The 42,336-nt window shown below is 47.5% G+C and carries 36 protein-coding genes and 1 tRNA gene; 11 read left to right on the top strand and 26 right to left on the bottom strand.

The features are described 5' to 3' along the window. On the top strand, nucleotides 1-332 hold a 332-nt coding region (locus CIK89_RS00740; RefSeq protein WP_144007309.1), incomplete at its 5' end, for a transposase. Nucleotides 333-426: 94 nt separating this feature from the next. Here the strand turns inward: CIK89_RS00740 and CIK89_RS00735 are convergent. From CIK89_RS00735 to lptB, 13 genes are all read right to left on the bottom strand, one after another. After that, nucleotides 427-504: transfer RNA gene (locus CIK89_RS00735), tRNA-Val, on the bottom strand. A gap of 55 nt (nucleotides 505-559) precedes the next feature. Further along, the gene (locus CIK89_RS00730) at nucleotides 560-1,738 is read right to left on the bottom strand and encodes an OmpA family protein (RefSeq protein ID WP_094389519.1); all 1,179 of its coding nucleotides are present in this window, start codon (nucleotides 1,736-1,738) and stop codon (nucleotides 560-562) included. Nucleotides 1,739-1,901: 163 nt separating this feature from the next. Then, complete coding sequence (mutL, locus tag CIK89_RS00725) at nucleotides 1,902-3,764, bottom strand: DNA mismatch repair endonuclease MutL (protein WP_094389518.1); 1,863 nt, start codon at nucleotides 3,762-3,764, stop codon at nucleotides 1,902-1,904. Then, complete coding sequence (locus CIK89_RS00720) at nucleotides 3,761-5,407, bottom strand: OstA-like protein (RefSeq protein WP_094389517.1); 1,647 nt, start codon at nucleotides 5,405-5,407, stop codon at nucleotides 3,761-3,763. The genes mutL and CIK89_RS00720 overlap by 4 nt, the downstream gene beginning before the upstream one ends. Further along, a complete protein-coding gene (locus CIK89_RS00715; RefSeq protein WP_094389516.1) occupies nucleotides 5,404-6,777 on the bottom strand; it encodes a peptidylprolyl isomerase in 1,374 nt (457 codons plus the stop codon). Before CIK89_RS00715 ends, CIK89_RS00720 begins: the two co-directional genes overlap by 4 nt. Next, nucleotides 6,774-7,931 carry a peptidylprolyl isomerase gene (locus CIK89_RS00710; RefSeq protein ID WP_094389515.1) on the bottom strand — a complete coding sequence of 386 codons (1,158 nt, stop codon included), beginning with the start codon at nucleotides 7,929-7,931 and terminating at the stop codon, nucleotides 6,774-6,776. Before CIK89_RS00710 ends, CIK89_RS00715 begins: the two co-directional genes overlap by 4 nt. Before the next feature lies 1 nt (nucleotide 7,932). After that, nucleotides 7,933-9,414, bottom strand: a complete 1,482-nt coding sequence (gene guaB / locus CIK89_RS00705) for an IMP dehydrogenase (protein ID WP_094389514.1) — start codon at nucleotides 9,412-9,414, stop codon at nucleotides 7,933-7,935. Between the two features lie 123 nt (nucleotides 9,415-9,537). Then, nucleotides 9,538-10,593, bottom strand: a complete 1,056-nt coding sequence (locus CIK89_RS00700) for a hypothetical protein (protein WP_144007312.1) — start codon at nucleotides 10,591-10,593, stop codon at nucleotides 9,538-9,540. Between the two features lie 14 nt (nucleotides 10,594-10,607). Then, complete coding sequence (recQ, locus tag CIK89_RS00695) at nucleotides 10,608-12,788, bottom strand: DNA helicase RecQ (RefSeq protein WP_094389512.1); 2,181 nt, start codon at nucleotides 12,786-12,788, stop codon at nucleotides 10,608-10,610. An 8-nt stretch (nucleotides 12,789-12,796) separates the two neighbouring features. Next, complete coding sequence (clpX, locus tag CIK89_RS00690) at nucleotides 12,797-14,011, bottom strand: ATP-dependent Clp protease ATP-binding subunit ClpX (RefSeq protein ID WP_094389511.1); 1,215 nt, start codon at nucleotides 14,009-14,011, stop codon at nucleotides 12,797-12,799. Continuing rightward, a complete protein-coding gene (gene clpP / locus CIK89_RS00685; RefSeq protein WP_094389526.1) occupies nucleotides 14,008-14,676 on the bottom strand; it encodes an ATP-dependent Clp endopeptidase proteolytic subunit ClpP in 669 nt (222 codons plus the stop codon). Before clpP ends, clpX begins: the two co-directional genes overlap by 4 nt. 123 nt (nucleotides 14,677-14,799) lie before the next feature. After that, nucleotides 14,800-16,164 carry a trigger factor gene (gene tig, locus CIK89_RS00680; RefSeq protein WP_094389510.1) on the bottom strand — a complete coding sequence of 455 codons (1,365 nt, stop codon included), beginning with the start codon at nucleotides 16,162-16,164 and terminating at the stop codon, nucleotides 14,800-14,802. A gap of 456 nt (nucleotides 16,165-16,620) precedes the next feature. Then, entirely contained in the window at nucleotides 16,621-17,445 is an 825-nt protein-coding gene (lptB, locus tag CIK89_RS00675) for an LPS export ABC transporter ATP-binding protein (protein WP_094389525.1), read from the bottom strand. A gap of 113 nt (nucleotides 17,446-17,558) precedes the next feature. On the opposite strand from lptB, the gene CIK89_RS00670 reads away from it, so the two are divergent. The 3 genes from CIK89_RS00670 (at nucleotide 17,559) to CIK89_RS00660 (ending at nucleotide 20,968) form a co-directional block, all read left to right on the top strand. Further along, on the top strand, nucleotides 17,559-18,308 hold the full coding sequence (locus CIK89_RS00670; protein ID WP_094389509.1) for an ABC transporter permease: 750 nt from the start codon (nucleotides 17,559-17,561) through the stop codon (nucleotides 18,306-18,308). 42 nt (nucleotides 18,309-18,350) lie between these two features. Beyond that, nucleotides 18,351-19,124 carry an ABC transporter ATP-binding protein gene (locus tag CIK89_RS00665; RefSeq protein ID WP_094389508.1) on the top strand — a complete coding sequence of 258 codons (774 nt, stop codon included), beginning with the start codon at nucleotides 18,351-18,353 and terminating at the stop codon, nucleotides 19,122-19,124. 122 nt (nucleotides 19,125-19,246) lie between these two features. Next, nucleotides 19,247-20,968 carry a glycoside hydrolase family 9 protein gene (locus CIK89_RS00660; protein ID WP_254046575.1) on the top strand — a complete coding sequence of 574 codons (1,722 nt, stop codon included), beginning with the start codon at nucleotides 19,247-19,249 and terminating at the stop codon, nucleotides 20,966-20,968. Nucleotides 20,969-21,099: 131 nt separating this feature from the next. Here the strand turns inward: CIK89_RS00660 and CIK89_RS00655 are convergent, their stop codons facing one another. Continuing rightward, the gene (locus CIK89_RS00655; RefSeq protein ID WP_094389507.1) at nucleotides 21,100-22,032 is read right to left on the bottom strand and encodes a DMT family transporter; all 933 of its coding nucleotides are present in this window, start codon (nucleotides 22,030-22,032) and stop codon (nucleotides 21,100-21,102) included. Nucleotides 22,033-22,288: 256 nt separating this feature from the next. Here CIK89_RS00655 and CIK89_RS00650 point away from each other — a divergent pair, with 256 nt between their 5' ends. Together CIK89_RS00650 and CIK89_RS00645 are read left to right on the top strand one after the other, a co-directional pair. Further along, nucleotides 22,289-23,125 (top strand): AAA family ATPase, encoded by an 837-nt coding sequence (locus tag CIK89_RS00650; RefSeq protein WP_094389523.1) that lies wholly within the window; start codon nucleotides 22,289-22,291, stop codon nucleotides 23,123-23,125. Beyond that, nucleotides 23,122-24,168, top strand: a complete 1,047-nt coding sequence (locus tag CIK89_RS00645) for a DUF4435 domain-containing protein (RefSeq protein ID WP_094389506.1) — start codon at nucleotides 23,122-23,124, stop codon at nucleotides 24,166-24,168. The genes CIK89_RS00650 and CIK89_RS00645 overlap by 4 nt, the downstream gene beginning before the upstream one ends. A 24-nt stretch (nucleotides 24,169-24,192) precedes the next feature. Here the strand turns inward: CIK89_RS00645 and CIK89_RS00640 are convergent, their stop codons facing one another. Genes CIK89_RS00640 through dxs form a run of 4 tightly spaced genes read right to left on the bottom strand, consistent with a single transcriptional unit; the run spans nucleotide 24,193 to nucleotide 29,866 of the window. Then, nucleotides 24,193-25,149, bottom strand: coding sequence for a type I phosphomannose isomerase catalytic subunit (locus CIK89_RS00640; RefSeq protein ID WP_094389505.1), 957 nt, complete (start codon nucleotides 25,147-25,149; stop codon nucleotides 24,193-24,195). A 48-nt stretch (nucleotides 25,150-25,197) separates the two neighbouring features. After that, the gene (locus CIK89_RS00635; protein WP_094389504.1) at nucleotides 25,198-26,655 is read right to left on the bottom strand and encodes a TrkH family potassium uptake protein; all 1,458 of its coding nucleotides are present in this window, start codon (nucleotides 26,653-26,655) and stop codon (nucleotides 25,198-25,200) included. Next, nucleotides 26,649-28,007 carry a Trk system potassium transporter TrkA gene (gene trkA, locus CIK89_RS00630; protein WP_094389503.1) on the bottom strand — a complete coding sequence of 453 codons (1,359 nt, stop codon included), beginning with the start codon at nucleotides 28,005-28,007 and terminating at the stop codon, nucleotides 26,649-26,651. Before trkA ends, CIK89_RS00635 begins: the two co-directional genes overlap by 7 nt. Continuing rightward, nucleotides 28,004-29,866, bottom strand: a complete 1,863-nt coding sequence (gene dxs, locus CIK89_RS00625; protein WP_094389502.1) for a 1-deoxy-D-xylulose-5-phosphate synthase — start codon at nucleotides 29,864-29,866, stop codon at nucleotides 28,004-28,006. Before dxs ends, trkA begins: the two co-directional genes overlap by 4 nt. A gap of 775 nt (nucleotides 29,867-30,641) precedes the next feature. Between dxs and CIK89_RS00620 the strand changes: the two genes are divergently transcribed. From CIK89_RS00620 to CIK89_RS00605, 4 genes are read left to right on the top strand one after another with little or no spacing between them, the layout of a single operon-like run. After that, the gene (locus CIK89_RS00620) at nucleotides 30,642-31,133 is read left to right on the top strand and encodes an RNA polymerase sigma factor (protein WP_094389501.1); all 492 of its coding nucleotides are present in this window, start codon (nucleotides 30,642-30,644) and stop codon (nucleotides 31,131-31,133) included. After that, nucleotides 31,130-31,573, top strand: a complete 444-nt coding sequence (locus tag CIK89_RS00615; protein WP_094389500.1) for a hypothetical protein — start codon at nucleotides 31,130-31,132, stop codon at nucleotides 31,571-31,573. The genes CIK89_RS00620 and CIK89_RS00615 overlap by 4 nt, the downstream gene beginning before the upstream one ends. Before the next feature lie 22 nt (nucleotides 31,574-31,595). Further along, a complete protein-coding gene (locus tag CIK89_RS00610) occupies nucleotides 31,596-32,024 on the top strand; it encodes a hypothetical protein (protein ID WP_254046574.1) in 429 nt (142 codons plus the stop codon). A gap of 26 nt (nucleotides 32,025-32,050) precedes the next feature. Next, a complete protein-coding gene (locus tag CIK89_RS00605; protein ID WP_094389499.1) occupies nucleotides 32,051-32,932 on the top strand; it encodes a hypothetical protein in 882 nt (293 codons plus the stop codon). Nucleotides 32,933-33,009: 77 nt separating this feature from the next. Here CIK89_RS00605 and CIK89_RS00600 read toward each other — a convergent pair whose 3' ends face one another. The 6 genes from CIK89_RS00600 to CIK89_RS00575 form a co-directional block, all read right to left on the bottom strand. After that, complete coding sequence (locus CIK89_RS00600; protein WP_094389498.1) at nucleotides 33,010-33,438, bottom strand: hypothetical protein; 429 nt, start codon at nucleotides 33,436-33,438, stop codon at nucleotides 33,010-33,012. Nucleotides 33,439-33,451: 13 nt separating this feature from the next. Continuing rightward, the gene (gene der / locus CIK89_RS00595; protein WP_094389521.1) at nucleotides 33,452-34,765 is read right to left on the bottom strand and encodes a ribosome biogenesis GTPase Der; all 1,314 of its coding nucleotides are present in this window, start codon (nucleotides 34,763-34,765) and stop codon (nucleotides 33,452-33,454) included. A 109-nt stretch (nucleotides 34,766-34,874) separates the two neighbouring features. Beyond that, the gene (gene era, locus CIK89_RS00590) at nucleotides 34,875-35,756 is read right to left on the bottom strand and encodes a GTPase Era (RefSeq protein ID WP_094389497.1); all 882 of its coding nucleotides are present in this window, start codon (nucleotides 35,754-35,756) and stop codon (nucleotides 34,875-34,877) included. A 125-nt stretch (nucleotides 35,757-35,881) separates the two neighbouring features. Next, entirely contained in the window at nucleotides 35,882-36,886 is a 1,005-nt protein-coding gene (locus CIK89_RS00585) for a beta-ketoacyl-ACP synthase III (RefSeq protein ID WP_094389496.1), read from the bottom strand. 5 nt (nucleotides 36,887-36,891) lie between these two features. Beyond that, entirely contained in the window at nucleotides 36,892-37,080 is a 189-nt protein-coding gene (rpmF, locus tag CIK89_RS00580) for a 50S ribosomal protein L32 (protein WP_094389495.1), read from the bottom strand. Between the two features lie 21 nt (nucleotides 37,081-37,101). Next, the gene (locus tag CIK89_RS00575; protein ID WP_336410091.1) at nucleotides 37,102-37,593 is read right to left on the bottom strand and encodes a DUF177 domain-containing protein; all 492 of its coding nucleotides are present in this window, start codon (nucleotides 37,591-37,593) and stop codon (nucleotides 37,102-37,104) included. 376 nt (nucleotides 37,594-37,969) lie between these two features. Between CIK89_RS00575 and CIK89_RS00570 the strand changes: the two genes are divergently transcribed. Continuing rightward, entirely contained in the window at nucleotides 37,970-39,127 is a 1,158-nt protein-coding gene (locus CIK89_RS00570; protein WP_173824937.1) for a PAS domain-containing sensor histidine kinase, read from the top strand. A gap of 268 nt (nucleotides 39,128-39,395) precedes the next feature. Here CIK89_RS00570 and CIK89_RS00565 read toward each other — a convergent pair whose 3' ends face one another. After that, a complete protein-coding gene (locus CIK89_RS00565; RefSeq protein WP_094389493.1) occupies nucleotides 39,396-41,717 on the bottom strand; it encodes a glycoside hydrolase family 2 TIM barrel-domain containing protein in 2,322 nt (773 codons plus the stop codon). A gap of 300 nt (nucleotides 41,718-42,017) precedes the next feature. Then, nucleotides 42,018-42,336 (bottom strand): hypothetical protein (locus CIK89_RS13690; protein ID WP_216820457.1); only part of this gene is annotated, 319 nt, incomplete at its 5' end.

Genomic DNA, 42,336 nt, shown 5'->3' with positions numbered 1-42,336 from the left:
AACTATATCCTGACCTGCAGAAGGCGTATTCGCTCTCTCATTCACTGAGGATGATCTTTGCCAAGAACACCATCAAGGATGCTGCCAGGCTCTCTATGGCCAAATGGTACAACAAGGTCGAAGAGGCTGGATTCCATTCCTTCAACGTTATTGCGGCTACGTTCTACGAGCACTATGATGACATACTCAACTTCTACAATAACAGGTCGTCTAACGCAGCAGCAGAGTCTTTCAACGCCAAAGTCAAGTCCTTCAGGGCAGCACTAAGGGGAATTAGGGATGAGAAATTCTTTCTCTACAGACTTTCCATGATATACGCTTACCCCCACTAATTATCTACTGAGCCAGGATATAATCATCATGGTCAATAGGAAGCAACAGGCAGAAGAAAAAAAGAAAATCGGATTCCAAAAGATTGGAATCCGATGGTGGGCGCTGAGGGATTCGAACCCCCGACCCTCTGCTTGTAAGGCAGATGCTCTAAACCAGCTGAGCTAAGCGCCCTTAAAAATCCCGGAGGGTGAAAACCTCCGGGATTGAAGTCTATCGTTGGTTGAAATTATTTGATTTCAACAGTAGCACGACGGTTGTAAGATACAGGTGAGAGAGTATTAACACCACCAGCACTAACAACTTCGATGTTGTCGCGGCTTACGCCCATGTTAACGAGAGCGTCAGCAACGGTCTGAGCACGCTTCTCAGAAAGGTTCTTGTTGAATGCAACGCTACCAGTCTTGCTATCAGCGTAACCAGTTACAACGATCTTAGCGTTGTTAGCCTTTGCTGCGTCAGCAACAGCCTTAACATTCTGGAGGTCCTTCTTAGAAGCAACCTTAGCCTTACCAATGTTGAAGAATACTGATACAGGAGCTGAAACCACCTTAGTAACTGCTGATACAGGAGCTACAGACTGCTGCTTCTGCTCTGCGAGCATATCCTTCAGACGGTTGTTCTCTGACTGAGCGTCAGCAAGCTGAGCGTTCAGAGCATCGATCTGACCCTGTGAGAGAGCCTTGATAGCCTCTACGTCTGGAGTCTTGTTGAAGGTTGCCTTACCAAGGTTGTAGGTCAAACCAACTTCAACGTTCAGAGTACGGTCGTGGTTAGCTACGAGACCCTTGAATGAACGAGCGTCGTAAGGTTTAGCACCGGGGAGCGAACCCTCGAAACCATCGTAGTCTGAAGTACCAAGCATGTAGTTAACGTCGAGGTTAACAGCCCACTTGTTGTTGATCTTGAATTCGTTCAGGATACCGATACCTGCTACAGGAGCATAGCAGTTAGCGCTCATGTTACGGTTAACACCTACGCTTGCGTAAGGAATGAAGTCCCAAACACGGCTCTCGTTGTAACCCAGCAACATGTTGCTGAGGTTAAACATTACCTGCTCGCTGAGAGTCCAGTATTTGTTAGCATTGGTTTTCTTGTTCTCAGAAACGACTGTACGACCCCAAGCACCGTTGAACTTAGTGCGGAGACCGAGACCAGGAGTGAACCACTTACCAACAGCTACAGAGAAGCCAAGGTTGTTGCGGAAACCCTTGAGAGGGCTCTTTGAGAAATTGTTACCTACTTCCTGGTTACCCCAAAATGCAGTACCAGCAACGTTAGCCTGTACGAACCAGTTGCTCCAGAATGAATTAGTAGAAACGCTGAACTTTTCAGTAGGATCAGCATTCTGTGCCATTGAGGCAGCAGAAACACCGGCAAAAGCCAGTACCATTAATAACTTTTTCATACCTATTTAATTAAATATACGTTATATACTTCTATGAATTGTTGTGCAAAATTAAACATTTATTTTGAATCCACAAACTTTTTTATTAGTATTTTGAGTTTTTTGTTGCAAAAATTGATATTTTTTTAGTCTTTCCCCCATTTCCGCCTTACATTATTATATATTAGCCCAAAAGTTGCTCTATATCGCGCTGGGGGAGAATGCACAGTATGGCTTTGCCATCAGGGGTATAATTGACATTGGAACAGGCGAACAATTGATTGACAACTGCCTCCATTTCCTCATTGCTCAACACCTGTCCTTGCGGTATGGCAGCATGGCGCGCCATGCTCAGCGCGAGGGCGGCATGGATGGCATCGGTCTGAGTAGCACCTTTTTCTATAGCATCACTTACCATGTCGCATAGCAATTGCACGCTGTCGAGACCTTCAAGACCGGCGGGAATGGCATTGATGGCATAGGAATACTGTCCCAGATCGGAGAGTTCAAAACCTATAGCTTCCAGTTCGGGCAGTATCTTTTGGAGCATGACAGCATCGGAGGGTGAGAAACGTGCCACTTCAGGAAAGAGCACGCGCTGGCTTGATGCCTGATGGGTGCGCAACTGTTCCATATATTGCTCATAACGAATTCGCACGTCAGCACGATACTGGTCGATTATCATCAGTCCCGATTTGACAGCAGTCATGATAAATCTGCCTTTGTACTGATAGTGCATCGGCGACTTGTCTTCGATGACAGCACGACTGCCCTGTCCTTCAAGTTCCTGTGTCCCGTGTGTAATCTTGTTGGAAGTGATCAGTTCTTCGGCATCATCCTGCGATGTTGGGAAAAGTTCTGGAGCAACAGGTTTCTGTGTAGGCAGATTGCCATAGAGCTGTTCCCATCCTTCCATTCTTGTCGGTTTGGCTGTTTGCTGACGGAATGGATTATAGTCAGGATTAAAGTTCAGAGAGGGTGGAGCCACCTGTTCATCGGGATTGAATACCGGGATATCAGGGCGTCCTTCGGTGTCAAAGTCTATCTGTGTGAGTTCGCAGAACTTGCCGATAGCATCCTTTACCGCAGCGGTAAGAATCTGCCAAATGGCTTGTTCGTTATCAAACTTGATTTCTGTCTTTGTCGGATGGATATTTACATCTATGTCGGCGGGGTTAACTTCGAAATAGATAAAATAGGGTACCTGCATGCCTATAGGCACTAAGCGTTCGTAAGCCTGCATGACTGCCTTATGGAAATAAGGATGCTTCATGAAGCGGCCATTGACAAAAAAGTAGTTGTGGGCACCTTTTTTGCGCGCAGACTCAGGTTTCCCCACATAGCCCGAAACTTTGCAGATGGCAGTTTCTACCTCCAAGGGCAACACATCCTGACTATAGCGTTTGCCAAAGACATCGCTGATACGCTGGCGTACAGAGCCTGCACGAAGGTTCATCAGCTCTTGTCCGTTACTATGGAGTGTGAAGTTGATATCAGGATATACCAATACTATACGCTCAAAAGCGGTGAGGATATTGCTAAGTTCGGTAGCGTTGGTCTTCAAAAACTTGCGGCGGGCAGGCACATTATAGAAAAGATTGTCAACCTTGAAATTGCTTCCCACTGGGCAGCTGACCGACTCCTGTCCTTCTACTTTTGAACCGTAGATGGTAAGACAAGTACCCAGTTCGTCGGCTGCAGTACGAGTACGCAGTTCTACCTGAGACACGGCAGCAATCGAAGGGAGTGCCTCGCCACGAAATCCCATGGTGGTTAGCGCAAAGAGGTCGTCGGCCTTGCGAATCTTCGAAGTGGCATGACGCTCAAAAGCGAGACGTGCATCGGTTTCAGACATGCCTTTACCATCATCGACAACCTGTATCGACGTGCGACCGGCATCAACCACCAGTACACTAATGGTGTGTGCACCGGCATCTACCGCATTTTCTACAAGTTCCTTGATGACCGATGCCGGACGCTGAATAACCTCTCCGGCTGCAATCTGGTTGGCCACAGAATCTGGCAGCAACTGTATTACATCACTCATTTCGGTCCTCCTTCCGCCTTCTTTACCGAGGCAGGTGCTGTGCGATGCACTTGCTCTTTCAACTCCTGTCCTTCTTTCTTTCCGCGCCAGTTGAAGATGTCGTCGCGGTTGAGTGGACGGATATAATCAAACCAAGCATAGCCTGGCAAGAAATATTTCGAAGGTGGTATCTGCGTCATGGGATAGAGCACTCCTGTTGGTTTCTCCATCCATATCTTCTTCATCTTGCGTTTTTCAAGGAACATACGCAGTTTGGGTGTCTCGGTATAGTTGAGTCCTATTAGGGTGCTGTCGGAATCATCCATCGGATAATAAACGATCAGCACATTACCCGTAGCATTGGTTTCATACACTTCACCCTTGTTGAAGAGTGCCATCATCTCTTTCGACGACACTTGGTTGAAGTGTACCGAATCGGCAAGTTGTTCTACAGAGAATGCCTGTCCCACCACATGTACATGGTCGATGGTAGAGTCTTTCATATAGGCACGTATCTCCTCACCAAAGAGTTGTTGGCCGTTGTTCCATACGATAGGGTCACGATACATCGTCATACATGAATCTTGGGAATTATACACCAACGAGTCACATACCGCCTGCACATCGACACGATAGGCGCGCACCTTATTGTAGGCATGGATTTTACGATAGACCGAGTCGGTATTGATATTGAACGTAAACACCTTGAAGGTATCGGCATGCATATAAAGAGAATCGCGCTGCGAATAATCGATAGCAACAGCACGCTTGGTGGTCATGGCATAGCCCGTCTCTTCATTGTATTCACAATAGTCGCCAGTCATCTTGTTTTTATTGACGGAATCAACATAGACTACATTACTATAGGCATGGCTGAGTCCGTTCTTACTGTCGTAATAAACGCTATCGCCCACCAACGAGCGGCCTTTATCTTTCATGACCGAACGACCAAACAGTTCTGACATCTCGGTCTTGGTATTGTAGTAGCCGTCCTCACTATAGATATGACTACTGCCCGATGTTATATTCGACGGTCCCACGATATGTGCACGTGAGAGACGGGTATCGTAGAAGAGAGAATCGGTTGTCAGATAGAACTTCTTGTTGCGCAGGCGTACATCATAATAAAACATCGCCATCTTCGAGTCGGTATGGTACTCACCCCAATCGCTGGTCAGCGTAGAACCGTTATCCACGAGTTTTCCACCTTCGAAGAAGTTGCCGAAACTATACATGCGGTCATAATCCAAACTATCGGTATAGAGTGTTGTCTTGCGATGTTTCAGCACCACATTATATCGCGCTTGTGCAATCTGCTCGTTACCATCATAGTAAGCATAGTCGCTGGTAAGGCTCAGCGTGTCGCCCTGCACCATGCGCACATGACCGAAAGCTTCGAAAGAGTTGGTCTGCTGGAAGAAATTGGCACTGTCGCAATAAAGATTGGCGCCAACATGACGAAAATGAACATGTCCCGTAAGGACCTGGGCATCACCATTCTGATACTGGTTATAACGCAGTTCGTCGGCATGTACCAGATAAACGCGCTTGTCGGGAGCCGTTCTATGATTTTTTGCTGTACGTTTACGCACAGGTTGCATAGCACCTATCAGGCCAATACCCAACAGGCAAAGCATAAAGATGGCAACAGCACGGAGTTTCATCGTATCCAACCCTGATATTCGAAATCACAATCCCGATAACGGTCATTGATACGGACGTAGGTGTTTTTGATCTTTTCCACCACCCACTGATGAATCTTCTCTTGGCGCAATTTCTCCAGCACAACATTCTTCATCACCTGAAAATCTTCAGTAATGGTGGCTTTATGACCTTCGCTACGATTCTTCAGTTTGACGATGGCACATACTGTACGACCGTTTTTCATCATCTGGAATGGTTTGGTAACTTCCCCGATCTTCAATCCATCGATGGCACGAGCCACTTCAGCAGGAAGATCTTGCAGTTGGAAACGTGAAGTACGTGTGCCCATGTCATCGTGGAACATCACACCTTTGTTGTTACGGGTATCTTTATCGTCAGAGAGCACAGAGGCAGCCTGATCAAAGGTAAACTTCGCATCAGCAATATCGGTACGCAGAGAATCGAGTTGGCTCAACGACTTCTCAATAGCCTCGTTACTAACAACAGGGCGACGGAGAATATGGCGAACATTGGCTTTCTCACCACGTTTCTCTATCAACTGGATAATATGGAATCCAAATTCAGACTCCACAATCTTCGAGACTTTCTTCGGATCAGTCAGGTTGAAAGCCACAGCAGCAAAGGCTGGATCGAGTTCCATACGCGACATGAATCCCAGTTCACCACCACGACGTGCACTTCCTGGGTCTTCAGAATAGAGACGTGCCAGCGTTTGGAACGAAGCATCGCCACGGTTGATACGGTCAGTATAGTCGCGGAGTTCACCTTTCACACGGTTGATCTCTTCCTGTGACACACGAGGAGTTTGTGTGATAATCTGCACTTCCACCTCGGTGGGAACAAAAGGAATACTGTCTGTTGGCATATCCTTGAAGTAGCGGCGCACTTCTGCAGGGGTCACGGCAATATCCTTGACCAGTTGCTGCTTCATTTCCTCTACCATTTGGTTTTCACGATAAGAGTCACGCAGTTCGTTGCGAATCTGTGTCATCGTCTTTTTGTGATACTCTTCCAACTTCTCACGAGATCCGACAACAGAAATCATATAGTCTATCTGGCGGTCAACACCTGCACTAATCTGTGCATCGGTCACCTCGATACTGTCGATGGCAGCCTGATGCAAGAACAGTTTCTGTACAGCTATCTGTTCGGGAATGGCACAGTCAGGATTGCCTGTCCAATGCACTCCCTGCTGCAGGGCCTGCATGCGCATGGCTTCGACATCTGACTTCAGGATAGCCTCATCGCCCACAACCCAGATGACTTCATCTACTGTGCTTTGCGCATTGATACTGTCTTTGTCAGTTTTTGCCTGCATGGCTGTACTTGCCAATGCCAGCATAGCAAATAATATACTGCGAATGCTCATATTCTGTGATGTTTGTTTATTGTTTTTAATACATCTTTATTTATTGTAACCGGATATTTTTCCTTCAAATCTGATATCCAGTGTTTCTCCATTTCAGTACACAAATCGGCTACCACCTGTTCTTCTACTTCAACATAGCTTTTAGGCTTGAAACCTTTCCTGCGATACTTCTTCTTGTTTTTCTTGAAATACCGAGCCATAGCAGTCTTGTCGGTAGCTGCCTGCCGGGCAAGCGATTTCTCTGACAACACGCAGAGCAGTAATCCTTCATAGATGTCGTCAGAAACTGTGGGTAGCGATGCGGTCGTCATTGGTGAAATGGGGCTATTGCCCATATTCGATTCCCGTTCTGCTGATGGCAGACTCGCTTGAATCGGCGATGACGAGATGCCACGCACCATAGACAGCCTTTTCTGTTCTGCTGCCTGCCATTGTTGCAGTTCTGCAAACTTATCGGCAGTTCGTCTGTCGTTAAGCAACAGGATATGATAACCATCGGCAGTAAGGAATGGGCGGCTATAGGTTCCTGGTTGAAGTGTGAAGGCATTGTCTTCCATCTCCTTAAGCAACTGGTTGCGACCATACCATCCCATCAGTCCGCCATTTGCAGCAGAGGCTTTATCCTGTGATACTTGTCGAGCCAACACAGCGAAATCAGCACCTTGTCGCAAAGCATTATAGATGGAGTCTGCCCGTTTGATGGCTTGTTGTAATTCATAACGTTGTCCACGCTGGCGCACCTTCAGATAAATATGCGACAAGCAGACCACTTCGTTATTCATCCCATTGCCGCAGCTTTGGGCTATCCGCCTAAGGTCTTCTCCGGTCAAACTACCAGAGGCATTTGCGGTTGTCGATGCAGGCAGACTGTTAGTCGCACAAGCGGCAAGCATGCTTTTAAACATCGACGTTGTGTCAAGGCGCGACTCCCTGGCAGCCTTTACTCTCAACTTATAGTTGATATAAGACTCCAGAAAGTCATCGACCTTACACGGCGCACCAACACGGGCGCCACATATTTTACTATATGCTTGTACAAACTCCGAACGTTTCACGGCAGTTTCACCCACCATCAGAAGCGTAGGGTCATTCTGTGCCCGCACCATCATGGTGCTTGGCAGCAACATGAGTGCAAGCAACAGTCTTTGTATCATCTTAATCGTTGGGGCGTGAATAGTTTGGAGCCTCACTTGTAATGGTGATATCGTGTGGATGGCTCTCGTTCACACCAGCATTGGTGATGCGAGTGAACTTAGCATCATGCAATTTCTCGATAGTTGGAGCACCGCAATAGCCCATACCAGAACGCAGTCCACCTACCATCTGATAGATAACTTCCTGTACAGTTCCCTTATAAGGAACGCGTCCGGCAATTCCCTCTGGTACAAGTTTCTTGGTATCTTTGGTATCTGCCTGGAAGTAACGGTCCTTAGATCCGTGTTCCATGGCTTCGAGTGAACCCATACCACGATAGCTCTTAAACTTACGGCCATTATAGATAATAGTGTCGCCAGGGCTTTCTTCTGTACCTGCTACCAGCGAACCAATCATCACGCAAGAACCACCGGCTGCCAATGCCTTAACGATATCGCCAGAATAGCGGAGACCACCGTCAGCAATCAAAGGTACACCTGTGCCCTGCAAGGCCTGATAAACATCATATACTGCGCTCAACTGGGGTACGCCGACACCTGCGACAACACGTGTGGTACAGATGGAACCCGGACCGATACCGACCTTAACAGCATCTGCGCCATTCTCCACCAACATTTTGGCGGCAGCTCCGGTAGCGATATTACCTACTACGATGTCAATATTGGGGAACGAAGCCTTAGCCTCGCGCAGTTTTTCGATAACGCTCTTAGAATGTCCATGGGCAGTATCAATCACAATGGCGTCAACACCAGCATTGACAAGTGCCTGCATACGGTCGAGGGTATCAACGGTAACACCTACACCTGCAGCTACACGCAGACGACCTTTATCATCTTTGCAAGCCATGGGTTTATCCTTTGCCTTGGTAATATCCTTATAAGTAATGAGGCCTACCAAGTGGTTGTCTTTATCAACAACGGGGAGTTTCTCAATCTTATTTTCCTGCAGGATTTGTGCAGCAGCAATCAAGTCGGTTTGTTGGTGGGTTGTCACCAGATTCTCTTTCGACATCACCTCGTCGATAGTACGATCCAAGCGACGTTCAAAGCGCAGGTCACGATTGGTCACGATACCTACGAGATAATTGTTTTCATCTACAACAGGAATACCACCGATATGATATTCAGCCATCAAGGCCAAGGCATCCTGCACCGTAGATCCACGACGGATGGTAACAGGATCATAGATCATACCGTTCTCAGCACGCTTGACGATAGCCACCTCGCGAGCTTGGTTATCTATCGACATGTTTTTGTGGATAACACCGATACCGCCTTCACGTGCAATGGCAATCGCCATCTGACTTTCGGTCACGGTATCCATAGCTGCTGTCACGAAAGGAACATTCAGCTGGATGTTACGCGAGAACTTGGTTTTCAACTCTACCGTCTTAGGCAACACTTCCGAATAAGCGGGAATCAGGAGGACGTCGTCAAATGTAAGGCCGTCCATCACAATTTTGTCTGCAATAAATGATGACATAAATAACTCCTTAAAATTTTATTGCGTGCAAAATTACTCATTTTTTCCGATACCTACAAGCGTTTCACCGATTATTAATACGATTTAACGCAGTATAGTATCAATCGTTGAAATGAGTAAGTATCAGCGCACTCGTACAACAACCTGGCCGTTTTTGTTTGTGGCAACGGCAATCTTCACACGTCCTTGCTGATAGTTGACCTTATCGGTTGTGGTATAACCGTAAGTCTGCAAGTTGCAACGTACCGCATCGAGGTCATCGTTGGCAGTAATGACAAATGCCGTATAGTTTTTCTTAGAACGCGTGAAAACCACATTTGAGTGATAATCGCCAATGGTCAGGGTGGCCTGTGGCGACTTCATCTGGTTCATCTTACCAATCGAATAATCATAGGATGCCAAGAGAGTCTTGGCTGACACTAAGGTGCGGTTTTTGGTCAGGAAGAATACCAATCCCACCAGATCGGTATGTTTCAGCGGTTCTGCCAATCCGTTTGTCAAGACGCGTGGCTTGGCTTCGTATTCACGGTCTTCCATTTCCTGATAGGCCATCGCATAAGCCTTTGCGTCGTCTATGGTAATACCGATAGTATATGACTGTCCCACTCCCGAACTCTCATAATGGAGTGTGGTGGTTCCCAGTCTGCTGATGATGGTATAGGCCTCGCCTCCCCGATCCACATATCCTTGTCCATATACTTTGGCAAGTTGTTGTTTGAGATGCAGGAAGCGTCCTTGCACATCCTTTTTGGTAGGATAGACAGCAACTCCCTCCACATCAACGGCAAATACCCGTTCGGTGTCTTCTGAAGTATAAAGTGTTACGCGAGCTTTTGCACCATACACGTCTCCTTCATAGACATAAGTCTTTGCCGTTTGTTTTCCCTCGGCTTTACGTTCCGTAAATCCTTGTTCCAACAGTTGTTTTTCAAAGCGTTCAGCCTTGATTCCCAATGGTATTCCGAGGAAAGCGTTGCGGTTGTTGGAATTATCGGCAAAGGTTGTCACATCGGCAAGTGCCTGTTGGGCATCGTCGTCAATACCGTCTTTTCCCACTTTAGCTTTCCGCTCTGTACGCGCTTTTTTCTTAAACATTTTCTTTAAGAACTGCGCATCAGCAGGCTGCGCCATCAGCAATAGTGCAGCCAGAGCCATAAGATATGTCGTTGTCCTTTTCATAACCATTGGCAGTATTAGTTGGCCATTTCGCTAATAAACTTGATGCGCACCAGTCTGATTTCATCTTCCGAGCACTCAGAACCCAGTTCGTCAATAGCCGCATCGAGCGAGTCTGTATCGCTTTCAGCAAAATAGTCATAAATATCGTCAATATGGTCTTCGTCCATCACCTCATCGAGGAAATAGTCGATATTCAGTCGTGTACCACTATATACGATAGCCTCCACCTCGTCGAGCAGTTCGCTAAAGTCCAAGCCTTGTGCATTGGCAATATCGTCAAGCGCCACTTGTCTGTCGATGGCCTGAATGATTTTCACTTTCAGCATCGACTTCTTAGCAACGGTACGCACGCGCAGGTCAGCCTGTCGTGTGATGTCGTTCTCTTTACAGTATTTGGCGATCAGATCTACGAACTCCTTTGCATAAGGCTGTTTCACCTTTCCTTCTCCTACACCTTGTATGTTTTTGAGTTCTTCCAACGTGATAGGATAATCGGTAGCCATCTGTTCGATGCTTACATCCTGGAATATCACATAAGGTGGACGCTCCATTTTCTTGGCAACCTTTTTGCGCAAGTCCTTCAGCATGATGCTGAGCGTAGGATCGAGCGCAGTCATAGTTCCATCGTGTTCCGAAGCGTTCTCGTAGTCTTCGTCAAAGTCTTTATCCTCTACAATCATAAATGATTCTGGTTTCTTTAAGAATTTCTTTCCGGCAGCTGTTATTTTCAGCAAGCCATAGTTTTCCACATCTTTCTTTATGAATCCTGCTATCAGAGCCTGCCTGATAACGGGATTCCACAATTTCTCATCCATATCCTCGCCCGCACCAAACAGTTCGTTGTTTTGATGCTTATGCGCCAATATCTCCTCTGTTTCCTTTCCGGTAATAAAGTCGATGACATAGTCAGAACGGAAGTTTTCCTTGATGGTAATCACCGTATTAAGCAGGATTACCAGCTGTTCCTGTGCCTCTATCTTGGTTTTCGGATGCAGACAGTTGTCACAGTTCTGACAGTTGTCCTTGGGATATATTTCACCGAAATAATGGAGTAGCATCTTGCGTCGGCACACAGAAGTCTCGGCATAGGCTGCTGTTTCCTGCAACAGTTGTCTGCCAATATCCTGTTCTGCCACGGGTTTGCCTTCCATAAACTTATCCAGCTTCTGCAAGTCTTTTTTCGAATAGAAAGCGATGCAGACGCCTTCTCCTCCGTCTCGACCTGCGCGTCCAGTTTCCTGATAGTATCCTTCCAACGACTTAGGGATGTCGTAATGGATGACAAAGCGGACATCTGGCTTATCGATACCCATTCCGAAGGCTATCGTAGCCACGATAACATCTGTTTTTTCCATCAAGAAGTCATCCTGCGTCTGCGAGCGCAAAGCCGATTCAAGTCCGGCATGATAAGCCTGTGCCTTGATATCGTTGGCGCGTAGGATTTCCGCCAATTCTTCTACTTTCTTGCGCGAGAGACAATAGATGATGCCGCTTTTACCTGGATGTTGTTTAATGAACTTAATGATGTCCTTATCCACATCCTTGGTTTTGTTTCTTACCTCATAATAGAGGTTCGGGCGGTTGAACGAGCTTTTGAATTCTGTAGCATCGCTCATGCCGAGATTCTTCTTGATATCAGTACGCACTTTGTCTGTTGCCGTAGCGGTAAGTGCGATGAGGGGTGCCTCACCAATCTGGTTGATGATGGGTCGTATGCGACGGTATTCGGGTCGGAAGTCGTGACCCCATTCGGAGATACAGTGGGCTTCGTCTATTGCATAGAAAGAAATCTTTGTCTTTTTGAGAAAGTTGACATTATCCTCTTTGGTCAACGATTCCGGTGCCACATAGAGCAGTTTAGTCTTTCCGGAACGAATGTCGGCCTTCACCTGGTCTATCGCTGCTTTGTTGAGCGATGAGTTGAGATAATGTGCGGTACCCTCTTCACTCATCATACTGATGGCATCCACTTGATTTTTCATCAGAGCTATCAATGGTGAGATGACAATCGCTGTTCCTTCCATCAGCAGGGAAGGCAATTGGTAGCAAAGGGATTTGCCACCTCCTGTAGGCATCAGCACAAAGGTATCGTTGCCATCCAGTAGATTTTGGATGATGCGCTCTTGGTCACCTTTAAATTGGCTGAAGCCAAAAAACTGTTTGAGTGCTTGGGTAAGATTAACTTTCATTGCAATAGGCTTAATTACTGTAAATGCGATTTATCGAGTTGCTGTTGTGCGTACTCTGCAGTCACTTCAAAGGATTTGGCGCGTTTGGAAGGCACTTCAAACATGGCGTCCATCATAATAGACTCCACGATAGAGCGTAGTCCACGTGCACCGAGTTTGTACTCCATCGCCTTATCGACGATGAGTTTGAGGGCTTCTGGGGCAAATGTCAGTTTGATGCCGTCCATATCAAACAGTTTCTCATACTGCTTGATGATGGAGTTTTTGGGTTCCACCAATATTTTCTCCAGCGCGTCGCGATCGAGCGGATTGAGATAAGTCAGCACCGGCAGACGTCCGATGATTTCCGGAATCAGTCCGAACGATTTCAAGTCTTGGGGCAGAATATACTTCATCAGGTCGCCCTTGTCTATCTTGCGTACATTCTGTACCGAGTTGTAACCCACGACATGGGTATTGAGTCGTTGCGCAATCTTGCGTTCAATGCCGTCGAAGGCTCCTCCACATATAAAGAGGATATTGCGAGTATCCACATGGATGTATTCCTGGTCAGGATGTTTGCGTCCGCCCTGTGGTGGCACGTTAACCATTGTTCCCTCCAACAGTTTGAGCAGTCCCTGTTGCACACCTTCGCCACTCACGTCGCGTGTGATGCTGGGGTTGTCGCTCTTTCTGGCAATTTTATCTATCTCGTCGATAAAGACAATACCACGCTCGGCAGCCTCCACGTTATAGTCAGCCACTTGCAGCAGGCGTGAGAGGATACTCTCTACATCCTCGCCCACATAGCCGGCTTCGGTAAATACGGTAGCATCGACGATGGTAAAGGGGACGTCAAGCAGTTTGGCGATGGTGCGTGCCAGCAAGGTCTTACCGGTTCCGGTAGATCCCACCATGATGATGTTGCTTTTCTCGATTTCGACTCCGTTCTCATCTACAGGCTGTTGCAGTCGTTTGTAGTGGTTATATACTGCTACGGAGAGGAAGCGTTTGGCCTCATCCTGACCTATAATATATTCATCGAGATACTTTTTTATCTCTTTGGGTTTAGGAACTTTCTTGAGTTCCGGAACGGCTTGTTTTTTTTTCGCGTCCTTATCGAATCCGTTAGCCTGCAACACCTGATAGGCCTGAGTCACGCAGTCGCTACAGATACATCCATGGAGACCTGTTATCAACAGGGGGACTTCACGTTCGGTGCGTCCGCAGAAATTACATTGTTTCTTCATGCCTTTCTGACCAGTATTTCATCTATCATACCATACTCTTTGGCCTCTTCTGCTGTCATCCAGTAGTTACGGTCAGAATCGTTCCACACCTTATCAAATGGTGTGTGTGAATGGTTGGAGATGATGGTATAGAGTTCTTTCTTGAATTTCATGATTTCTCTGGCCTCGATTTCAATATCCGATGCCTGTCCCTGTACTCCACCCAGTGGCTGATGAATCATCACACGGCTATGGGGAAGCGCCGAGCGTTTGCCTTCTGCTCCAGCCACGAGCAACACGGCTGCCATTGATGCTGCCATACCTGTGCAGATGGTGGCTACGTCGGAAGTAATAAACTGCATGGTGTCGTAGATGCCGAGGCCTGCTGTTACGCTTCCGCCTGGTGAGTTGAGGTAGATACTGATATCCTTGCCGCTATCTACTGAGTCGAGATAGAGCAGCTGTGCCTGTAGTGTATTGGCAGTATAGTCGTCAATCTGTGTACCGAGGAAGATGATGCGATCCATCATCAGTCGTGAGAACACGTCCATCTGGGTAACGTTCAGTTGACGTTCTTCCAAGATATAGGGGTTCAGATACTGTGCCTGTGCGCTCACTACTTCGTCGAGTACGAGACCGTTAATACCTAAATGCTTAGTAGCATATTTTCTAAAATCGTTGTTCATCATTCTTTGGTTTTGAAACAAAAAAGCGAGGTTACCAACCCTTTTTGCGTATATTATAAATACAAAATTACGAAAAAAGTTGGTAACCTCGCAATATTCATGAGGTTTTTTTCTTAAAAATGCTTATTTCTCTTGCAGCATCTTCTGAAAGTCTTCCATTGAAATCTCTTTCTCGTTGAGTTTAACAACATTCTTCAGAGCGTCGATGAGCTTCAGGTCAACGGCACGATCTACGAGTCCATCTACGTTTTCACGCTTTTTCAGCATCTCTGTAGCGTAGTTGTCGAGATATTCCTCTGGAATATTTGCCATTCCGTATTGTGCGAACTGTGCGCGAGCGGCCTCCTTGGCTACATTCTTGATGTCTGCATCGTCAACCTTGATGTTCTGAGCGGCAACGAGCTGCTCTTTGATAAGGTGCCATTCGAGTTCGTTGATGCTGGCCTCGAAGTTTTTTTCTACAAACTCCTCGCCCTTGTCCTTGTTGTTATTGAACATCACGCGCTTGAGCAGAGCCTCTGGGAATTCGAGCTTACCAACCTTCTTCTCCATGTGCTTGCGTACGTCGAGCAGGAACTTATAGTCTGAATCAGACTTGAACTGCTCGCTAATCTGCTCGCTAATCTTCTGACGGAATTCTTTTTCGTCTTTCACATTACCCTCGCCGAAAACCTGATCGAAGAGTGTCTGATTAACCTCTGCCTTTGTGAAGCGTGAGATTTCAGTTACCTGATAGGTAAAGTCTCCTGTGTGCTGAGCAACTTCCTCTTTCTTGATTTTGAGGAGAGAAGAAACCTCTGCGTCGTTTTCAGGATAGGCCTGACGGGGATTCCAAGTGATGATGTCGCCCAGTTTAGCACCATCGAAAAGCTTCTTCTGGTCTTCTACCTTGATGTACTGAGGCATTAGAGAAACGTCGGCAATGGTAATTCCATTTTCCTTAACGTTTCCGTTCTCGTCGAGTTCGCGCAGGTCGCCCTTGAGCAAATCGCGCTGTTCTGCGTCATACTGCTCTGCCTTCTCGTAGTTACCAGAACGCTGCTGATACATTTCCACCTGCTGGTCGATCAGTTTGTCGTCAACGGTGATGTTGTAGTAGTCAACTTTATCCTTGCCAGAGAGGGCTGCCTTGAATTCGGGAGCTACGGCAATATCGAACATGAACTCCAATGGCTCATCGCTTTCGAAGTTGAGTTCCTTCTGTTTGTCGCTGTTGAGGGGTTCGCCGAGCATCTGTATTTTGTTTTCGCGAACATACTTGTAGAGTTCCTCACCCAACATTTTGTTTACCACGTCAACCTTAACGGCAGTACCATACTGACGTTTGATCATACCCATAGGAGTCTGACCAGGGCGGAATCCGGGTACATTAGCGCGTTTGCGATAATCTTTCAGAGTCTTCTCGACTTCTGCTTGATAGTCTTCTTTCTCCAATACGATGGTCATCAAACCATTGATTTTGTCAGGAGCTTCAAATGAAATATTCATCTCTTCTTATACCTTATTTAATTATTATATGCAGTTTTGAGCGTGCAAAGTTACGAATAAGTGAGCAGAATACAAAAGAAAATCGAATTTTTCTTTGGATTATCGAACGAAAGTAACTAAGAGGCGTAAGCCTCAGAGTTACGAATAAGTGAGCAGAATACAAAGGAAAATCGAATTTTTCTTTGGATTATCGAACTGACGAGCGAAGTTTCTCCCACTATCTTCCCATCATCCTCCCATAGTTTTCCGCAAATAATGGGACTTACTTGGGACTTACTTGGGATCTCCCCATAAAGCAACAAACCGACATCCCGAAGGCATCCCGCAGGCATCCCGAAGGAAATACGTGAGTTTTATTGATCAAATACCCACCGAACACCTGTCAAACATCGGTCGTTGGAAAGAAAGTGGAGAATGTTGTTCTAAGATTTTGCCAAACCTCAGGCATGAAGGGTTTCATCTATTCTCTTCGTCTTCCTCCATTTCCTTTCGGCGTTTGGCTTCTGCCATCTCTTGGAAGTTCTTCTTTTTCAGTTCGAAGTTGGTACCCAGATATTTCTCTTTCACCACAGGATTGACCGCCAATTCTTCAGGACTACCTTGAAAGAGAATGCGACCTTCGAAGAGCAGATAGGCACGGTCGGTAATGTTAAGAGTTTCGTGCACATTATGGTCGGTTATCAGAATACCAATGTTGCGATATTTCAGTTGCCAAACTATCTGCTGAATATCTTCCACGGCAATAGGGTCAACGCCGGCAAACGGTTCGTCGAGCATGATGAATTTGGGCTCAATAGCTAAGCAACGAGCAATCTCCGTACGGCGTCGCTCACCACCAGAAAGCTGGTCACCCTTATTCTTTCTCACCTTTCCAAGGCGAAACTCCTTGATCAGGCTTTCAAGTTTTTCGAGCTGATAGTCACGTGGTTTGCCCGTCATTTCCAATACCGAGAGAATATTGTCCTCTACCGACATCTTGCGAAACACAGATGCCTCCTGTGCCAAATAGCCGATACCGGCACGAGCACGCTTATAGACAGGATAGTCTGTCACCTCCTCGTCGCCGAGATAGATGTGTCCGCCATTGGGAACAACCAATCCGGTTGTCATATAGAACGATGTGGTTTTGCCGGCTCCGTTAGGACCCAACAGTCCTACAATTTCACCTTGTTTCACATCGAAACTCACATCGCTCACCACGGTGCGCTTGCCATATTGTTTGACCAGACCCTCGGTGCGCAACACCAACTGTTCCGGCTTATTGTTCGTAATTTCGTCCATTGCCATGTATCTTTTCATGTGCAAAGGTAGTGTAAACTGCGTGAATTTCAAAGAAAAACTTGTTTTTTCTCTCAGTTTACACTACCTTTGCATTCAATTAAGCATATTATCCTATGAAACTATTACACAACTGGCTGACACATTTCGGCCAATTCATCATATTGATGGGGCGCACTTTTTCGCGTCCAGAGCGGATGCGTATGTTCTTCAAGGAATATACGAAAGAGATGGCGCAACTGGGCATCAACTCCATCGGCATCGTACTGCTGATCTCTTTCTTCATCGGAGCTGTCATCTGTATCCAGATGAAACTCAACATCCAGAGTCCATGGATGCCCCGATGGGTCAGCGGCTACACCACTCGTGAGATTATGTTGCTGGAGTTCTCATCAAGCATCATGTGTCTGATACTGGCGGGAAAAGTCGGATCAAACATCGCATCGGAGATTGGCACGATGCGCGTCACCCAACAGATTGACGCACTCGACATCATGGGTGTAAACTCAGCATGCTACCTCATCCTGCCCAAGATTCTCGGCATGGTGACCATCATGCCGCTATTGGTCATCTTCTCATCAGCAATGGGTATCATAGGTGCTTACGGTACAGCATACATAGCCCACATACTCCCACCCGACGACCTCACACTGGGACTGCAACACGATTTCCAACCATGGTTCGTATGGATGAGCATCATCAAGAGCTTGTTCTTCGCCTTCATCATATCGGCAGTACCCTCCTATTTCGGCTACAACGTAGAAGGCGGTTCGGTCAATGTGGGCAAAGCCTCAACAGACGCTGTCGTGTCGTCGAGTGTACTCATCCTATGTTCCGATGTATTCCTTACCCAACTGCTCTCATGAGCCTAACCACAATATTTCCAACATTCCAATACACTTGCAACAATGATTGAGGTAAAAGACCTATATAAGAGTTTCGACGATAAAGAGGTACTGAAAGGTATCAATACCATATTTGAAGATGGAAAAACCAATCTGATTATCGGTCAGAGCGGTAGCGGAAAAACGGTATTGATGAAAAATCTGGTGGGACTGCTTGAACCTACGAGTGGACAAGTGCTATACGATGGAAGAGACTTCGTACAGATGTCGAAACAGGAAAAGGTGATGATGCGCCGAGAAATGGGCATGATTTTCCAAAGTGCTGCACTATTCGACTCACTCACAGTACTGGAAAACGTGATGTTCCCACTCGATATGTTCTCGCCCATGACACTTCACGAACGCACACAACGTGCACGCGAATGTCTCGACCGTGTCAATCTGATTGGCGCTGAAAAAAAATATCCCGGTGAAATCTCAGGAGGTATGCAGAAACGAGTTGCCATCGCACGAGCTATCGCACTCAACCCACGCTACCTCTTCTGCGACGAACCAAACTCTGGTCTCGACCCTAAGACATCATTGGTCATCGACGACCTACTCCACTCCATTACCCATGAATTTGGCATTACCACCATCATCAATACACACGACATGAACTCCGTGACAACCATCGGCGAAAACATACTTTTCATCTACGAAGGTCACAAAGAGTGGCAGGGAGTTTCGGCAGACATCATGCAATCTACCAATAAGCGACTGACCGATTTCATCTTTGCCAGCGATCTGCTCAAAGAGATGCGATCACTCGTCAACGAGCATCGGGCTAAACAGTAACCATCTGCCCTACTGTTGCACACAGCATCAACAGCATGCCCCCCATAAAGCACATCCACCTTATTATATATAAGGAAAACATAAAAATTCATTTCCAATACTATTCATAACCAAAACTTAAAATGATGAAAAAAACACTATTGACACTCGTGGCAGCAAGCGCACTCACAGCTACGGCACAAAATCCCATCAAGGTCAATCAAGTGGGCTATTATGTCAATGAATCCAAAGTTGCCGTTGTTGAACCAACGGGAAAAAGCAGCAACTTTATTCTGAAAGACCACAACGGACGCAAAGTGTGGAGCGGAAAAGCCGTACGAACACTCAAGTCCCCCTTCAACAACAAAGTGCGACAGGTTGTAGATTTCTCTACCGTAACAAAACCAGGCACCTACACCCTGACTGCAGGTAAGAACAAACAAACCATCAACATCGCCGAACATCCATACAACGAGGCGCTGAAGGCTGCCATCAAGGCCTTCTATCTACAGCGCACAGGAACGGACATCGAAGCTAAATACGCTGGAGCTTTTGCCCGAAAAGCAGCTCATCCCGACACTCGAGTTCTCATACACCCATCGGCAGCATCACCCAAGCGCCCTGCCGGAACGGTCATTTCCTCGCCAAAAGGTTGGTATGATGCTGGCGACTACAATAAATATATCGTCAACTCTGGATTCACCATCGGCCTGATGTTACAAGCTTACCAGTTAAACAAAGAACATTTCGAACAGATCGATACGCAAATTCCAGAATCAAACAACAACGTGCCCGACCTCTTGGACGAAATCATGTACAATCTGGAATGGATGCTGACCATGCAGGATCCCGACGACGGAGGTGTCTATCACAAACTGACCACTCCCAATTTCGAAGCATTCGTCATGCCTGTGGATTGCAAACAAGACCGCTATGTGGTGCAAAAGAGCACGCAGGCAGCACTCGACTTTGCTGCTACAATGGCACTCGCAGCACGTATCTACAAGGATTATCCACAATATCAACCATTCTGCAAGATAGCTGCCAACGCTGCACAACGTGCATACGCATGGGCTGTGAGATTCCCCAAAAACTACTATACACAGCAAGACAACAACAGCAAGTATGACCCTGACGTCAACACAGGAACATACGATGACAACGATGCAGACGATGAATTCTTCTGGGCAGCTACAGAAATGTATCTCACAACAGGAGAACAAGGATTCCTTGAACAGGCTCGAGCCTTCGCTCCCAAACAGTTCACCCTGCCCACATGGGGCAACGTTGCCGGACTGGGCATCTTCCAATGGCTCAATCAGGAACTGCTACAAACTAAAGAGGCTGGAAAACTCAAGACTTGCTGCATGAAGAAATCACTCAAGACATTCTGTGACGAAGATATCAAGGCGCTCGCCACATCACCCTTCTACTCTATCTTCGGCAACAGCGCATCCGATTTTATTTGGGGAAGCAACTCTGAAAAATGTGCAGGACGAGGTATTGCACAGATGTACCAATACGCCCTTACCAAAGACAATACCAACCGCAAAGCTGCCATCACCACTATCGACCACATCTTCGGACGCAATGCCACGGGCTATTGCTATCTGACTGGCTTTGGCACACAGCGCGTCATGCATCCTCACCAGCGTATTTCGGCAGCCGACGGCATTGAAGAACCCCTGCCGGGATTTCTCGCAGGAGGTGCTAATAGTGGTCAACAGGATGCAAAGAATGTGCCTGCTTACCCATCGTCATCACCCGATGAATCATACCAAGATCACGAAGGCAGTTACGCTTCCAATGAAATTGCCATCAACTGGAATGCTTATCTCGTTGCCCTACTTGGTTTCTTGAAATAAGACAAACAGCTTCTATCATACAAGCGCACACCCAAGAATAATAGGTGTGCGCTTATATTTTTTCAAATCTTAAGGTCGGGAATATGCTGAAAAACGGCAAACCGATTTCCTATCGGTCAAACAAGATAGAATCAAACGTTCTTTTTCTCCTGACGTTCCTCTTCTATATCCTTGCGCGACTTTGACTTAACCACCAGCCAAACACCGCTGAACACCAGCACCACAGCCAAAACATGAGTTAGCTTCATCGTACTAATACCCATGATGAGTGAAGCCGCAACAGCCACAATAGGTTGCACATAGTTATAGACCGACACCACCGTGGGACGCAACGTGCGCTGACCTATCATGGTCAGAATATAACAGAAGAACGTGCCACACACCACAACATAACCCACTTCTATCCAGGTCAGCAACGGAATAGGCTGGCTGATTACCCCATAGACATGGTAAGAACTAAGCGGGAGAAGCATCAGCGTAGCCCATGAGAACATATACTTGTTGACCGTAAACACATTATAACGCTTGATGAGCGGATTGAATAACGATAAATAAAGGGCAAACGAGAACTGCGCAAACAAGCAAAGCAAATCGCCACGTATATCTCCAACACGTGCGTCAGCATGAGCTGCCGAACTCAGAATAAGAATCAAAGCACCGCTGCATCCCATCAACACTCCTAACGCCTTCTTGCCGGTAATGGGTTCACGCAGGATAAGTGCCGCCAATATCATGGCAAAGATAGGCATCGACGTAGTGACGATGCTCGCATTAATAGGTGAAGTGATGCTCAGTCCGATAGTAAAACAACATTGATTGAATAGCAAACCCGTAAGAGCTGCACCGATAAACATCAGACGGTCACGCCATGGCACCTGCTCTTTCGGAGCAAACAACGAAGCAATCCAAAACAGCAGACATGCTCCTGCCACACGAAAGCTAACCATCGTAATACCATCAAATCCATGGAGCATTGCATCTTTGCCTACTGGCGACATTAATCCCCAACCCGCACAAGCTCCAAACATGGCGAGATGGGCTATTAAGGCTTTACTTGTTTTCATGCGGCAAAAGTACTATAATCTGCCGGAATAATGAAACAGAAAGGATAAAATTAGAATCTGAATGGATAAAATTACCTAAAAACAAGACTTTTTTCCACAAACATCGAGTGCGAATTTGGAAATTTTCACGAATTACACTATCTTTGCAACAGATAGCCACCCAACAAACCACATAGGTTTGAAAGCATGAAATAACGCTTCTATAAGCATTAACTTAGTGGCAGACATAATAGTGACAGACATAAAACTTAAGACTATGCAGAAGTATGCAGACTATATCAAAACGATAGAGATCGATGCTCTTTGGAGTGGCAAGAAACACATTGTCTGGGACCTCGATCCGAAAGTCAATGTCCTCAGCGGCATCAACGGCGTGGGCAAATCCACCATTCTCAACAAGGTGGTAAGAAGCGTTGGGGTAAACGGCGATATTGTCAACCATCTGTTGAAAGGCGTACATCTGACTACCGCACCCGAAGATGCCACACATATCCGCTTTGACTTGATTCGTTCACTCGACAGCAACCTCTCGCAGACATTCTCCGAGAGTGAGGGATTCATACACCAAGCCTTGTCAGTACTGGCTGGCGTAGGGGGCGGTTCACTACTCGATCTGCAACTCTACCAGCTTCAACGCAAATATCTCGACTATCAGGTGAACATCGGCAACCGTATTATCGAAGCCCTGCAACGGGGCGATGCCCACATGGCTCAGCAGTTGTCAGAACCTAAAAAGCGTTTCCAAGACATGGTTGATGAACTCTTTGCCGAAACAGGTAAGAAGATGGTACGCAAAGAGAATGAAATTCGTTTCACACAGATTGGCGAGACGCTACTGCCTTACCAGTTGTCGAGCGGTGAGAAGCAGATGCTTGTCATCCTACTCACCGTACTTGTAGAGGACCATCAGCCCTATGTGCTCTTCATGGATGAACCAGAAGTGTCGCTACACATCGAATGGCAGAAACGCCTCATCGAGCTCATCGTAGAGCTTAACCCGAATGTTCAGATCATACTCACCACCCACTCACCTGCCGTCATCATGAGCGGATGGTTGGATAAGGTGACAGAGGTCAGCGATATTACGGTATGAGCAGCAGACTGACAGATCATATCAACAGCCAGTATTTCGAAGCCGCCAACAGGCTGACATCGAAACAAGCACGTAGGCGCATTGTGGCTTACGTGGAGAGTTACGATGATATTTATTTCTGGCGGACGGTGCTCAGTCGCTATGAAAATGAGCAACGCTACTTTGAAGTGATGTTGCCCTCACACCGCAAACTGGAACGTGGGAAGAAGTCGGTGCTGATGAATTTTGTAGAAGGACATGTGGGCGAAGACATGATAGCTTGCGTTGATGCTGACTACGACTACCTTATGCAAGGCCGCACTCCTCAGTCGAAAAAGATATTGGAAAGCCCATACGTGTTCCACACCTATGCTTATGCTATAGAGAATATGCAGTGTTATGCGCCATCGCTCCATGAAGTTTGTGTGGCAGTAACCCTCAACGACCATCGTATTTTCGATTTCGAAGATTATTTCCAGCAGTACAGCCAAGCCATCTTTCCACTCTTCGTTTGGTCGGTATGGGCTTATCGCACCGGCAACCACAACCGTTTCTCGCTTACCGATTTTTCAAGAGTTACTGACCCTGGAGGCTTCAGCGTAGGACATCCACAAACCTCTATCGACCATCTGCGCCGTAAGGTTACTTCGCGCGTTCACCTCTTACAGAATCAATTCCCAGGCAATAAGGTTCAATACCTTCAGACCAAAGAAGACATCAAGGCATTGGGAATTACTCCCGACACTACTTATCTCTATATTCAGGGCCACTCGCTCTTCGACAATGTGGTGGTGCCCATACTCACTAAAGTGTGCAATCGACTGCGGCAGGAGCGACAGGATGAGATCATGCGCACTTCCTGTCACCATACCCAACGTAAAAACGAGATGTCCTGCTACGAACACTCGTTGCAGGACATCCGTCAGATGTTAAAGAAGAATACAGGGTGTCAGGTCTCACAACCATTCCTTCGGTTGCTTGCCGATCTGTCGGCTTATCTCGATGCGTCATCTGCTACAACCGACGATAGCGACTCCCCGAATCCCGATATAATGCAATCCTGATATTCAGGAGCACACTTTCTTTGCTCAAGAGAGCACGTAGGTTTCCAAGAATTTGATAGTTCCCTCGCTACGCACCTCATTGGCGGTGGCAGGTACCAATACAGTTTCTCCTTCGCGAAACGGCATATTCTCGCCATCAACAGTCAGCGTACCCTCACCCTTCATGCCTATCAAGATGACAAACGAGTCGAGTTCGCTGTAATCAATGGTCATGGGTTCGTCCAAATCATAGACAGCAGTATTGAAATAAGGACACTCTACCAGCAGTTCCCCCTCGTTTTTGCGTGCCTCATAGCGTGTACGATAGTCGGGAAGCACCGTATAATCAATACTCTCCGAAGCCTCTTGGGTGTGTAGCTGACGGTAGTTTCCGTCTTTATCCTTTCGCTTAAAATCATAAATACGGTAAGTCACATCGCTGGTCTGCTGTATTTCAGCCAGGAAACATCCGGCGCCAATGGCATGGATGCGTCCCGCAGGAATGAAGAAACAGTCGCCTTCCTTGACAGGATATTGCGCCAATGCATCACAGATAGTATCATTAGCCACCATCACTTTATACTGTTCTGGTGTGATTTGCATCTTCAGTCCATTATAGAGTTTGGCCTCTGGTGCAGAATCCATCACAAACCACATTTCGGTTTTACCGCGACTCTTGCCTTGGCGATGGGCTATTTCATCGGTGGGATGCACTTGGATAGAGAGGTCCTGTCGTGCATCGATAAACTTGATGAGTAATGGGAATTCGGTACCGAAACGCTCGTAGTTGGCCTTTCCCACGAGTTTCTCCTTCATATCATTCACCAATTGATTGAGCGAACGTCCGTCACCCACGGCTATGGTTTCATTATCCTTCACTCCCGAAATCTCCCAGCTCTCGCCAACGTTATCCATTTTTGCGTCGAGATGCTTGAAGGGAATGATGCGGTCGCCACCCCAGAGTGTCTGTTTGAGCAGCGGTTGAAATTTGAATGCTTTCATTTTTTCTCTCGTTAATATAAGTTCTTTAGGGTATTTATTCTGCTGTATTCAATTGTCGGTCCAGAAGCCACGAGTGAAGAGCACCATAACCGACATGATTTCCAGACGTCCTACAAGCATGAGAAACGAACAGATCCATTTGATGCCATCAGGCAGTCCTGCCCACGACATCACAGGACCGATCTCTGTTCCGAGAGTTGGTCCGACATTGCTCATACAACTCAGCGCTATCGTAATGGCATTGGTATTGTCAATGCCGGCAGCAATCATAATAGTAGCGGAAATAAGACACATCACCACATAGAGTGCAAAAAAAGCCAATAGCGTCGCCACCTTTGAAGAAGGCACATTCTGTCCGTTGACCTTGATAGGCAGTACGGCACTGGGATGGAGTATCTGCCGAAACTCATTCTGCATGGCTTTGAGTACCATCGAACCGCGGATACATTTGAATCCGCCACTGGTACTTCCGGCACAAGCTCCAAGAAACATACATATGCCGAGTATCACCCAAGTGATATGGGGCCACGCTCCAGCATCGTCGTTGAAGAGTCCTGTGGTGGTAATAAACGACACCACTTGGAACAAGGCACATCGGAAAGCGCGTTCTGTGCCGTAACCATTATTATAGATCAGTATGGCCATGATAACGATAGCTGAGAAAGACACTACAAAGAGATAGAGTTTGAACTCCGAGTTTTGCACCAGTTGTCGCAGTTGCCGTTTAAAGATTACTATATATAATAAGGTAAAGTTGATTCCCGATAGAAATTGGAACAAGAGTGACACATATTCTACGGCAGCACTATGATAGTGTTCCACACTGTCGTTATGGGGTGCAAATCCTCCCGTTGCAGTAGTTGACATTGAATAGTTCACACTGTCAAACCATTCCATCCCCGCCGCATAATACGAAAGGATACAAGCTACAGTAAGCACAAGGTAGATGCTGCAAATCCATTTAGCATTGGTGCTCAACCGTGGGTGCATCTTGGTGCGCACAGGGCCAGTAGCCTCAGCGGCAAACACCTTGACGCTTCCGCCCACCAACGAGGGTAGAATGGCAATGGTGAAGAATACGATGCCCAGTCCACCAATCCATTGTGACAGAGATCTCCAGAAGAGTAATGCGTGGGGCAGTCGCTCCACATCGTCGAGGATGGTGGCTCCCGTAGTGGTAAATCCCGACATGGTTTCAAAGTAGGCATCTGTCACGCTGTTGATGTATCCTCCGATGATATAGGGCAACATTCCAAACAAGCTATAGAGCAGCCACGATAGTGTGACTACGAGATAAGCAGTTCGCCGGCTCATGTCGTTGGTTGCGTTACGTCCCAAGTATTTGAATATGAAGCCGCAACATCCAGTGAAGAGAGACGAGATGAGAAATGCCATGATGTCATCCTCTTGGTAGCATCCCGCCATGAGGGCACATCCGCCCATCAGCAGTCCAAGCATGATGAGCAGTGATCCCAGAATCTTGTATAGTAACTTCGCCTCTACCATATTGTCGATGGTTTGAAGTATTTTTCGAGATTTTTCAGGTTGTGCTCATGACAGAACATCATGACAGAATCGCCCGGTTCTATCTGTGTGAATCCATTGACAAGGATTCCTTGATTGTTGCGCACCAGTCCACCGATCGTTACACCAATCGGCAGTCCGAGATCCTTCACTGGCTTTTTGGTAATCTTCGATCCTTCGGCAGCCACAAACTCAGCCACGTCAGAATCGACCATCATCAGCGATCTCACATTGCTGACGTCAGCGTCGAGCATCATCTGATAGATATGGCTGGCAGCAATGGTTTTCTTATTGATAATGGTACCGATGTCCAGACTCTCTGCCATCTCCACATAGTCGAGATTTTCCACCATGGCGATGGTTTTCCTCACGCCCAACCGTTTGGCGGTAAGACAGGCAAGGATATTTGTTTCTGCATTGTCGGTCAGTGCGACAAACGCCTGTGTGTTCTGTATTCCCTCTTCCTGAAGCAGTCCGAGGTCGCGTCCGTCACCGTGAATCACCATGGCATCGGTGTCCAACAGCAGTTCGTTGAGTCGTTCACAGCGTTGTTCGTTCTTCTCTATGATTTTCAGATTCATGTATTCAGGCAGTGTCAGTCCCACGCGCACAGCGGTTTTGCTGCCTCCCATGATAATCACGTTCTTCACATCGGCATAGTGTTCCTTTCCGGTGAATTTTCTCACATAGGGTATGTATTCACTGGTGGTCATAAAATAACAGAGGTCTCCTGTGCGGAGTTCATCATTACCACCGGGAATAAGTGTCTCTCCGTTGCGTTTCACAGCCACTACGTGGTACGGTTCTGTTGGTCCACATAGTTCGCGCAGTGGTTGGTTGAGTATCTCGCAGGTCTCTCGCAGTTTAATGCCGAGCATGACGAGTGCCCCGTTGTGCACATCCCATCGTTGTCTGACCCACGACATTTTGAGTCCGTTGGTAATATCTATGGCTGCCAGAACTTCTGGATAGATCAGCGAGTTGATGCCCATCTTCTCGAAGAAGGGTTTAAGGTTTGGAGCGAGATATTCATAGTTGTCGATGCGTGCCACGGTTTTCTTCGCTCCCAGCGAATGTGCAATGATACAAGCATTCATATTCTGGCTCTCGTCGGGAGTGACTCCCACAAAGAGGTCGGCTTTATCTACATTAGCTTCGCGCAGTATTTTGATACTTGTGGGAGATCCCACAACGGTCATGATATCAAACTTGCTATCGAGGTCAGCCAGTCGTTCGGCATTGGCATCGATAAGCACGCAATCCTGATGGTCGCGTGAAAGCAGTTTTGCCAGGTGCACACCTACGGCACCTGCTCCGACTATTACAATCTTCATGATATAATGGCTTTGCGGATGCCCTCGGCATCCAGTCCTACAAGGTGATCGAGTTGTGCCACAGTTCCATGTTCCACAAAATGGTCGGAGGGCAATCCCCGTCTGATTACTTCGGGATGGTAGTGATGATCTGCCATCCATTCTACTACGGCAGAACCGAGTCCTCCGTCTTTCACTCCATCTTCTACGGTGACGATGCGGTCGAAGTGTTCTGCCACTTCGGCAAGGATATTCTCGTCGATGGGTTTGAGGAATCGCATATCGTAGTGTGCCACATCAAGGTCTTCGATGGCTTTTGTCACATGATTACCAATCGGTCCGATGGAGAGCACTGCAGTATGGTGTCCGTCTTTAAGTTTACGTCCTGTGCCCACTGCGATTTCCTCAAGTGGACAACGCCAGTTGTGCAATACTCCTCCGCCACGTGGATAGCGGATGACAAACGGCCCTTTGTCGGGCAGTTGTGCGGTGTACATCAGCCGGCGCAGTTCATGTTCGTCCATGGGCGATGCGATAGTAAGATGTGGAATGGGTCTGAGTGCTGCCAAGTCGAAGGCTCCATGGTGTGTTGGTCCGTCTTCGCCCACCAGTCCTGCCCGGTCGAAACAGAACACTACATGCAGTTTGAGCAGTGCCACATCGTGTATGATATTATCGAAAGCACGTTGTGCAAAGGCGCTGTAGATATTGCAGAAGGGGATGAGCCCGTCTTTCGCCATTCCCCCTGAGAAGGTCACAGCGTGTCCTTCGGCTATTCCCACATCAAAAGTGCGGTCTGGCATGGCTTGCATCATGATATTCATGGAGCATCCTGTGGGCATGGCAGGAGTCACTCCCACTATCTTCGGATTCTGCTCTGCCAGTTCCAGCAACGTATGTCCGAACACATCTTGATAGCGTTGTGGTTTGTCGGGTGACTGGTCAACGAGTCTTTCTCCTGTGGCAGGATCGAATTTTCCAGGTGCGTGCCAAGTCGTTACGTCTTGTTCTGCTGGTGCATAACCGTGTCCTTTCTGTGTGTGGAGGTGCAACAGTTTCGGACCTTTCATGTCTTTCATCTGTTTCAGTATGCGCACCAGTTCTCCGACATTATGTCCGTCGAACGGTCCAAAATATCTGATGTTCATGCCATCGAAGATATTCTGCTGATGGCTGATGGCAGATTTCATGGCATTCGACAGTCGGATGAGTCCTTTGCGTCGGTCTTCGGGCAGTAGTCCCCATTGATGCAGTTTACTTGAAATCTTAAACCGCAGTGCATTATAGGTTTCGTTGGTACTGAGGTTGAGCAGATATTGCTTCATGCCTCCCACCGACTGGTCTATCGACATATTGTTATCGTTGAGAATGATAAGCATGTCGTTGGGCGACGAACTGACGTTGTTGAGACCTTCAAAGGCGAGGCCGCCGCTAAGTGCTCCGTCTCCTATAACAGCCACCACATGTCTGTTGGTATTTCCAGTTTTCTTTGCTGCAACAGCCATACCGAGTGCTGCCGAAATAGAGTTGCTCGCGTGACCACACGCAAAGGTATCGTATGGACTTTCCTCTGGCGACGGGAAGGGTTTGATGCCTCCGAGTTTTCTATTGGTACAGAACTTTTCGCGTCTGCCTGTCAGTATTTTATGGCCGTATGCCTGATGGCCTACATCCCATACGATGCGGTCTTCGGGAGTATTAAAGACATAATGCAGTGCTACCGTCAGCTCCACGACTCCGAGGCTTGATGCCAGATGTCCGGGGTTGACAGATAGTTCTTTAACGATATCGTTGCGCAGTTCTTTACAGAGTAATGGAAGTTGTTCAACTTTCAGTTTGCGCAAGTCATCTGGATAAGTGATATGATTCAGTAAATCCACTTTTTCATTCTATTTGCCTACAAAGGTACGATTAAGTGAGAGAAAAACCAAATAAATTTGAGTTTTTCCGAGCGGGAGTATCTTCGCAACACGGTTGCCAAGGTAGTGCAAACCGAGAATTATCATTACTATTAAAGAGATTTCCATAATATATAATATGTTCGCGCGCAATGCATACAGAAATTTGAGTTTTCAAAAAATTTCGACCACTCGAACACCACTACCGTATAACACGCAGTAGTTCTGAGCGTTAAATGGTGGTCGAAGCCCAAGAATTTCGACCACCCTTCGACCACATCGACCACACCTATTGCATCTATCATCAACCCGGACCAACTTAGCGAGCCATGTATATCGATGTATAAATGGGAGTTGTAAGTTTATCACCTTTTCCTCAAACCTTGATAATATTTTTATCAAACGTTGAAAATACCTTTGTAAAACGTTAGGTAATACTTTTGTTAAACGTTGGGCAATACCTTTACCAAACGTTGGACAATACTTTTGCTAACTATTGAACAACACCTTGTCAAAACGTTATTACCCAAAAATTTCAATCAGTTTTATTTCAGAGCGACATCCTTCATTATAGATGGGCATATATGAGGCGGATACGCTTACCACATTCTGTGGTCGATGTGGTCGAATATTTTTGGAAACTGATCTTTTTTGCGTTTTTATATCTGTCACAGGAGAAAACAAAAAAAAAATTAGCTCGCGTGTCACAAAACTCGCCCATCATACGTTTTATAGATGAGTCACGGAAAAAAATAACATGGATCTCGAAGAGTTCAACAAGCGCATCGTTGTGCTGCGACCGACACTGATGGAAGCTGCTAAACACATGAATGGGAATGACGCCTCAGCCGAAGATTTGGTACAGGAGGTCATGCTCAAACTGTGGAGCATGCGCCAGCAACTCGACAGGCACCCTAACCCGAAGGCACTGGCACTGAACATGCTACACCATAAAACCATCGACGAGCAACGCCACAAACAATTGGAATACGGGCGACCAACGGCAGAACCATCCTCAGAAGAAACCACCCGACATGTGGAACGACAAGACGAACTGCGACTCATATGCGAAATCATCAATCGGTTGCCTGCCCTACAAGCTCAAGTGCTACGACTGAAAGACATCGAGGGCTACGAGACCGAAGAGATTGCCTCCATCACGGGAGCATCACCAGAAAACATCCGCCAGTGTCTGTCAAGGGCACGAAAGACTATCAGACAGGAATTTATTAAAATGACAATAAGATGATGATCGACAGAAACAAAGTGAAGGTATTGATAGACCGATACATGAACGGCGAGACTACAGCTGACGAAGAGCGACAACTGCGCCACTTCTTCCGCACAGCACAATCTTTGCCCGACGAATGGCTACCGCTGCGGGCCCTCTTTGCCTACGTCGATAGCGAAGCGGAAAAGAGTTGTCTGCCTGCCGAAACACAGGTAAAACACAAAACCATCAGCCTCCACCACATCAGGAAATGGTGGTTGGCAGGAGCTGTGGCAGCATCGCTACTACTGGCTACTGGACTGTTTTGGCCCGATGAAAAAGAAGATCGCAACTTTGCCGTGATTGACGGACAGCGCACCACCAATCAGCACATCGTGGAACAAGAGGCTGAACAGGCACTGCAACTGGTAGCCATCACCGACGAGGAAGCCTTTGGCGCACTCGATGAAATCAACTGACAACGTAAAAATGATACGAGATATGATAAAACGGTTATTATTCACAGTATTATGGACCACCATATCAATGCTTACCGTCCACGCACAGACCGGACTCGAAATAGATAGGGCTTTCACCCGATACGGTCATGAGAAAGGATGCAAAATGGTGGAAATGTACGATGCTCGACTTCGGGGCTATCAACTCCACGTCTATAAGAGTCTGACCTATAAGACACAGGGGAAGGCCATCGACGCACTGCTGAAAACAGACCGAAAGAGGGCGAAGAAAATACGTGAAGTGGTAGAAGACGGACACATCACAGGCGGATACTACATGATGCCCACACTTCCGTCGGGCATGGAGCGCTACATTCTCTTCAGCAACGCTGCCGGTGGACGGGGTGCCCTTATCTATATTGAGGGAAATATCAAGCCCGACGACATCATGAAACTCTGTTACACACGATAAAACGAATCATAAAAGAAACACAAAATATGGAAAAAACAACATTTCTCGCTGCACTGCTCACCATCATAGGAGCAGGCTGCACAATGGCAGAAACTGCGCAGGACACCACCTTTGTAGTCAACGACAAACAAATTGTGGTCAACGAAAAAGACGGAGCGACAACCGTGGGCGTTTATAACAACAACGGCAACGAACTGAAGAAAATCAGCGAAACAACCTACGTCGATGGACAGGAAGTGAGTCAGATCTACGTTTCGTCTCCCTTCCTCCGCTCATCATGGGAACGATCCAAACGTAAGAAATTCGAAGCACACAATGCCAACTTCTATGTCGGTTACCGCTATCTGACAAGCGATGCCTTTTCATTCTCTGCAGACCAATCGCTCTACACAAAAAATTCCAACTCCTACGAAATTGGCATTGGCGCCCTCAACGTAGCCATCCCCTTCAACCGTCAGAACAATATCGGACTGGCAATAGGCATGCAGGTGGGATACACACGCCACGCTTTCGACAGCGGTCATGCGCTATTCATGGAGGATGATGTGGCAACCGTCAAACCTGTTGAAGCGGAAGAACGCATCCGCAAGAGTTATATGAGTTACTGGTCGATGCGCATCCCCGTCATGTTGGAATACCAGCAATATCTTGGTCGTCGCGATGCTTTCATCGGTGCTGGTTTCTCGTTTGAGTTTCGCGACAAAGAGCATGCACGCTACAAAACCAAGCACGACACCTTCAACTCCGCACGCGATCTGAGCATCCACACAGCAGGAGTCAATTTTGAAGCCTACATGGGATGTGGTGATTTCATGTTTCGCTTCACCACAGGACTCACACCATTATTCAAGGGAGGACAAGGCCCGAAGGCCCACACCTCCAGTATCGGCATCGGTTTCTGCCTATAATCTCTCACCATCCACTCTCAATAATTATTGCCGGAAAGTACAATCCACTTTCCGGCAATTTTATAATATTCTTCGTCTTACTTCATCTTCCATTGTCCTTTCACCTCAACCATGGGGATGGTGATTTCCTCTTTGGTGGAATCGGCAAAATGGAGAAGGAGGAAGGCATGTGTGAAATGGAGGGTGGTGTCGCGTTGCGCACGAACGGCAGTCACTTGATGGAGTCCGCCGTGGTTTTCTTTTTGTTCCTCCATGTAGTTGCGATAAACCAGAACCATTTGGCTGCGGTAGTTCTGCGGCATAGAGTCGGCAGTGGCTTTACCGTTGAGAAAAGCCTCGTAGTTGCCCGCAAGGAGTTCGTCGTAGTAACCTTTGGCAGCCTGCAGGGCAAGGTCATCGGGATTAGGTTCCTCGTGGCAAGCGGTAAGTGGCCACAAGCAGAGAAGGCAAAGCACGGAGAGGTGCTTCGCCTTCAGGTGGGTTATCATCGTGATGATGTGTTTCATTGTTTCTGCGGTGTTATTTCTGACGCACAAAGACGTTGATGGGTGTTCCCGTAAGCGTCCAGTTGTCGCGCAATTTATTTTCCAGGAAGCGCTTATAGGACTCTTTCACATACTGTGGCAGGTTGGCGTAGAACACGAAGGTTGGAATCTGCGTATTGGGCACCTGCGACACATATTTAATCTTGATGTATTTACCTTTGATAGAGGGTGGCGGAGTCGCCTCGATGAGTGGCAACATCACCTCGTTGAGTTTCGATGTTCCTATCTTGATGGTGCGGTTCAGATACACCTGCTTGGCAGTTTCCAACACTTTGAAGATGCGCTGTTTGGTCAGGGCTGAAGCAAACACGATGGGGAAATCGGTGAAAGGTGCCATGCGTTGGCGGATGGCATTCTCAAAGGTCTTCACCGCTATCTGCGACTTATCTTCCACCAAGTCCCATTTGTTGACCACTACAACAAGCGACTTATTATTCTTCTGTATCAATTGGAAGATGTTCATATCCTGAGCCTCAATGCCTCGTGTGGCGTCAATCATCAAGATGCAGACGTCGCTGTTCTCAATGGCACGGATGGAACGCATCACACTATAGAACTCCAGGTCTTCCGACACCTTATTCTTACGGCGAATACCGGCAGTATCCACCAGATAGAAGTCGAATCCGAATTTATCGTATTTCGTATAGATAGAGTCGCGCGTTGTTCCGGCAATATCTGTCACGATATTGCGGTCTTCACCGATAAAGGCGTTGATGATGCTCGATTTACCGGCATTAGGTCTGCCCACCACGGCGAAGCGTGGCGTTCCGTCTGCCACATCGTCAATCTCATCGGTAGAGAGTTTCGACACCACGAGGTCGAGCAGGTCGCCTGTTCCCGAACCCGTTGCTGCACTCACGCAATAGGGGTCGCCCAGTCCGAGTCTGTAAAACTCATACTGGTCATAGAGGTGTTTACCGTCGTCTGCCTTGTTTGCTACGAGCACAACGGGCAGTTTCGAACGTCTCAGAATATTTGCCACATCCACGTCGAGGTCGGTAAGTCCGTTTTGGATATCTACGAGGAAGAGCACGAGGTCAGCCTCTTCGGTAGCCACCAGCACCTGTTTGCGGATTTCTTCCTCAAAGATGTCGTCGCTGTTGACAACCCATCCTCCTGTATCTACTACGGAGAATTCGCGTCCGTTCCATTCACATTTGCCATACTGTCGGTCGCGTGTGGTACCTGCCTCATCGCTGACGATAGCGTGGCGGGTATTGGTCAGACGGTTGAAAAGTGTGGATTTGCCCACATTAGGGCGTCCAACGATAGCTACTAAATTTGCCATATCTGTTTTTGCTCTTGTTGTTTCTGTTTTTTTGTTGTACATGGGCCTTGTGAGGGCCTCTTGCTGATAGGGTAAGAGGGGGTACCGACTGTCTTTTCCGAATTCTTTTTTATTCCGGATTATAACCAAACGAGTCGAGTTCGCGTTGCGATGATCGCCAGTCTTTATCCACCTTGACGAAGGTTTCAAGGAAGATGGATTTGCCGAAGAATTTCTCTAATGCCTTGCGAGCCTCGGTATTCACTTTCTTCAGCGCCACACCCTGGTGGCCGATGATGATGCCCTTCTGGCTGTCGCGCTCCACATAGATCACAGCATTGATATGGATATTCCGGTCTGTCTCCTTGAAGCGTTCCACGCGAACCTCCACTGCATAGGGTATCTCCTTATCGTAGTAGAGCAGGATTTTCTCGCGGATGATCTCCGACACGAAGAAGCGAGCGGGTTTATCGGTCAACTGCTCTTTGTCGAAGTAGGGCGGTGAGTCGGGCAACAGTTCTTTGATGCGTTTCAGGAGCATATCCACTCCAAACTTGTTTTTCGCGGAGATGGGCAGGATTTCTGCGTTAGGCAGCAGCGTGTGCCATTTCTCCACGATGTCTCCCAGCGTCTTCTGGTCGCTCTCGTCAATCTTGTTGATGAGTAGCAGCACAGGGATTTTCATCTTCTGCACCTTCTCCAGAAAATCCATGTTCTTCTCTGGGTTCTCCACCACATCGGTCACATAGAGCAGCACGTCAGCATCCTGCAATGCCGATTCCGAGAAGGCGAGCATCGACTCCTGCAGTTTGTAGTTGGGTTTCAACACTCCTGGTGTATCGCTAAACACGATCTGCATATCGTCTGTATTGACAATACCCATGATTCTGTGGCGAGTGGTCTGTGCCTTAAAGGTAGCGATGCTGATGCGTTCACCCACGAGTTGGTTCATGAGCGTCGATTTTCCCACGTTGGGGTTGCCTACTATGTTTACGAATCCTGCCTTGTGCATCTGTTGTAGTTTCTTTGTGGATGGATGGTGCGGACCGCAGATGGGTCCATTTCAGTTTATGAAGAAACCGACGGGAGCCATTGAGCCCTTAGGTTCAATAGCCCCCGTCAGGGTCTTGACGTGTATTATTTCGCGCCGTCGTAAGCCCACTTGTAGTAGCTTGCTCCGTGAACGAATCCTGCACCGAAGGCAGTGAAGATCATGTTGTCTCCCTTCTTCAGTTTGGCTTCGTTTTCCCAGAGTGCCAAGGGGATAGTGGCGGCAGAAGTATTGCCGTAGTGTTCTATGTTGACCATCACCTGATCCATAGGAAGCTCGAGGCGTTTGGCAACAGCTTCGATGATGCGCATATTTGCCTGATGAGGAACCACCCACTGGATGTTATCCTTGTTCAGTCCGTTGCGCTCTGCCACGAGGGCACAGTCATCGCTCATATTGGTCACAGCATAGCGGAACACGGTGCGTCCCTCCTGATAGAGGTAGTGCAACCGGTGATCGATGGTGAAATAGCTTGGAGGACAAACAGAACCGCCGGCTTTCAGGTGCAGGAACGGAAGTCCCTTACCGTCAGCACGGAAGTAGGAGTCCATCACACCGATATTCTCTTCCTCGGTGCCTTCTACCAGCACAGCGGCAGCACCGTCTCCGAAGAGCGGGCAGGTAGCGCGGTCCTTGTAGTCAACCACCGACGACATCTTGTCGGCTCCAATCACGATAATTTTCTTATAGCGTCCACATTGAATCATAGACGCTGCCACGTCGAGCGTATAAAGAAATCCGCAGCATGCAGCCCAGAAGTCGAATGCGAAAGCATTCTTCAGGCCAAGCTTACCAAGCACAATGCTGGCTGTTGACGGGAATTTATAATCGGCCGTCGATGTGGTTACAATCACGGCGTCAATGGTATCGGGATCTACGCCGGTCTTCTGCATCAGCTGCTTGGCTGCTTTACGTGCCATGTAGCTGGTGCCCAGACCTTCCTCCGTAAGGATGCGGCGCTCCTTGATGCCAACGCGTGTCATAATCCACTCGTCATTGGTGTCAACCATGCGCGACAACTCCTCATTGTTGAGCACGTAGTCGGGCACATATCCGCCAATACCAGTGATTATTGCGTTGATTTTTCCCATCTTTCTTACTCAGCGCCTTCGTCCATTACGATAGCAATCTTACCACGGTAGTATCCGCAAGTGGGGCATACGGTGTGGTAGATGTGATAAGCGCCACAGTTAGGGCATACTGCCAATGTGGGAGCTACTGCCTTGTCATGGGTACGACGTTTGAGAGTACGGGTCTTTGACTGTCTTCTTTTAGGATGTGCCATAATGCTTTAATCTTTTTTTTGTTATTCTTCTAATTTCAGTTTCGCCAGTGCGGCCCAGCGAGGGTCTGCTTCCTTTGCCTCCTCTTTGCCGCTTCGGACGGCACCGCTCAGCTCAGCGAGCTTCTGCGTCATCGCACTATTGCATTTTCCAGGTGCATGAACGTGCTTGATGGGTATGGCAAGTGCCACAAACTCATAGATGAGCCATGACGTGTCGAGTATTCCTTCGTTCTCGTCCACTATCACAACCTCATCATCGTCGGTATTGGTCTCCGCACCCAGTTTCGCAATCAGCATATTGTCGGTCACGATGGGTTGACTCATGTCATCAAGACACAAGTCACAAGGTACGGTGACTGTGCCCTCGGTATGAAACTGGAGTTCGAAAAAGCCGGTTGCCTTGCGTATAGACACCGACACATGCAATGCTCCGCCCTTCACTTCCGAGGCGTTGAGAGCCTTGAAAAATGCATCGTCAAGGGTGTACTCCCGATGCATTTCATCGGTTTTCATTGCCTTCAGATCTATTTTGAAAGTCTCTAAACTACACATAATCGCACTATTACGGACTGCAAAGGTACAAATTATTTATGAATTATAGAGTAGTTCACTCTTTTTTTTCACTTTTTAACGTCATTTCTTTATCATTTCCATACATTTCCCCCTGTTTTCCACTGTAACTTTGACTTTAACCTTGAACTTAACCGTATCAATAGCGCTTCAGAAGTCACCGCAGTTTTTTACGCATTTCCACAAAATTCCTTATCTCCCCAAGTAAACACGAAACCAAGGAATCACGTAGTTAACATCCAAGGGCACGACGATGGTTAAGGGTAAAAAAAGAGCTACGCCTACACAATATTATATATACACGTGCGTTATATTAAAGATGACATGGATTAACCGACAACAGCAATTCAAAACTGCCCTTGTCGCTGCCGCACTACTGGTGGCAGTGACCTCACTACTGGTGTCCAAATGGCTGGCAAACGACCTCGCAGCAGAAGAATACAAGCGCATGGAGCTATGGTCGGATGCACTCCACACCCTCAACAATGCAGACCAGAACACCGATCTCTCCCTGGTGCTCCATGTCATCGAAGACAATAACAATATCCCTGTCATCGTCATCGACCAAGACGGCAACGTCACCGACCACCGTAACATCAGCATCCAAGCCACCGACCGTGCCGACGCCATCGCGCAACTCACCCGACGCGCACAACAGATGAAAGCTGCAGGTCGTTACGTCAAGATTGACGGCAACAAGCCAGGAGGTTTCCAACTCGTCTGTTACGACGACTCTACCATGATACGCCGCATCACCGTATGGCCACTCATCCAACTCGGTATTGTGGGAGGCATTGTCATCATCGCCATCCTCGCCCTCGTCTCCTTCAAGCGCACCGAACAAAACAAGCTATGGGTGGGACTCTCCAAGGAGACCGCCCATCAGTTGGGCACCCCCATCTCCAGCATCATGGCATGGGTAGAGATCCTCAAGGAGGAATACCCCACCGACCCTTATGTGGGGGAGATAGAGAAAGACGTCTCCCGTCTCAACACCATCGCCGACCGATTCTCCAAGATTGGTGCCGTTCCTGAGCTGCTGCCCACCGACATCTGTCGTCTCCTCACCGACGTCACCACCTATATCCGCAAGCGCACCTCATCGCATGTGTCATTTCAGGTCAGTCTCCCCTCCCATCCCGTCATGGTCCCCCTCTGCCCTTCCCTTTTCGAGTGGGTGACAGAGAACCTATGTAAGAATGCCATCGATGCCATGCAGGGGGAAGGCACCCTATCCCTCGTCCTCACCGACCGTCCCACATCCATCATCCTCGACGTGACCGACACCGGTTGCGGAATGACCAAATCCATCGCCAAGCAGATATTCTCCCCTGGATTCACCACCAAGAAACGCGGTTGGGGACTCGGCCTCTCCCTCTCCAAGCGCATCATCGAGAAGTACCATGCCGGCCGCCTCTTCGTCAAAGCCACCGAACCTCATCACGGCACCACCTTCCGCATCATCGTCAAGAAGTAATCCACGGAGCGCACGGAGTGTTTAGTTTATGGGTTATGGGTTAGAGATTTTTTAAAGATTTTATTTCTGCATAAATTCCGTCTAAATTCCAATGATAGATTTCTGGCCAAGGCCATATTTTATTAAAGATTTCCTCCAAAGATTTCTAGCCTTCAGGCTACCCCAAAAAAATCCACGGAGCACACGGACAACACGGAGAAAGATTTTTGTTTATTATTTTACTTAAAATTGGCAACATTGATCTATCCCCGTGTCAATTGTCCCTATGTCATTTTTGAGGTATTGTCCATCTTTGTGCCATGACAGACACTGCTGTTGTTCCTGATATGGCTTGATTTGCGGATGATGCCTTGATTGTAGCCTTGCCAGCATTCATTCCGCTCTTTACGACAATGATTGCTCGTCCTTTGTATGTTGTCACATTGGCAGAGGTCTTAGGCTCAATATCTTTCAAATTTGCAGAGGCAGCAGCAAGGAGCGAGGCTTTACCATACACGCTTACAGTCAGTTGGATGTCTGCGTCTGACACGACATTTCCTTTGGCATCAGTCACCTCGAGCGTGACATAGGCAAGGTCTTGCCCGTTTGCATGTATTTGTTTGCGATCTGGTGTGAGTCTAATGGCTGCAGGCATTCCGCTTGTGCGCAGTATGCTTTCCTTCACTTCGTTGCCATCTGCATCAAGCGACACAGCTTTAAGGGTGCCTGGCTGATATTGCAGCGGGATGACTGCCTTGTATTGTGTGGCCATGCTGACATTCCTTTCCGCCACGAGACTATCGTTGAGATACAGGCGCACCTTTGGTGCTTTGGTGTATATTTCGGCTTCGATGGTCTTGTTTTCCCATCCGCTCCAGTTCCACGACTCCCATGTGGGCCATACAGACCACAGCGTTTCTGTGACATGTCCGTTGCGGTAGTTGTCGGGCTCTTTCACAGCAAGGTAAATGTATGGAGAGCCATCCTTAGCGTTCCACAGCATGTCGCGGTAATGCGATATAGGTTTGCGCCAGCCAGTGATGTCGACATCGCCGCAATATGCCCCGTGGTAAGGAAAGTGCTTGGCTTGGTAGTGCTCGCCCCGTTGTTCCCCTTCGTAGTGGAACTGCCCGATGGCCGACTCGCCGAGATAGTCGAGTCCGGTCCATACCATGTCGCCAATGATGTATGGACGCTCAGAGGTGTGTTTCCAATTGGCGAACGCATCGCGCGGATAACTCTCTGTCTGCCACATCACACGTTCGGGGCATCGCAGGTGATCGCTTTCTGCCTTGTGCATCATGTAATTGTAGCCCACTATGTCGAGCACTGCCGCATGCGGGTCGAATATCTCCCAGTCGCTATCCCATGAGCATAGTGCCTCTGTGACAGGACGTGTTGGATCGAGAGATGTCACAACATCCTTGAAAGTTTGCGCTGTGTGTATGACACGTATGTCCTTTCGTTCGATGACTTCATTTCCGATACTGTATGATATGACACATGGGTGATTGCGGTCGCGCAGCACCATGGCGGTAAGATCCTCCCTGTAACATGAGTCGATGACGAGGTGATAGTCGTACTTGGTCTTTTCAGACCTCCATCCGTCGAACGCCTCATCGATGACCATCATGCCGATGCTGTCGCAAGCATCGAGCATAGCTCGTGTCTGAGGGTTGTGCGATGTTCGTATGAGGTTGAATCCAGCCTCTTTCATCAGCCTGACCTTACGTATTTCTGCCGCATCGTATGCCATGGATCCGATGACTCCATCGTCATGGTGCACGCAGGCTCCATTGATGAGCGTTGGCTGCCCGTTGAGCAAGAATCCTCTTTTTGCATCATAACTGAAAGCTCGCACTCCATGCCTTATGGTTAGCTGTCCAACTTTTATGTCGTAAAGTTTAGGATGCTGCGGTGACCATAGCTCCACATCTTTGAGCACTCGTCTTTCTGTTTGTCGTCCCTCATATGCTATGCTCACGGTAGCTGAATCAGCATGGGTACCATCTCCTGACATGCCATAGATGCTGTCTGTGCGCACGAACAGCTTTTCAGGATTGTCTATCTTGTTTTCATCATATTTTTCGAGCCACACATGGCGATATATGCCCGAACCGCTGTACCATCTGCAGTTAGGTTGATGCGAGTTGTCCACTCGCACAGCAATGGTGTTGGTGCCTTTTTTGACAAAAGGAGTGATGTTGACTTTGAATGGCGTATATCCATAAGCATGACCGCCTGCATGCTCACCGTTGACATACACCTGGCAATTCTGATACACGCCTTCGAAATGAAGCCATATTGTCTCGCCTTTGTCTGTTTTCAGTTCTGATTCCTTCACCTGCTTGCGATACCATCCGATGCCTCCGGGGAAGTATCCTCCGTCATTGCCTGATGGTGCGTCTTTTGCGGGCGCATGGAATATGTCCCAGTCGTGCGGCAAGTTTATTCGTTTCCATTTGGAATCGTCCAACTGTGCGTCTTGCGCATTCTTTACGTCTTGTTCGATGAATCGCCAGTTGAAATCAAAATTGTCTTTTTTACTTTGCCCACATGCTGCAGATGACATGCAAAGGAAAAGAATTGTTGATAATAAGGATAGTTTCATTTTTTAGTCAATTATTTATTAATATAACCTAATTCCCGTAATACTATAATTTAATGTTTTTATAAACCCCTAAGCAACAAAAGTTCTTAGTGTAGCTAAGCGGCACAGCCGGTTACTTGCTTTGACAAGCAGAAGTGTCGATTCGCTCAGGATTTTGCAATGTCAGAAATTATATCTATTTAGTATTGGATTTAGAAATAAATAAGACTCTGACACTGCAAAAGTATAAAAATATTCTGAGAAACTGACTGCTTTTAAAGCATTTTTTTCGATTATGAAGCAATTTGATGCTCTTTCAGCTCAAACCATAGATTCCAGCTTCGTAGTGACAAGGAACGCATCTTCGTCAAAGCCACCGAACCCCATCACGGCACCACCTTCCGCATCATCGTCAAGAAGTAATCCACGGAGCACACGGATGACACAGAAAAGATTTTCGTTAAAGATTATTTTAAGATTGTCGTGATTTCTGTGCGACATTAAAAAATCCGCTCTCCGTGTGATCCGTGGATAAAAGATTTCCGTGATTTCTGTGATTTCGACATCATCCAGACATGATATGATGCCTTCATCAAAGAGGAGTTGGACAAAAGAGGGCTTCCGTGAAATAATGGATTGA

The organism is Prevotella sp. P4-119, assembly GCF_002251345.1.
In the GTDB taxonomy this organism is placed as follows: Bacteria; Bacteroidota; Bacteroidia; order Bacteroidales; family Bacteroidaceae; genus Prevotella.
The sequence above is the reverse complement of the archived record's forward strand: the minus strand, read 5'-3'. Positions and strand labels throughout refer to the sequence as shown.

Bases quoted from the DNA above. Each gene is read 5' to 3' on its own strand.
- clpX (WP_094389511.1), bottom strand. From the start codon at position 14,011: ATGAAGAAACAATGTAATTTCTGCGGACGCACCGAACGTGAAGTCCCC.
- clpP (WP_094389526.1), bottom strand. From the start codon at position 14,676: ATGAACAACGATTTTAGAAAATATGCTACTAAGCATTTAGGTATTAAC.
- CIK89_RS00610 (WP_254046574.1), top strand. From the start codon at position 31,596: ATGATAAAACGGTTATTATTCACAGTATTATGGACCACCATATCAATG.
- CIK89_RS00575 (WP_336410091.1), bottom strand. From the start codon at position 37,593: ATGAAAACCGATGAAATGCATCGGGAGTACACCCTTGACGATGCATTT.
- CIK89_RS00670 (WP_094389509.1), top strand. From the start codon at position 17,559: ATGAAACTATTACACAACTGGCTGACACATTTCGGCCAATTCATCATA.
- der (WP_094389521.1), bottom strand. From the start codon at position 34,765: ATGGCAAATTTAGTAGCTATCGTTGGACGCCCTAATGTGGGCAAATCC.
- CIK89_RS00665 (WP_094389508.1), top strand. From the start codon at position 18,351: ATGATTGAGGTAAAAGACCTATATAAGAGTTTCGACGATAAAGAGGTA.
- CIK89_RS00710 (WP_094389515.1), bottom strand. From the start codon at position 7,931: ATGATACAAAGACTGTTGCTTGCACTCATGTTGCTGCCAAGCACCATG.
- CIK89_RS00730 (WP_094389519.1), bottom strand. From the start codon at position 1,738: ATGAAAAAGTTATTAATGGTACTGGCTTTTGCCGGTGTTTCTGCTGCC.
- CIK89_RS00635 (WP_094389504.1), bottom strand. From the start codon at position 26,655: ATGGTAGAGGCGAAGTTACTATACAAGATTCTGGGATCACTGCTCATC.
- CIK89_RS00655 (WP_094389507.1), bottom strand. From the start codon at position 22,032: ATGAAAACAAGTAAAGCCTTAATAGCCCATCTCGCCATGTTTGGAGCT.
- CIK89_RS00600 (WP_094389498.1), bottom strand. From the start codon at position 33,438: ATGAAACACATCATCACGATGATAACCCACCTGAAGGCGAAGCACCTC.
- CIK89_RS00700 (WP_144007312.1), bottom strand. From the start codon at position 10,593: ATGAAAAGGACAACGACATATCTTATGGCTCTGGCTGCACTATTGCTG.
- CIK89_RS00570 (WP_173824937.1), top strand. From the start codon at position 37,970: ATGACATGGATTAACCGACAACAGCAATTCAAAACTGCCCTTGTCGCT.
- era (WP_094389497.1), bottom strand. From the start codon at position 35,756: ATGCACAAGGCAGGATTCGTAAACATAGTAGGCAACCCCAACGTGGGA.
- CIK89_RS00645 (WP_094389506.1), top strand. From the start codon at position 23,122: ATGAGCAGCAGACTGACAGATCATATCAACAGCCAGTATTTCGAAGCC.
- CIK89_RS00715 (WP_094389516.1), bottom strand. From the start codon at position 6,777: ATGAGCATTCGCAGTATATTATTTGCTATGCTGGCATTGGCAAGTACA.
- CIK89_RS00660 (WP_254046575.1), top strand. From the start codon at position 19,247: ATGATGAAAAAAACACTATTGACACTCGTGGCAGCAAGCGCACTCACA.
- CIK89_RS00620 (WP_094389501.1), top strand. From the start codon at position 30,642: ATGGATCTCGAAGAGTTCAACAAGCGCATCGTTGTGCTGCGACCGACA.
- CIK89_RS00615 (WP_094389500.1), top strand. From the start codon at position 31,130: ATGATGATCGACAGAAACAAAGTGAAGGTATTGATAGACCGATACATG.
- CIK89_RS00720 (WP_094389517.1), bottom strand. From the start codon at position 5,407: ATGAAACTCCGTGCTGTTGCCATCTTTATGCTTTGCCTGTTGGGTATT.
- lptB (WP_094389525.1), bottom strand. From the start codon at position 17,445: ATGGACGAAATTACGAACAATAAGCCGGAACAGTTGGTGTTGCGCACC.
- guaB (WP_094389514.1), bottom strand. From the start codon at position 9,414: ATGTCATCATTTATTGCAGACAAAATTGTGATGGACGGCCTTACATTT.
- CIK89_RS00565 (WP_094389493.1), bottom strand. From the start codon at position 41,717: ATGAAACTATCCTTATTATCAACAATTCTTTTCCTTTGCATGTCATCT.
- mutL (WP_094389518.1), bottom strand. From the start codon at position 3,764: ATGAGTGATGTAATACAGTTGCTGCCAGATTCTGTGGCCAACCAGATT.
- rpmF (WP_094389495.1), bottom strand. From the start codon at position 37,080: ATGGCACATCCTAAAAGAAGACAGTCAAAGACCCGTACTCTCAAACGT.
- trkA (WP_094389503.1), bottom strand. From the start codon at position 28,007: ATGAAGATTGTAATAGTCGGAGCAGGTGCCGTAGGTGTGCACCTGGCA.
- tig (WP_094389510.1), bottom strand. From the start codon at position 16,164: ATGAATATTTCATTTGAAGCTCCTGACAAAATCAATGGTTTGATGACC.
- CIK89_RS00640 (WP_094389505.1), bottom strand. From the start codon at position 25,149: ATGAAAGCATTCAAATTTCAACCGCTGCTCAAACAGACACTCTGGGGT.
- CIK89_RS00585 (WP_094389496.1), bottom strand. From the start codon at position 36,886: ATGGGAAAAATCAACGCAATAATCACTGGTATTGGCGGATATGTGCCC.
- CIK89_RS00650 (WP_094389523.1), top strand. From the start codon at position 22,289: ATGCAGAAGTATGCAGACTATATCAAAACGATAGAGATCGATGCTCTT.
- CIK89_RS00605 (WP_094389499.1), top strand. From the start codon at position 32,051: ATGGAAAAAACAACATTTCTCGCTGCACTGCTCACCATCATAGGAGCA.